Origin of the sequence: Micromonospora sp. U56, from assembly GCF_018070095.1 — a bacterium.
GTDB lineage: Bacteria > Actinomycetota > Actinomycetes > Mycobacteriales > Micromonosporaceae > Micromonospora > Micromonospora purpureochromogenes.
On sequence record NZ_JAGPYL010000034.1, the window covers coordinates 1 to 53,589 of the forward strand.

General features: G+C 73.7%; 50 protein-coding genes and 1 pseudogene. 27 read left to right on the forward strand and 24 right to left on the reverse strand.

What is annotated here, in order from left to right; all coding sequences use genetic code 11:
• Positions 1-1,091 (reverse strand): annotated as a pseudogene (locus KBX37_RS14205) (hypothetical protein); the annotation flags it as partial.
• A 161-nt stretch (positions 1,092-1,252) separates the two neighbouring features.
• Between KBX37_RS14205 and KBX37_RS14210 the strand changes: the two are divergent.
• From KBX37_RS14210 to KBX37_RS14220, 3 genes are read left to right on the forward strand one after another with little or no spacing between them, the layout of a single operon-like run.
• A complete protein-coding gene (locus KBX37_RS14210) occupies positions 1,253-2,104 on the forward strand; it encodes an ABC-2 family transporter protein (protein WP_210776367.1) in 852 nt (283 codons plus the stop codon).
• Positions 2,097-2,909 (forward strand): ABC transporter permease, encoded by an 813-nt coding sequence (locus KBX37_RS14215; protein WP_210776368.1) that lies wholly within the window; start codon positions 2,097-2,099, stop codon positions 2,907-2,909. The genes KBX37_RS14210 and KBX37_RS14215 overlap by 8 nt, the downstream gene beginning before the upstream one ends.
• Positions 2,906-3,892, forward strand: a complete 987-nt coding sequence (locus KBX37_RS14220; protein WP_210776369.1) for an ATP-binding cassette domain-containing protein — start codon at positions 2,906-2,908, stop codon at positions 3,890-3,892. Before KBX37_RS14215 ends, KBX37_RS14220 begins: the two co-directional genes overlap by 4 nt.
• Before the next feature lie 79 nt (positions 3,893-3,971).
• Here KBX37_RS14220 and KBX37_RS14225 read toward each other — a convergent pair whose 3' ends face one another.
• From KBX37_RS14225 to nadA, 3 genes are all read right to left on the reverse strand, one after another.
• Positions 3,972-4,574 carry a DUF3043 domain-containing protein gene (locus tag KBX37_RS14225; protein ID WP_307849073.1) on the reverse strand — a complete coding sequence of 201 codons (603 nt, stop codon included), beginning with the start codon at positions 4,572-4,574 and terminating at the stop codon, positions 3,972-3,974.
• A gap of 81 nt (positions 4,575-4,655) precedes the next feature.
• Entirely contained in the window at positions 4,656-6,011 is a 1,356-nt protein-coding gene (gene murA / locus KBX37_RS14230; RefSeq protein WP_210776371.1) for a UDP-N-acetylglucosamine 1-carboxyvinyltransferase, read from the reverse strand.
• Between the two features lie 230 nt (positions 6,012-6,241).
• A complete protein-coding gene (nadA, locus tag KBX37_RS14235; protein ID WP_210776372.1) occupies positions 6,242-7,441 on the reverse strand; it encodes a quinolinate synthase NadA in 1,200 nt (399 codons plus the stop codon).
• A gap of 68 nt (positions 7,442-7,509) precedes the next feature.
• On the opposite strand from nadA, the gene KBX37_RS14240 reads away from it, so the two are divergent.
• From KBX37_RS14240 to KBX37_RS14255, 4 genes are all read left to right on the forward strand, one after another.
• Positions 7,510-8,646: a glycerate kinase gene (locus KBX37_RS14240; protein WP_210776373.1), complete on the forward strand. Its 1,137-nt coding sequence runs from the start codon at positions 7,510-7,512 to the stop codon at positions 8,644-8,646.
• A 207-nt stretch (positions 8,647-8,853) separates the two neighbouring features.
• The gene (erpA, locus tag KBX37_RS14245) at positions 8,854-9,222 is read left to right on the forward strand and encodes an iron-sulfur cluster insertion protein ErpA (protein ID WP_210776374.1); all 369 of its coding nucleotides are present in this window, start codon (positions 8,854-8,856) and stop codon (positions 9,220-9,222) included.
• Between the two features lie 184 nt (positions 9,223-9,406).
• The gene (locus KBX37_RS14250; RefSeq protein ID WP_210776408.1) at positions 9,407-10,384 is read left to right on the forward strand and encodes a carbohydrate kinase family protein; all 978 of its coding nucleotides are present in this window, start codon (positions 9,407-9,409) and stop codon (positions 10,382-10,384) included.
• The gene (locus KBX37_RS14255; RefSeq protein WP_210776375.1) at positions 10,381-10,887 is read left to right on the forward strand and encodes an ATP-binding protein; all 507 of its coding nucleotides are present in this window, start codon (positions 10,381-10,383) and stop codon (positions 10,885-10,887) included. Before KBX37_RS14250 ends, KBX37_RS14255 begins: the two co-directional genes overlap by 4 nt.
• A 67-nt stretch (positions 10,888-10,954) precedes the next feature.
• On the opposite strand, the gene KBX37_RS14260 is transcribed toward KBX37_RS14255, so the two are convergent.
• Both KBX37_RS14260 and KBX37_RS14265 read right to left on the reverse strand, forming a co-directional pair.
• The gene (locus KBX37_RS14260) at positions 10,955-11,182 is read right to left on the reverse strand and encodes a sulfurtransferase TusA family protein (RefSeq protein ID WP_088961034.1); all 228 of its coding nucleotides are present in this window, start codon (positions 11,180-11,182) and stop codon (positions 10,955-10,957) included.
• Positions 11,179-12,330: an aminotransferase class V-fold PLP-dependent enzyme gene (locus KBX37_RS14265; RefSeq protein ID WP_210776376.1), complete on the reverse strand. Its 1,152-nt coding sequence runs from the start codon at positions 12,328-12,330 to the stop codon at positions 11,179-11,181. The genes KBX37_RS14260 and KBX37_RS14265 overlap by 4 nt, the downstream gene beginning before the upstream one ends.
• A gap of 170 nt (positions 12,331-12,500) precedes the next feature.
• On the opposite strand from KBX37_RS14265, the gene coxB reads away from it, so the two are divergent.
• Together coxB and KBX37_RS14275 are read left to right on the forward strand one after the other, a co-directional pair.
• A complete protein-coding gene (coxB, locus tag KBX37_RS14270) occupies positions 12,501-13,472 on the forward strand; it encodes a cytochrome c oxidase subunit II (protein ID WP_210776377.1) in 972 nt (323 codons plus the stop codon).
• A 10-nt stretch (positions 13,473-13,482) separates the two neighbouring features.
• A complete protein-coding gene (locus KBX37_RS14275) occupies positions 13,483-13,908 on the forward strand; it encodes a cytochrome c oxidase subunit 4 (protein WP_210776378.1) in 426 nt (141 codons plus the stop codon).
• A gap of 251 nt (positions 13,909-14,159) precedes the next feature.
• On the opposite strand, the gene KBX37_RS14280 is transcribed toward KBX37_RS14275, so the two are convergent.
• The 5 genes from KBX37_RS14280 to KBX37_RS14300 form a co-directional block, all read right to left on the reverse strand.
• Positions 14,160-14,372 carry a hypothetical protein gene (locus KBX37_RS14280; protein WP_210776379.1) on the reverse strand — a complete coding sequence of 71 codons (213 nt, stop codon included), beginning with the start codon at positions 14,370-14,372 and terminating at the stop codon, positions 14,160-14,162.
• 317 nt (positions 14,373-14,689) lie between these two features.
• Entirely contained in the window at positions 14,690-14,893 is a 204-nt protein-coding gene (locus KBX37_RS14285) for a hypothetical protein (protein WP_210776380.1), read from the reverse strand.
• A 117-nt stretch (positions 14,894-15,010) separates the two neighbouring features.
• A complete protein-coding gene (trpD, locus tag KBX37_RS14290) occupies positions 15,011-16,057 on the reverse strand; it encodes an anthranilate phosphoribosyltransferase (protein ID WP_210776381.1) in 1,047 nt (348 codons plus the stop codon).
• An 89-nt stretch (positions 16,058-16,146) separates the two neighbouring features.
• A complete protein-coding gene (locus KBX37_RS14295) occupies positions 16,147-16,545 on the reverse strand; it encodes a hypothetical protein (protein ID WP_210776382.1) in 399 nt (132 codons plus the stop codon).
• 106 nt (positions 16,546-16,651) lie between these two features.
• Positions 16,652-17,644, reverse strand: a complete 993-nt coding sequence (locus KBX37_RS14300) for a cytochrome c oxidase assembly protein (protein WP_210776383.1) — start codon at positions 17,642-17,644, stop codon at positions 16,652-16,654.
• 108 nt (positions 17,645-17,752) lie between these two features.
• Here KBX37_RS14300 and KBX37_RS14305 point away from each other — a divergent pair, with 108 nt between their 5' ends.
• The 5 genes from KBX37_RS14305 to KBX37_RS14325 all read left to right on the forward strand — a co-directional run bounded on the left by KBX37_RS14305 (position 17,753) and on the right by KBX37_RS14325 (position 22,879).
• A complete protein-coding gene (locus KBX37_RS14305) occupies positions 17,753-18,352 on the forward strand; it encodes a heme-copper oxidase subunit III (RefSeq protein ID WP_154943958.1) in 600 nt (199 codons plus the stop codon).
• A gap of 72 nt (positions 18,353-18,424) precedes the next feature.
• Entirely contained in the window at positions 18,425-19,258 is an 834-nt protein-coding gene (locus tag KBX37_RS14310) for a cytochrome c (RefSeq protein WP_210776384.1), read from the forward strand.
• Positions 19,259-19,325: 67 nt separating this feature from the next.
• Entirely contained in the window at positions 19,326-20,414 is a 1,089-nt protein-coding gene (locus tag KBX37_RS14315; protein ID WP_210776385.1) for a ubiquinol-cytochrome c reductase iron-sulfur subunit, read from the forward strand.
• On the forward strand, positions 20,411-22,036 hold the full coding sequence (locus KBX37_RS14320; protein ID WP_210776386.1) for a ubiquinol-cytochrome c reductase cytochrome b subunit: 1,626 nt from the start codon (positions 20,411-20,413) through the stop codon (positions 22,034-22,036). Before KBX37_RS14315 ends, KBX37_RS14320 begins: the two co-directional genes overlap by 4 nt.
• A 177-nt stretch (positions 22,037-22,213) precedes the next feature.
• Positions 22,214-22,879, forward strand: coding sequence for a DUF4142 domain-containing protein (locus KBX37_RS14325; protein WP_210776387.1), 666 nt, complete (start codon positions 22,214-22,216; stop codon positions 22,877-22,879).
• A gap of 67 nt (positions 22,880-22,946) precedes the next feature.
• Here KBX37_RS14325 and KBX37_RS14330 read toward each other — a convergent pair whose 3' ends face one another.
• The 5 genes from KBX37_RS14330 to KBX37_RS14350 all read right to left on the reverse strand — a co-directional run bounded on the left by KBX37_RS14330 (position 22,947) and on the right by KBX37_RS14350 (position 28,500).
• Positions 22,947-23,234 carry an Lrp/AsnC family transcriptional regulator gene (locus KBX37_RS14330; protein ID WP_210776388.1) on the reverse strand — a complete coding sequence of 96 codons (288 nt, stop codon included), beginning with the start codon at positions 23,232-23,234 and terminating at the stop codon, positions 22,947-22,949.
• Between the two features lie 80 nt (positions 23,235-23,314).
• Positions 23,315-24,160, reverse strand: coding sequence for a sugar phosphate nucleotidyltransferase (locus tag KBX37_RS14335; protein WP_210776409.1), 846 nt, complete (start codon positions 24,158-24,160; stop codon positions 23,315-23,317).
• Positions 24,161-24,210: 50 nt separating this feature from the next.
• Positions 24,211-24,747, reverse strand: coding sequence for an NUDIX domain-containing protein (locus KBX37_RS14340; RefSeq protein ID WP_210776389.1), 537 nt, complete (start codon positions 24,745-24,747; stop codon positions 24,211-24,213).
• Between the two features lie 79 nt (positions 24,748-24,826).
• Positions 24,827-26,614 (reverse strand): bifunctional (p)ppGpp synthetase/guanosine-3',5'-bis(diphosphate) 3'-pyrophosphohydrolase, encoded by a 1,788-nt coding sequence (locus tag KBX37_RS14345; RefSeq protein WP_210776410.1) that lies wholly within the window; start codon positions 26,612-26,614, stop codon positions 24,827-24,829.
• Between the two features lie 128 nt (positions 26,615-26,742).
• Positions 26,743-28,500 carry a DEDD exonuclease domain-containing protein gene (locus KBX37_RS14350; RefSeq protein WP_210776390.1) on the reverse strand — a complete coding sequence of 586 codons (1,758 nt, stop codon included), beginning with the start codon at positions 28,498-28,500 and terminating at the stop codon, positions 26,743-26,745.
• A 127-nt stretch (positions 28,501-28,627) separates the two neighbouring features.
• On the opposite strand from KBX37_RS14350, the gene KBX37_RS14355 reads away from it, so the two are divergent.
• The 4 genes from KBX37_RS14355 (at position 28,628) to KBX37_RS14370 (ending at position 32,969) form a co-directional block, all read left to right on the forward strand.
• The gene (locus KBX37_RS14355; protein WP_210776391.1) at positions 28,628-30,031 is read left to right on the forward strand and encodes an NYN domain-containing protein; all 1,404 of its coding nucleotides are present in this window, start codon (positions 28,628-28,630) and stop codon (positions 30,029-30,031) included.
• Between the two features lie 121 nt (positions 30,032-30,152).
• Positions 30,153-30,365, forward strand: coding sequence for a hypothetical protein (locus KBX37_RS14360; protein ID WP_210776392.1), 213 nt, complete (start codon positions 30,153-30,155; stop codon positions 30,363-30,365).
• Positions 30,366-30,588: 223 nt separating this feature from the next.
• Positions 30,589-31,848: a M48 family metallopeptidase gene (locus tag KBX37_RS14365; RefSeq protein WP_210776393.1), complete on the forward strand. Its 1,260-nt coding sequence runs from the start codon at positions 30,589-30,591 to the stop codon at positions 31,846-31,848.
• Positions 31,845-32,969 (forward strand): glycosyltransferase family 4 protein, encoded by a 1,125-nt coding sequence (locus KBX37_RS14370; RefSeq protein WP_210776394.1) that lies wholly within the window; start codon positions 31,845-31,847, stop codon positions 32,967-32,969. The genes KBX37_RS14365 and KBX37_RS14370 overlap by 4 nt, the downstream gene beginning before the upstream one ends.
• Before the next feature lie 457 nt (positions 32,970-33,426).
• Here KBX37_RS14370 and KBX37_RS14375 read toward each other — a convergent pair whose 3' ends face one another.
• The gene (locus tag KBX37_RS14375) at positions 33,427-35,544 is read right to left on the reverse strand and encodes an MMPL family transporter (RefSeq protein WP_247658006.1); all 2,118 of its coding nucleotides are present in this window, start codon (positions 35,542-35,544) and stop codon (positions 33,427-33,429) included.
• 142 nt (positions 35,545-35,686) lie between these two features.
• Between KBX37_RS14375 and KBX37_RS14380 the strand changes: the two genes are divergently transcribed.
• Together KBX37_RS14380 and KBX37_RS14385 are read left to right on the forward strand one after the other, a co-directional pair.
• Entirely contained in the window at positions 35,687-36,991 is a 1,305-nt protein-coding gene (locus tag KBX37_RS14380) for a histidine kinase (RefSeq protein ID WP_374103747.1), read from the forward strand.
• On the forward strand, positions 36,943-37,656 hold the full coding sequence (locus KBX37_RS14385) for a response regulator transcription factor (protein ID WP_210776396.1): 714 nt from the start codon (positions 36,943-36,945) through the stop codon (positions 37,654-37,656). The genes KBX37_RS14380 and KBX37_RS14385 overlap by 49 nt, the downstream gene beginning before the upstream one ends.
• Here KBX37_RS14385 and KBX37_RS14390 read toward each other — a convergent pair.
• The 5 genes from KBX37_RS14390 to KBX37_RS14410 form a co-directional block, all read right to left on the reverse strand.
• The gene (locus tag KBX37_RS14390) at positions 37,645-39,348 is read right to left on the reverse strand and encodes a bifunctional diguanylate cyclase/phosphodiesterase (protein ID WP_210776412.1); all 1,704 of its coding nucleotides are present in this window, start codon (positions 39,346-39,348) and stop codon (positions 37,645-37,647) included. The two genes, KBX37_RS14385 and KBX37_RS14390, sit on opposite strands and share 12 nt — an antisense overlap.
• Before the next feature lie 85 nt (positions 39,349-39,433).
• A complete protein-coding gene (locus tag KBX37_RS14395) occupies positions 39,434-40,246 on the reverse strand; it encodes an SAM-dependent methyltransferase (protein WP_210776397.1) in 813 nt (270 codons plus the stop codon).
• 213 nt (positions 40,247-40,459) lie between these two features.
• Entirely contained in the window at positions 40,460-41,128 is a 669-nt protein-coding gene (locus tag KBX37_RS14400) for a response regulator transcription factor (protein WP_007072219.1), read from the reverse strand.
• A 7-nt stretch (positions 41,129-41,135) separates the two neighbouring features.
• Positions 41,136-42,827 (reverse strand): GAF domain-containing sensor histidine kinase, encoded by a 1,692-nt coding sequence (locus tag KBX37_RS14405; RefSeq protein ID WP_210776398.1) that lies wholly within the window; start codon positions 42,825-42,827, stop codon positions 41,136-41,138.
• A gap of 14 nt (positions 42,828-42,841) precedes the next feature.
• Positions 42,842-44,650 (reverse strand): long-chain fatty acid--CoA ligase, encoded by a 1,809-nt coding sequence (locus KBX37_RS14410; RefSeq protein WP_210776399.1) that lies wholly within the window; start codon positions 44,648-44,650, stop codon positions 42,842-42,844.
• Between the two features lie 208 nt (positions 44,651-44,858).
• Between KBX37_RS14410 and KBX37_RS14415 the strand changes: the two genes are divergently transcribed.
• From KBX37_RS14415 to KBX37_RS14440, 6 genes are all read left to right on the forward strand, one after another.
• A complete protein-coding gene (locus tag KBX37_RS14415) occupies positions 44,859-45,314 on the forward strand; it encodes an SRPBCC family protein (protein ID WP_210776400.1) in 456 nt (151 codons plus the stop codon).
• Between the two features lie 31 nt (positions 45,315-45,345).
• Entirely contained in the window at positions 45,346-46,014 is a 669-nt protein-coding gene (locus KBX37_RS14420; protein WP_210776401.1) for a hypothetical protein, read from the forward strand.
• A gap of 73 nt (positions 46,015-46,087) precedes the next feature.
• The gene (locus tag KBX37_RS14425) at positions 46,088-46,990 is read left to right on the forward strand and encodes an ROK family glucokinase (protein ID WP_210776402.1); all 903 of its coding nucleotides are present in this window, start codon (positions 46,088-46,090) and stop codon (positions 46,988-46,990) included.
• Positions 46,987-47,703, forward strand: a complete 717-nt coding sequence (locus KBX37_RS14430; protein ID WP_307849074.1) for an endonuclease/exonuclease/phosphatase family protein — start codon at positions 46,987-46,989, stop codon at positions 47,701-47,703. Before KBX37_RS14425 ends, KBX37_RS14430 begins: the two co-directional genes overlap by 4 nt.
• A gap of 106 nt (positions 47,704-47,809) precedes the next feature.
• On the forward strand, positions 47,810-49,216 hold the full coding sequence (locus KBX37_RS14435; RefSeq protein WP_210776403.1) for an NAD(P)/FAD-dependent oxidoreductase: 1,407 nt from the start codon (positions 47,810-47,812) through the stop codon (positions 49,214-49,216).
• A gap of 76 nt (positions 49,217-49,292) precedes the next feature.
• A complete protein-coding gene (locus KBX37_RS14440) occupies positions 49,293-50,087 on the forward strand; it encodes an alpha/beta fold hydrolase (RefSeq protein WP_247658034.1) in 795 nt (264 codons plus the stop codon).
• Between the two features lie 6 nt (positions 50,088-50,093).
• On the opposite strand, the gene KBX37_RS14445 is transcribed toward KBX37_RS14440, so the two are convergent.
• Both KBX37_RS14445 and KBX37_RS14450 read right to left on the reverse strand, forming a co-directional pair.
• The gene (locus KBX37_RS14445; RefSeq protein ID WP_210776405.1) at positions 50,094-51,518 is read right to left on the reverse strand and encodes a trehalose-6-phosphate synthase; all 1,425 of its coding nucleotides are present in this window, start codon (positions 51,516-51,518) and stop codon (positions 50,094-50,096) included.
• A gap of 181 nt (positions 51,519-51,699) precedes the next feature.
• Complete coding sequence (locus tag KBX37_RS14450) at positions 51,700-52,539, reverse strand: DUF308 domain-containing protein (protein ID WP_210776406.1); 840 nt, start codon at positions 52,537-52,539, stop codon at positions 51,700-51,702.
• 246 nt (positions 52,540-52,785) lie between these two features.
• On the opposite strand from KBX37_RS14450, the gene KBX37_RS14455 reads away from it, so the two are divergent.
• Entirely contained in the window at positions 52,786-53,496 is a 711-nt protein-coding gene (locus KBX37_RS14455) for a 1-acyl-sn-glycerol-3-phosphate acyltransferase (RefSeq protein ID WP_210776407.1), read from the forward strand.
• The last annotated feature ends 93 nt before the right edge of the window (positions 53,497-53,589 follow it).

A 53,589-nucleotide genomic window follows, 5' to 3' on the forward strand; every position in this document is an offset into this window, starting at 1 on the left:
CGCGACGGTCCCCGCTCCTCGGGGTGGCGGCGCTCGTCGTACCCGCGCTGCCAGCGCTCGTCCGATCCTCGCGACGAGGGGCGGCGCGCGTCGTCGTACCCGTTCGGCGCGGGCCGCTGTTCGGCGTACCCGTTCGGTGCCGGGCGCTGTTCGGCGTACCCGTTCGGTGCCGGGCGCTGTTCGGCGTACCCGTTCGGGGTGGGCCGGTCCGCGTACCCGTTCGGTCCGGGTCGGTGGCCGGCGTGGTCACGGGCGGGCGGGCGGTCGTCGTATCCGTGCGCGGCCGGCGGGCGCTCGTCGTGGCGCGCCGGGCGGCGCTCGTCCGGCTCGCGGTACCGGCCGGGGACCTCCTGGTCGGGGCGGGTCCGCCGGTCGGCCGGGAACTGCTCGTGACCGTCCCGCCGGCGGCCGTCGTCGGTCGGACGGCGGTCGTACCCGGTGCCGGGCCGGCGCGCCGGCGGCGCCTCGTCGGGTTCGGGCACCCAGCCGGGCTCGACGCCACGGGCCGGCTCGTGCCTCGGCCCGGGGGAGACCGGGGCGACGCCCGGGGCGGGGCGCTGCGGACGGCCGTCGTACCGGTCGGGGGCGCCCCGGTCGCGGTGCCACGCCGCCTCGCGTGGCCGGTCGGCACCTTCGCGTGGCCGGTCGGCGACCTCCGGGTGGCGGTCGGCCCAGGCGGTACGCGCGGCGCGCGGGGCCGGGGCCTCCGGCTCCGGTCGGCGGCGCTCGCGCTGCCAGGTCAGGTCGGAGGCCGGCCGCCGGTACAGGTCGTCGTCGCGCCGGTGCGCCTCGTCGGCGTGGGGCTGCTGTTCGACGACGGGGTGGCCACCCCAGCGCGGCGGTTCCTCGTCGTGCTCGTCCCAGGACCGCCCGAGGTACGTCCCGTCGGGACGGGTCGGGGCGAGGGGCGGCACCTCGGCCCGGCCGACCACGGCGGCCCGCCCGCGCGGGGGCGGTGCCGGCACGTGCCGGGTGCCGATGTCGCCGGGGTAGCGCTGGCCGGGGAACTGCGGCTGCCACTCGGTGGTCGGCTCGACGACCCAGGAGGGCTCGGCCGGGTCGTGCCAGCGGTCGCGGTAGCCGCCCGTCATCGAGGGCCCTCGTCGCCGCCCGTGCGGCGCGGCCCGATGCCCGGCTCGCGTCGCTCGCTCACGGCGGTGTCACCTCGTTGGAAATTGTCGTGCCGGGGCCTCCACCTGCCGGTAGAGTCGCCCGACCCGGCACGGCATGGCTGCGGATGGAGGGTAACGGCGTGGGCTCGGTCACCGCCACTGTGGCACCGCCCACGGACTCAAACGTTATCCTATGGTTTCGGACATTCTGGGCGATATCCCGTTCCGGCTTCCGACGATACGCCACCTATCGTCAGGCCGCGCTGGCCGGTGCCGTCACCAACTCCGTCTTCGGTTTCCTGCACTGCTACGTGCTGCTCGCGGCGGTCGGGGCCGCCGGCAGCGTCGGCGGGTACGACCGGGCCCAGCTCGCCACCTTCGTCTGGGTCGCGCAGGGCCTGCTGGCGGTGATCCTGCTCTGGGGCTGGAGCGACCTGGCCGACCGGATCCGCACCGGTGACGTCGCCGGCGACCTGCTCCGCCCGGTGCACCCGGTGACCAGCTATCTCGCCACCGACCTGGGCCGCGCCGGGTACGCCGTGCTGGCCCGCTTCCTGCCGCCGCTGCTCGTCGGCCCGCTCTTCTTCGACGTGTACCTACCCACCCGCTGGTCGACCCTGCCGCTCTTCGGTGTCTCCGTGGTCACCGCGCTGGTGCTCTGCTTCGGCTGCCGTTACCTGGTCAACGCCACGGCGTACTGGTTGCAGGACGTCCGCGGCCCGATGATCCTCTGGACGCTCGGTTCGGGGGTGCTGGCCGGGCTCTACTTCCCGCTGCGCTTCCTGCCCGAGCCGCTCCAGCTCTCCCTCTGGCTCGGCACCCCCTTCCCGAGCCTGCTGCAGACCCCGCTGGACGTGCTGGTCGAGCGGGACCCGCCGGTCACCCAGCTCGGGCTGGTCGCCCTCCAGCTCTGCTGGGCGGTGCTGATCCTGGCCGCCTGCCGGCTGGTGCAGCGCCGGGCCGAACGGCGGCTGGTGGTGCAGGGTGGCTGAGGCGGGCGGCGCGGCCACCGCGTACCGGGCGCTGCTACGGGCGCAGGCGCGGTCGCAGACGGCGTACCGGACGTCGTTCGTGGTGGACCTGCTGGGCAACGTCGGGGCCACCGTCTTCGACGTGGTCACCGTCCTGGTGCTCTACAGGGTGACCCACGAGCTGGGCGGCTTCACCCTTCCCGAGACGCTGGTGATGGTCGGCCTCTCCTCCTGCGCCTTCGCCACCGCGGACCTGCTGGTCGGCAACATCGAGCGGCTGCCCCGGTACGTGCGCACCGGGCTGCTCGACGCGGTGTTGCTGCGACCGCTCGGCGCGCTGCCCCAACTGCTGCTGATGGACCTGCCGCTGCGCAAGCTGTCCCGGGCGCTGTTCGGCCTGGCCGTGCTGGTGGTGGCGCTGGCCACCGCCGGAATCGACTGGACGCCCGGCCGGGTGGCGCTGGCCGTCGTCGCCCCGCTGGCCGGGGTGGTCTTCTTCGGCTCGCTCTTCGTGGCCACCGCCACCGTCTCGTTCTACTGGGTGGAGTCGGGGGAGCTGGCCAACTCGGTCACCTACGGTGGACGGGACTTCACCTCGTACCCGGTCACGATCTTCGAGGGCTGGTTCCGCGCGGCCTTCGCGTACGGGATGGGATTCGCCTTCGTCAGCTACCAGCCGGCGCTGGCGCTGCTCGGCCGGGCCGACCCGCTGGGCCTGCCGGCCTGGGCCGGCTGGGCCTCGCCCGGGGTCGCGCTGGTCGCCGCCGCCGGCGCGGCGGCGGCCTGGCGCGTCGGTGTCCGCCACTACCGGAGTACGGGATCATGAGCCTGGTGATCGACGCGCAGGGGCTGCGCAAGGAGTTCACGGTCCGGGTCAAAGTCGGCCGGCTGCGCCGCGAGAAGCGGACGGTCACCGCCGTCGACGGCGTGGACCTGCGGGTGGAGCGCGGCGAGACGCTCGGCTACATCGGCCCGAACGGGGCGGGCAAGTCCACCACCCTGAAGATGCTCACCGGCGTGCTGACTCCCTCCGCCGGGCAGGTACGCGTCTGCGGCCTGCGCCCGGTCGCCCAGCGCACCCGGCTGGCCCTCGGCATCGGCGTGGTCTTCGGGCAGCGCTCCCAGCTCTGGTGGGACCTGCCGCTGCGCGACTCGTTCGACCTGCTCCGGCACGTCTACCGGGTGCCGGCCGGCGACCACGCGACCCGGCTGCGCCGCTGCCGCGCGCTGCTGGACCTCGACGAGTTCCTGGACATCCCGGTGCGGCAGCTCTCCCTCGGGCAGCGGATGCGCGGCGAGCTGACCGCCGCCCTGCTGCACGGCCCGCGGGTGCTCTTCCTCGACGAGCCCACCATCGGCCTGGACGTGGTGAGCAAGCAGGCGGTCCGCGACTTCCTCGGCGAGCTGCGCCGGGCCGGCGACACCACGCTGGTGCTCACCACCCACGACCTGGTCGACATCGAGCGGCTCTGCCGCCGGCTCGTGGTGATCGACCACGGTCGGGTGGTGCACGACGGCTCGATCGCCGCCCTGCACAGCCGGTACGGCTCCCGCCGGCTGGTCGTCGCCGAGCTGGACATCGCGCTGGCCACCCCGCCGACGCTGCCCGGCGCGCCGCTGGAACGGGTCGAGGCGGACGGGCGCCGGCTGGTCTACGCCTGCGAGTCGGCCGGCGCGGCGGAGGTGGTGGCCGGGCTGGCCGGCCTGGCCACGCTCCGCGACATCTCGATCGTCGAGCCGGACATCGAGGAGGTGGTGACCCGGCTCTACCGGTCCCCGGCGAGCCGGGCGGCCCCGGTCACCGGCTGAGCCCGCCGCCGGTCCGGGGTGCAATGACCGGAGCCCCTCCCCGCGCTGGCGGGAAGGGGCTCGGGAGGGAGCGTACGGGTCAGATCTTGTCGCCGATGTTGACCTGCGGCGCGGGCGCCCGCATCCGGCGGAAGGTGATCGAGCGCATGATCGCGTAGAGGTAGAGCGAGCCCATCCGCTCGCCGCTGTTCGGGAAGCGCTCCCGCACCAGCTTCCTGATCTTGCGAGAGATCAGGATCGAGTCGATCACCACACCGAGGGCGAGCGCACCCCAGACGATGTTCGAGGCCAGCCGGATCGCCGGCGGCATGGCCTGGTTGGAGCCGATCAGCACGATCAGCGCGCCACCGAAGAACCAGGTGCCGACCGTACGCCGGGAGTCGACCACGTTGCGGGCCAGCAGCCGCTCCGGGCCGCGGTCGCGCGGGCCGCCCTCGCGGCGGAACTCCGCCGCCGCCTCGGCGCGGGCCAGCCGGCGCTGCTCCCGCGCCTCCTCCTTGGTCAGCGGCTTCGTCGGCCCGGCGGGGCGACGACCGGCGACCGGCCGCTTCGGGGTCTCCCGGCCCAGTTCCTTCTTGCTCGGGGTGTAGCCCCGGGGGCGCGTGGAGGACTGCTCCTCGGTCACCACGACGGTGGCGGAGGAGTCGGGGTCGGCGGACTTGCGGCGAAACAGCGACGGCACGAGGTGAAGGGTAGCCAACCGACGGCGCCCGGTGCACATCACGGTGCACCGGGCGCTCGTTCGGAGCTCAGGTGAGTTCGGTTACGGCCGCTCGACGTGCGCGCCCAGGCTGGCCAGCTTCGCCTCGAAGTCCTCGTAACCGCGGTTGATCAGGTCGACGCCGTACACCCGGGAGGTGCCCTCGGCGGCGAGCGCGGCGATCAGGTGGCTGAACCCGGCGCGCAGGTCCGGGATGACCAGGTCGGCCGCGTGCAGCTTGCTCGGACCGGCGATCACCGCGGAGTGCTTGAAATTGCGCCGGCCGAAGCGGCACGGGGTGCCGCCGAGGCAGTCCCGGTAGACCTGGATGTTGGCGCCCATGCTGTTGAGCGCCTCGGTGTAGCCCAGCCGCTGCTCGTAGACCGTCTCGTGGACGATCGACAGGCCGCGGGCCTGGGTCAGCGCGACGACCAGCGGCTGCTGCCAGTCGGTCATGAAGCCCGGGTGCACGTCGGTCTCCAACGCGACCGCGTTGAGCTCGCCGCCCGGGTGCCAGAACCGGATGCCGCCCTCCTGGCCCGGGTCGCCGAGCTTCGGCGCGCGGGCGTCGGTCACCTCGTACGCGCCGCCGACCGAGCGGAATATGTTCAGGAAGGTCATCATGTCGACCTGCTGGGCGCCGAGCACCTCGACGTGCCCGCGGGTGGCCAGCGCCGCCGCCGCCCAGCTCGCCGCCTCGATCCGGTCGGGGATCGGCCGGTGGGTGTAGCCGCTGAGCCGCTTGACGCCCTGGATCTCGATTACCCGGTCGGTGTGGACCTTGATGATCGCGCCCATCTTCTGCAGGATGCAGATCAGGTCGATGATCTCCGGCTCGACGGCGGCGTTGCGCAGCTCGGTGACGCCCTCGGCCATCACCGCGGTGAGCAGCACCTGCTCGGTCGCGCCCACGCTCGGGTACGGCAGCGCGAACTTGGTGCCGTGCAGCCCGTTCGGCGCCGACAGGTGCAGCCCCTCCGGGGTCTTCTCGACCGTCGCGCCGAACTCGCGCAGCGCCTGGAGGTGGAAGTCGATCGGGCGCGGCCCGATGTGGCAGCCGCCCAGGTCCGGGATGAATGCGTGCCCGAGCCGGTGCAGCAGCGGGCCGCAGAACAGGATCGGGATCCGGCTGGAGCCCGCGTGCACGTTGATCTGGTCGGTGCTGGCGCTCTCGACGTTGGCCGGGTCGAAGACCAGCTCGCCCTCCTCCGCGCCGTCGGTGACCTTGACCCCGTGCAGGCCGAGCAGCCCGCGGACCACCTCGACGTCACGGATGCGCGGCACGTCGAACAGCCGGCTGGGGGTGTCGCCCAGCAGGGCGGCGACCATCGCCTTCGAGACCAGGTTCTTCGCGCCGCGCACGCGGATCCGCCCTTCCAGCGGCGTGCCTCCGTGTACGACCAGGACGTCGTCGGTCAACGCAACCTCCAGCGCGCGTCGGGTGGTGCTGTGTCGAGGGTGGGGTCAGGCTGTCCAGCTCTTGCCGGCTGTTCAGCTACCCGGAATGGGACCGGCGCAAAACGGTCCACCATGTCGTCGCCCCGGCAGCATAGCCCTCGGTGACGGAAATGGAATCGGTCACATCGCCAGGCACGGAACGAACCGGGGATTCCGGCATGTTTCCGTACCAGCGATGTGACCGTGGGTGATCAGCTGACGGTGGGCGGCGGAGTGTCCGCGCCCGGCAGGGCGAGCATCTGGTCCAGCGCCACCCGCGCGTGGTGCGCGGTGTCCGGATCGACGGTGATCTGGTTGACCACTCTCCCGGCGACCAGTTCCTCCAGCGCCCAGACCAGGTGCGGCAGGTCGATCCGGTTCATCGTCGAGCAGTAGCAGACCGCCTTGTCCAGGAACATGATCTGCTTGTCCGGGTGGGCCAGCGCCAGCCGGCGGACCAGGTTCAGCTCGGTGCCGACCGCCCAGGCCGAGCCGGCCGGAGCCGCCTCGATGGTCTTGATGATGTATTCGGTGGAGCCCACGTGGTCGGCGGCGGTGACCACCTCGTGGCGGCACTCCGGGTGCACCAGCACGTTGACCCCGGGCACCCGGGCGCGCACGTCGTTGACGCTGTCGAGGGTGAACCGGCCGTGCACCGAGCAGTGCCCCCGCCAGAGGATCATCTTCGCGTCGCGCAGCTGCTGCGGGGTGAGCCCGCCGCCGGGCTTGTGCGGGTCGTACAGCACGCAGTCGTCCAGCGAGAGGCCCATCTCCAGCACCGCCGTGTTGCGGCCCAGGTGCTGGTCGGGCAGGAAGAGCACCTTCGACCCCTGCTGGTACGCCCAGTCCAGGGCCCGCTTGGCGTTCGACGAGGTGCAGACCACGCCACCGTTGCGTCCGACGAAGCCCTTGATGTCGGCCGAGGAGTTCATGTACGTCACCGGGACGGTGTCCGCCGCGACGCCCAGCTCGGTCAGCACGTCCCAGGCGGTCTCGACCTGCGACAGCACCGCCATGTCCGCCATCGAGCAGCCGGCGGCCAGGTCGGGCAGGATCACCTTCTGCGCGTCCGTGGTGAGGATGTCGGCGCTCTCGGCCATGAAGTGCACGCCGCAGAAGACGATGTACTCCGCGTCCGGCCGGGCCGCCGCCTCGCGGGCCAGCTTGAACGAGTCGCCGGTCACGTCGGCGAACTGGATCACCTCGTCGCGCTGGTAGTGGTGACCCAGCACGAACACCTTGGTGCCGAGCGCGGCCTTGGCCGCCGCCGCCCGGGCCACCAGGTCAGGGTCGCTCGGCGCCGGCAGGTCGCCCGGACACTCCACGCCACGCTCGGTGGCGGGGTCGCTGCCGCGGCCGAGGAGCAGCAGCGCAGTGGCGGTGTTGGAGGGTTCCACCCAGGTCGAAGTCACGCCTCCCATGGTCCCACAGCGTGGCTGCCGCGCAGCCTCCACCGGTGTGGGCTGCCACACTGCCAGGCATGCGCGTGCTGCTCTGTCCGGACAAGTTCGCCGGCACCCTCGCCGCCCCGGAGGTCGCCGCCGCCGTCGCCGAGGGCTGGCGGGCCGTCGCCGCCGGCGACGAGCTGCTGATCCGACCGCTCGCCGACGGCGGGCCGGGCTTCGTCGCGGTGCTCGCCGACGCCCTCGGCGGGCGGCGGATCCCGGTGCCGACCGTCGACCCGCTCGGCCGGCCGGCCACCGGTGAGATCCTGCTCACCGACGACCGCACCGCCTACCTGGAGAGCGCCCAGGCCTGCGGGCTGCACCTGCTCTCCGCCGCCGAGCGGGACCCGAAGGCGACCACCTCGTACGGGCTGGGGGCGCTGGTCACCGCGGCCGTCGAGCACGGAGCGCGCACGGTGGTGGTCGGGCTGGGCGGCTCCGGCACCAACGACGGCGGGGCCGGTCTGCTCACCGCGCTCGGCGCGACGCCGCTGGACGACGCCGGCCGGGCCCTGCCGTACGGCGGGGCGGCGCTGGCCGCGGTCGCCACCCTCGACGGCGCGCCCCGGCTGCGCGGGGCCACCCTGGTCGCCGCCACCGACGTCGACAGCCCGCTGCTCGGGCTGCACGGCGCGAGCAACGTCTACGGCCCGCAGAAGGGCGCGACCAGGGCGGACGTGCTGCTGCTCGACGCCGCGCTGGAGCGCTGGGCGGCGGTGCTCGAACGGGACCTGCCCGGCTGCCCGCCCGGACTGGGCGCGCTCCCGGGCGGCGGCGCGGCCGGCGGCCTCGGCGCGGCGATCCTCGCCCTGGGCGGGCGCTGCGAGTCCGGCATCGACCTGGTGACCCGGGCGATCGGGCTGGACGCCGCCCTCGACGCCACCGACCTGGTGATCACCGGGGAGGGGTCCTTCGACCACCAGTCGCTGCGCGGCAAGGTGGTCGCCGGGGTGGCCGGGGCCGCCCGCGACCGCGGGGTGCCCTGCGTGGTGCTGGCGGGGCGGGTGAGCACGGGGCGGCGGGAGGCCGCCTCGGCCGGCGTCACCGAGACGTACAGCCTGGTGGAGCACTTCGGCGGGGAGGAACGCGGCGGCGTCGAGGCCGCGATGAGCCGCCCGGCCGAGGGACTGCGGGCGCTGGGCGCCCGGCTGGCCCGGCAGTGGAGCCGCTGAGCACCCGGCCGGGGCGCCGCCAGGCCGGCGTCCGGCGTCGGTGCTCCCGGGCGGACCTGCGACGCGGATGACGACGGTCCGGTCACGCCCCCGGGTCGCGGCGGCCGGGACGGCGTACGATCGGATCTGGACCACACCGGGAATCACTGGCCGACGCGCGACGTTGGCCAGTGCGTCCGGACCCATACCGCGCAGGGAGATTTCCACGTGACCACGCCAGCGCAGACCGAGTCGACCGAGGCCCAGGCCCCTACTTCCGTCGTCCTCACCGACGTCGCGGCGCAGAAGGTCAAGGCCCTGATCGAGCAGGAGGGCCGCGACGACCTGCGGCTCCGGGTCGCGGTGCAGCCGGGTGGCTGCTCCGGCCTGCGGTACCAGCTGTTCTTCGACGAGCGGTCGCTCGACGGTGACGTCCTCACCGACTTCGACGGTGTCGAGGTCGTCGTCGACCGGATGAGCGCCCCCTACCTGGCCGGCGCCACCATCGACTTCGCCGACCGGATCGACGCCCAGGGCTTCACCATCGACAACCCCAACGCGGGCAGCTCCTGCGCCTGCGGCGACTCGTTCAGCTGAGTCGACCAGCACCTGCGTCCGGCGGGGCCGTCCTTCGGGGCGGCCCCGCCGCCGTCTGTGCGGGTCCGTCGGGGGTGACGTCCGGATGAGCGGCGGACGGCGCATTGTCGAGAAGACCCTGGAGCGGCTCCCCGGGCGGACCGGTAGGCTGACCGGCGCCCTGCTCCCGACCCCGAGGGTTGACATGAAGATCGCCGTGACCGGCTCGATCGCGACCGACCACCTGATGAGCTTCCCCGGTCGCTTCGCCGACCAGCTCATCGCCGACCAGCTGCACAAGGTGTCGCTGTCGTTCCTCGTGGACGACCTGGTGCTGCGTCGCGGCGGGGTGGCCGCCAACATCGCCTTCGGCATGGCGCAGCTCGGGCTGCGCCCGGTGCTGCTCGGGGCGGTCGGCGCCGACTTCGCCGACTACCGCTCCTGGCTGGAGCGGCACGGCGTCGACTGCGAGTCGGTGCACGTCAGCGAGGTGGCGCACACCGCCCGGTTCGTCTGCACCACGGACACCGACATGTGCCAGATCGCCTCCTTCTACGCCGGGGCGATGAGCGAGGCCCGCAACATCGAGCTGTCCCCGGTGGCCCAGCGCCTCGGCGGTCTCGACCTGGTGCTGGTCAGCGCCAACGACCCGGAGGCGATGATCCGCCACTCCGCCGAGTGCCGGGAGCGCGGCTACGCCTTCGTCGCCGACCCGTCCCAGCAGCTCGCCCGGATGGACGGCGCGGACGTGATCGGCCTGATCGACGGCGCCGACTACCTGATGACCAACGACTACGAGAAGTCCCTGCTGCAGAGCAAGGCCGGCCTCACCGACGAGCAGCTGCTCGACCGGGTGAAGGTGCGGGTCACCACGCTGGGCAAGGACGGCGCGGAGATCGCCGGCCGCGACTTCGGGACGATCCACGTGCCGATCGCCCGGGAGATCCAGGCGGTCGACCCGACCGGCGTCGGTGACGGCTTCCGGGCCGGTTTCTTCGCCGCGCTCTCCTGGGGCCTCGGCCTGGAGCGGGCCGCGCAGGTCGGCTCGCTGCTGGCCACCCTGGTGCTGGAGACCGTCGGCACCCAGGAGTACGACGTCCGCCGCGACCTTTTCGTCAAGCGCCTGGCCGAGTCGTACGGCGACGCCGCCGCCGAGGACGTGCGGCCGTACCTGCTGCCGTGAGGCCCGTCCTGGTCGCGTTCGCCGGCCTGCCGGCGGTGGGTAAGAGCACCCTCGCCCGGCGGGTCGGCGCGGCGCTGGGCGCGCCCGTGCTGCCGGTGGACCCGGTCGAGCGGGCGCTGGCCCACCACGGGCTGGTCGGCGACGTGCCCGGGATGGCGGCGTACCAGGCGGTGGCGGGGCTGGCCGAGGTGCAGTTGGGACTCGGCCTGACCGTGGTGGTCGACGCGGTCAACCCGGTCGCCAGCGCCCGCGGCCTCTGGCACGACCTGGCCGAGCGGGCCGGGGTGCCGCTACGGCTGATCGAGGTGCACTGCGGCGACGAGGCGGAGCACCGCCGCCGGGTCGAGGCGCGGCTGCCTGCCGAGCCCGACCCGCTGCTCCCGACCTGGGACCAGACCCTGCTCCGCCGCGCCGAGTACGAGCCGATCATCGGTCCCCGCCTCGTGGTCGACACCGCCGTGGACCTGGACCCCCTCCCCGCCATCCTCACCTACCTGACCTGACCCCGACGCGCAGTCCCTGCGGATCTTGGGCGCGCGCCCGAAGTGGGGGTGGGGGTGGGGGAGGGGGTCAGTGGGTGCGGCGAACGTCGTAGGCGGTGGTGTCGGGGTGGGCGGCGACGAAGTCCTGGGCGCGCATGCGGCACCAGGCCGGGATGTCGACGGCGGCGGCCGGGTCGTCGGCCAGGACGCGCAGCACCGCGCCGACGGGCAGCTCGGGCAGGCGGCGGGCCAGCGCGATGACCGGCAGCGGGCAGCGCTGGCCCCGGCAGTCGAGCACCTCCGTGGGGTCGGTCACAGCCCCACCACCCCCGCCTCGGCGCGCAGCTCGGCGACAATCCCGGGCAGCTCGGCCAGGAACCGCTCGACGTCCGCCTCGGTCGTCTCCCGGTGCAGCGAGACCCGCACGTTGCCGTGCGAGAGCACCCCCATCGCCTCCAGCACGTGCGACGGGCGCAACGTCGAGGAGGTGCAGGAGGAGCCGGAGGAGACCGCGAAGCCGCGCCGGTCCAGCGCGTGCAGCAGCACCTCGCCGTCGACGTAGAGGCAGGAGAAGGTGACCAGGTGGGGGAGCCGGTCGCTCGCGTCGCCGACCACCTCCACGTCCGGCACCTCGGCGGCCACCCGGGCCCGGATCCGGTCCACCAGCGGCGCCAGCCGGGCCGCCTCGGCCACGGCGTCGGCCGCCGCCGCGCGCAGGCTCGCCGCCGCCGCCACCACCGCCGGCAGGTTGACCACCCCGGGGGTACGCCCCGACTCCCGCTCGTCGGCCGGCCAGGGCGACTCCCATCGGGTGCCCTTGCGCACCACCAGCAGCCCCACCCCGGGTGGCCCACCCCACTTGTGCGCGCTGGCGGTCAGCACCGACCAGCCCGCCGGCACCGGCGCCCGCCCCACCACCTGGGCCGCGTCGACGTACAGCGGGACGCCCGCGTCGGCGCACTCGGCGGCCGCCCGGGCCACCGGCTGGACGGTGCCCACCTCGTGGCTGGCGGCGATCAGCGCGGCCAGCGCGACCCCGGGGGCCCGTACCGCGTCGGACCAGGCGGACAGGTCGAGCCGGCCGAGCCGGTCCACCGGCACGGCGACGGCGGCGCCACCACCGGCCACGTGCCGCTCGGCGGCGTGCAGCACCGCGGAGTGCTCGATCGTCGAGTGCACCAGCGTCGCCCCGACCCGCCGCCGACCGGCCAGGCCCCCCAGCACCGCCCCGTGCGCCGCGGCCGTACCGCTGGGGGTGAAGGAGAGTTCGTCGGCGCGGACGCCGAGCGTGGCCGCGGTGGCCTCGCGGGCGGCGTCGAGGAGCTGGCGGGCCCGGCGGGCCTGGGTGTACAGCCTGGCCGGGTCGGCCCAGCCGTCGTCGAGGGCGGCCAGCAGTGCCTGCCGGGCGACCGGGTGCAGCGGCGCGGCGGTGGCCGCGTCCAGGTAGACGGGGGTAGGGCTCACGACAGCCCACGCTATCGGGTCGGTATGCCCACGAGCCCCCCGATGGGGGCGCACAGTGACCCCAACACGGTCGAGCCCGTCATGGTCGAGTAATCTGCGACCGTCGGTGACGCCTTTGCCGTCGGTGCTTCAGGGAAACCCACCGCGGCGCGCTAGGGAGGCAGGACCAGGTGGTCGCAAGGAGTTCGGAGGTACGGCCCTCAGCCGTACGGCACAGCGCTTCCCCAGGAGCCGGTGGGCGCCGGCGGCGTGGTGCTGGTCGGCTCGCCGGGCTCGGTCTCGGCGGAGCGGCGCTGCTGGTTCTGCTCACCGGCTGCAACGTCGGCAGCTCGTTCGACGGTTTCGGCTGGCCGCAGGGTGGCATCTCGCCGGAGTCGCACCGGATGTACGACCTGTGGATCGCCTCCTGCATCGCCGCCCTCGCGGTCGGCGGCTTCGTCTGGGGCCTGATCTTCTGGTGCGTCGTGCGCTACCGCAAGCGGGGCAACGAGCTGCCGGTGCAGACCCGGTACAACCTGCCGATGGAGTTCCTCTACACCATCGCGCCGATCCTGATCGTCTCCGTGCTCTTCTACTACACGGCGGTCGTGCAGACCGACGTGGTGCGGATCACGAAGAACCCGGACGTGACCGTCGAGGTCGTCGCGTTCAAGTGGAACTGGCAGTTCAACTACCGCGACGGTCAGGGCCCCGAGGCGAACACCGTGGCGTCGGTGCTGGGCACCAGCGAGGTCATCCCGGTGCTGGTCCTGCCGGCCGACCGGTCGATCCGCTTCGAGGAGACCAGCCGCGACGTCGTCCACTCGTTCTGGGTGCCGGAGCTGCTGTTCAAGCGGGACGTCATGCCGGGCAACGTCCGCAACGTCTTCGAGATCTCCAAGCTCGAGTCCGAGGGCGCGTACGTCGGCCGGTGCGCCGAGCTCTGCGGCAGCTACCACGCCTTCATGAACTTCGAGCTGCGCGTCGTCTCCCCGGAGAAGTACGACCAGTTCCTGGCGGCCAAGCGGGACGGCAAGTCGACGCAGGAGGCGCTCAGCGCCATCGGCGAGGACCCGTACGCCACGACCACCGAGCCGTTCAAGACGCGGCGCAACGTGGCCACCTTCAACCCCGACAAGTCGCACTCCGACCCGAGGAACTGAGGGAACCGACATGAAGACCGAGTGGCGTATCTTCCTGGTCATTGGCGCGTTCCTGTTCGGCGTGACGGTGCTCTACGGCGCCTGGACCTACGGCGACGGCGGCCGGGTCGAGTGGGTCGGCACGGTGGCGCTGCTGCTGTCGTTCCTGCTCTGCACGATGTGTGGTGGCTTCTTCTGGTTCGTCTCCCGCCGCATCGACCTGCGGCCGGAGGACCGGCCGGACGGCGAGATCGCCGACGGCGCCGGCGAGATCGGCTTCTTCAGCCCGGGCAGCTACTGGCCGTTCGGCCTGGCGCTGGCCGCCGCGGTGGCCGGCATGGGCCTGGTGTACTGGCAGTTCTGGCTGGTGGGCGTCGGCCTGGTCGCGGTCATCTTCGCCGCGTGCGGCCTGCTCTTCGAGTACTACACCGGCACCCGGCGTACCGCCGAGCACTGATTCGACGGCTTCACCCGTAGGCCCGCGTCCCGATCCGGGACGCGGGCCTACGCGTATGTGCGGTCGGGAGGCCGGCGGCCGTGGGCTCTTGCCCGTGCTGGTGGTGGTGGGCGTGCCATGCCGGTGGTCGTGGTGTTGCTGGTGGGCGAGCCCTGGTGGCACCTAGTTGCCGCGCTTTGGACCTGATGACGTAAACGAGTCAACGCCGCGCCTGCGCCGCCTGCCGTGGCCCGCCGCCTGCTCCGCGCCGTTCATGCCTTCGGCGCGGCCTTGTTCCAGGCGTTGGACTGCCCCGCCGACTGCGCGTCGAGTTGGGCCATGGAGAACAGGGCGCGCAGGACGTCGCGGTGAGCCGCGTACATGTGCACGTTGCCGCGGATGCCGTCGCGCAGGCCCTGCCGGGCGTCGGGCTGCAGGACGGCGTGGACCATGCCGGTGAAGCCGCCGCGGTGGAGCAGGTCCATGCGTGATTCGCTGAGTCGTTTACGACATCAGCTCTAAAGGACCCGCAACAGAGTCGGGGGGAGTCCGCAGAGTCGGTAAGGGTCCGCAACTCCGCGCTGCCTCCGGTCGGGCCGGTCGACTGCCGCAAGGGGCCGTTCTGCCGCAAGGGGCCGTTCTGCCGCAAGGACCGTCAGCCTGGAGCGACCGGGCTCGGGACGGCCGACGGTGAACCGGTCCTGCCGGGTTGCTCGGGCGCCACGTCGTCCCTCGACAGGAACTGGTCGTCTCGAGCCGGGAACGAGGGCGGGGGAGGGCAGCGGCGGCGGGAGTGGTGGGGTCAGGCCGCGCGGCGCTGGTCGGGGAGCCGGCGGCGGGCCGCGAGTTGCGGGGCGCCGAAGGTGAAGGTGGCGATCAGCACGGCCGCGCCGCAGCCGGTGCAGACCAGCTCGGGGCAGTCGAGGTCGTGACCGTCGACGCAGGGCGGGACCTCGAACGGCTGCACGCCCTCGCAGGTGTCGCAGTAGAGCTCGCGGTCCGACACGGGCGTCTCCTCTCGCTCCGGTGCCCGCCGACGACCATCGGAGCCATCGGCGGAAAGCGGAAAATTACTCCCGTGTAGTTTGGCACGCCCCGCCGACAGTTCCCCCGCGCCACCCGCTCAGCGGGTCCGGGCCACCTCGACCCAGCGCTCCAGGACGGCGGCCGCCGCGCCCGAGTCGATCGACTCGGCGGCCCGGTCCAGCCCGGCTCGCAGCGCCTCGGTCAGATCGCCGTCCAGCGGCCCCTGGGTGGCCAGCGCGGCGGCGGAGTTGACCAGCACGGCGTCCCGCACCGGGCCGGTCTCCCCGGCCAGCAGCCGGCGGGCCACCCCGGCGTTGTACGCCGCGTCCCCGCCCCGCAGGTCGGCCAGGGTGGACCGGGGTACCCCGAGGTCCGTGGCGTCCAGCACGGCCTCTCTGACGGTGCCCTGCTGGGCCACCCAGACCCGGGTGGGGGCGGCGGTGGTGAACTCGTCCAGGCCGTCCTCGCCGCGCATCACGATCGCCGAGTCGCCCCGCCCGGCGAACACGGCGGCCATCACCGGCGCCATCCGCGCGTCGAAGCAGCCCACCGCGCCGGCCCGGGGACGGGCCGGGTTGGTCAGCGGGCCGAGGAAGTTGAAGAAGGTGGGTACGCCGATCTCGCGGCGGACCGGGCCGGCGTGCCGCATCCCCGGGTGGAACCGGCCGGCGAAGCAGAACCCGATCCCGGCCTCCTCGACGCAGCGGGCGACCTGCTCGGGCGCCAGGTCCAGCGGCACGCCGAGGAACTCCAGCAGGTCGGCGGTGCCGCAGAGCGAGGAGGCGGCGCGGTTGCCGTGCTTGACCACCCGGACCCCGGCGCCGGCCACCACCAGCGCGGTCATCGTGGAGATGTTCACCGTGTGGGCGAGGTCACCGCCGGTGCCGACCACGTCCAGCGCGGTGCGCCGCAGCTCCTCGGGCAGCTCGACCGGCACCGCCCGGCCGAGCATCGCCTGCACCAGGCCGGCCAGCTCGGCGGGGGTCTCGCCCTTGGCCCGCAACGCCACCGCGAAGCCGGCGACCTGGGACGGGGCGGCCGCGCCGGTCATGATCTCGTCCATCGCCCACGCGGTGTCCGCGGTGGAGAGCTCGTCGCCGCGCAGCAGCGCGTTGAGCAGGTGCGGCCAGGTCCGTTCGCCCATGGTGGGCCTCCCGAGCGGGCGTGGGTGCGGGTGGGACGGGGGCGGCGCCCGTCAGCCCGGGCGCCGGAGGCGCCGCCGAGCGCGCAGACTCAGGCGGCGGCGGCGTGCGTACGCAGCAGTTCGGCGACCGTGGTGCCGGTGGTCACCGGGTCGAGCGGGTGCACCAGCGTGGCGTCGACCTGCGCGTAGGCGGCGAGCCATCGGTCGGCGGAGCGGGCGATGACCACGCAGGTGGGCGGGGCGTCGTCCCGGTCGTCCTTGATCTGGCGGGCGATGCCGATGCCGCCGCCCGGGCTGGCCTCGCCGTCGAGCAGCATGAGGTCGATCTCGTAGTCGTCGACCAGCCGGATGCACTCCGCGTACGTGGCGGCCTCGACGAACTCGATCTCGAGGCCGGGCGCCGGGCGGGTGCCGACGGCCAGCCGCATCCGGTCACGGACCTGCGGGTCGTCGCTGTAGAGCAGGACGGTGCACTGACGATCGCTCATCGCTGGACTGGCTCCCACCTCGTAGCTGCCCGCTGATGGTACCCGCCGGTGTGGCGAAGGCGACATCCCGCCCGGCCGGGCGGCGCGGACGCCGCGTCGGCGCAGGTCAGGCCGGGCTGCCCGGGGCCGGGGCCGGGGTCGCGGTCGCTGCGGCGGCGGCGGCGCGGTCGCGGGCCTCCTGGCGGTCCAGCTCGCGGTCGAGCCGGCGGGCCTCCCGCTCGGACTGCCGGATCCACTGCATGACCAGCACCGCGAGCATCGTCACACTGACGAACTCGCCGCCGGCCCAGAGGATGCCGCCGGCGACCACCTGGTCGTTCCACGGGTTCGACCAGGGCAGGTTGAGCGACGGGTACCAGTCGCCGCCGAGCAGCGTGGTGCTCTGCATGATGGTGAGGCCGAGCACCGTGTGGAACGGCACGGAGAGCAGCATGAGCAGCGCCCGCGCCGGGTACGGCCACCGTCCCGGCAGCGGGTCGAGGCCGAGCAGCGGCCAGAAGAACACGCAGCCGGTGGCGATGAAGTGCGCGTGCACCAGCTCGTGCGCCCAGGCGTGCTCCAGCGTGTAGTGGTAGAGGCCACTGAAGTAGAGCGCGAACGGGTTCACCACGAAGATGCTGAACGCCACCAGCGGGAAGCTGTAGACCTTCGCGAACCGGCTGTGCACGACCGCCAGCAGCCGCTTGCGGGGGCGTACCGGCAGCGTGCGCAGGGCCAGGGTGACCGGGGCGCCCAGGGCGAGGAAGATCGGCGCGATCATCGACAGCACCATGTGCTGGACCATGTGCACCGACAGCAGCGCCGTGTCGTACGCGTGCAGGCCGCTGACCGTGACCGCGGCGATGCCGCCCAGGCCCGGGCCGAGGAAGCAGATCGTCCGGAGGACCGGCCAGGCGTCCCCGCGCAGCCGCAACCGGTAGACCCCGTAGAGGTAGAGCCCGGCGGCCAGCACCAGCCCGAGGGCGAGCCAGCTGTCCAGCCGGGTCTCGGTGAAGACCCGGGTGACGGTGAACGGCGGCGGGACGGCCTCGCTCCCGGCGGCGAGGACCGCCGACGGGCCCGCCGAGGTCGCGGCGAAGATCGAATCGACGTGCAGCACGCTTTTCAGGCTAGGCCAGGCGAACCGGACCACCACGATCGGGCCATCCCTCGCCCGGGTTTGGCCCCCCGCTGATCGCCCGCCCCGGTCAAGGGCAATAATGACCGCGTGACTGCGGCCCCAGCCATTGACAAGAGCCGGATCCACTCCCTGACCCGACCCAACATGGTCAGCGTCGGGACGATCGTGTGGCTCTCCAGCGAACTCATGTTCTTCGCGGCGCTGTTCGCGATGTACTTCTCCATCCGCGCGGCGGCGCCGGAGCAGTGGGAGAAGCACACCGAGCACCTCAACATCCCCTACGCGACCACCTTCACCGTGATCCTGGTGTTGTCCTCGGTGACCTGCCAGCTCGGTGTCTTCGCGGCGGAGAAGGGCGACGTCCACGCCCTGCGGCGTTGGTTCACGATCACCTTCGTGATGGGCCTCATCTTCGTGCTCGGCCAGGTGAACGAGTACCGCACCCTGGTGCACGAGGGCGTGAAGATCAACGAAGACGGTTACGGGTCGATGTTCTACCTCACCACCGGCTTCCACGGCCTGCACGTGACCGGCGGCCTGATCGCCTTCATCATCTTCATGATCCGCACCACCATGGGCCGGTTCACCCCGGCGCAGGCCACCTCGGCGATCGTCGTGTCGTACTACTGGCACTTCGTCGACGTGGTGTGGATCGGGCTCTACGCCATGATCTACTGGCTCCAGTGATCTTGGCGCGTCACGAACCGCGCCGCTGCTCCGTCCCCTGAGACAAGGTCCAACCGGTTAAGGACACAGGTCATGACTTCTGACAACGACCGCCGACGCGGTCTGCTCGCGCGCCTGCGCGGGCGGCCCGTAGCGCGCAGCAGGGGCCGCCGCCGGCTGGGCGCCGCGGTCCGGCTGATCGCCGCGCTGACGCTGGCCGGCGGCGCCTACACCGTCTTCGCCCCTGGCGTGCAGGCGCAGGAAAACCCGCCGCTGACCGGCGCCGCCGCCGAGGGCAAGGCGCTGTTCGACGTGAGCTGCGTGACCTGCCACGGTCGTAACGCACAGGGTGTCGACGGTCGTGGCCCGAGCCTGGTCGGCGTGGGCGCCGCCTCGGTCGAGTTCCAGGTGGGCACCGGCCGCATGCCGATGGCCCGACAGGAGGCCCAGGCTCAGCGCAAGCCCCCGGTCTTCACCGACGAGCAGGTGCGCCAGCTCGCCCAGTACGTCCAGGAGCTCGGTGGCGGCCCGCAGGTCCCCGAGGGGCACCTGCGTGAGGGCGCCGACCTGGCGACCGGCGGCGAGCTGTTCCGGATCAACTGCTCGCAGTGCCACGCCTTTGGTGGTGGCGGCGGCGCGCTCTCCTCGGGCAAGTTCGCCCCGAGCCTGCGCCCGGCCAGCGACCGGCAGATCTACGCCGCCATGCTGAGCGGCCCGCAGAACATGCCGGTGTTCGGCGACAACCAGATCACCCCGGAGCAGAAGGCGGACATCATCGCCTACATCCAGGAGACGCTGAAGCACGACCAGGACCAGGGTGGGTTCAACCTCGGCCGGTACGGCCCCTCCACCGAGGGTCTGGCGGCCTTCCTGTTCGGCATCATCGCGCTGGTCTTCGCCAGCCTGTGGATTGCGGGCAAGTCGTGACCCGGTCGAACGTCAGTACCATTGCCGTGGTGCCGTGCGTCGGCACCGCCCGTAGCGAGGTGACGGCATGAGCACCCACACCGAGCACCAGGCCCCGCAGGGTCCGGAGCCGCTCGACGTCATGGACCCCCGGCTGTCCCGGTTCGACATCGTCCTGGAGGGCGCGCGCCGGGACGACATCGAGATCGTCCACTACGAGGAGCAGGTCGCGCCGGGCAGCAAGGCCGAGCGCCGGCTGACCCGTACGGTCGCCAGCTTCTTCCTCCTCACCGGCCTCGCGGCCACCGCCTTCCTGGTCATCTACATCTGGTGGCCGTGGAAGTGGGAGGCCGGCCGCGGCGGTGACAAGTGGTACACCCCGCTGCTCGGCGTCACCCTGGGCGTCGCGCTCCTGGCCGTCGGCTTCGGCATCCTCACCTGGGGCAAGAAGCTGCTGCCCAAGGAGGTCTCGATCCAGGACCGGCACGACCAGCCGGGGGCGCCGGAGGATCGCAAGATCACCGGGGAGACCATGCTCTACATGGCCGACGAGATGGGCGTGCGGCGTCGTCCGCTGCTCGGCGTCTCGCTGGCGGCGGGCCTGCTGCCCGTCGGCGCGGTCGTCGCGGCCCCGCTGATCGGTGGCCTGATCTCGCAGCCGCACAAGAACAACCAGATGTTCACCACCGGCTTCGCGCCGGCCGAGGGCGGCCGCAAGATCCGGCTGGTCCGTGAGGACGGCCGGCCGATCCGCCCGGCCGACATCAGCGCCGGTGGCCAGCTGACCGTCTTCCCGGGCATTGAGCACGGCGTGAGCAACAAGCACGCCGACTCGCCGACCCTGCTGATCCACCTGCGCGAGACGGACGCCCAGGAGTCCCGCGACGCCAATGCGCGGTTGGGCCGCCAGGACTTCATGTGGGGCAACTACGCGGCGTACTCCAAGATCTGCACGCACGCCGGCTGCCCGGCGAGCCTGTACGAGCAGCAGACCAACCGGCTGCTCTGCCCGTGCCACCAGTCGCAGTTCCTGATCACCGACAACGCCCGGCCCATCTTCGGTCCGGCCAGCCGTCGGCTGCCGCAGCTGCCGATCGAGGTGGACGAGGAGGGCTTCTTCGTGGCGAAGTCCGACTACACCGAAACCATCGGCCCCGACTTCTGGGAGCGGCCATGAAGCGCCGAAAGTTCGACGTAGCAGCGGTGCCGGCCAAGTCGGCCGGAGCGGTGGACGACCGGTTCCAGGTGGCCACGCCGCTGCGCAAGCTGCTCAACAAGGTCTTCCCGGACCACTGGTCCTTCCTGCTCGGCGAGATCGCGCTCTTCTCGTTCGTCGTGCTGCTGCTGACCGGTGTCTTCCTGACCTTCTTCTTCGAGCCGGCGATGACCGAGGTGGTCTACGACGGCAGCTACGCCCCGCTGCGGGGCACGCCGATGTCGGCCGCGTACGCCTCCAGCCTGGACCTGTCGTTCGACGTCCGGGGCGGTCTGATCATGCGGCAGATGCACCACTGGGCGGCGCTGCTGTTCATGGCCTCGATCGTCGTGCACATGCTGCGGGTCTTCTTCACCGGCGCGTTCCGCAAGCCGCGTGAGACGAACTGGATCATCGGCTCGCTGCTGTTCTGGGTCGGCTTCCTGGCCGGTTTCACCGGCTACTCGCTGCCGGACGACGGCCTGTCCGGCACCGGTCTGCGGATCGCCTCGGCCATCATGCTGTCGATCCCGGTGATCGGCTCCTGGGTCACCTCGTCGGTCTTCGGCGGGGAGTTCCCGGGCGAGATCATCATCAGCCGCTTCTTCATCGCCCACGTCCTGCTGATCCCGGGTCTGCTGGTGGCGCTGATCACCGTTCACCTGGGCCTGGTGTTCAAGCAGAAGCACACCCAGTGGCCCGGCCCGGGCCGGACCAACGAGAACGTCGTCGGCGAGCGGATGTTCCCGCGCTACGCGCTCAAGCAGGGCGGCTTCTTCATGGTCGTCTTCGGCGTGATCGCGCTGATGGGTGGCCTCTTCCAGATCAACCCGATCTGGTACTTCGGCCCGTACGAGGCGTGGGTGGTCTCGGCCGCCAGCCAGCCCGACTGGTACGTCATGTTCCTCGACGGCTCGACCCGACTCATGCCGGCCTGGGAGATCAACATCCCGATCGGCGACGGGTACGTCATCCCGCCGCTGTTCTGGCCGACCGTCGTGCTGCCGGGCATCCTGGTCGCGATCTCCCTGTTCTACCCGTTCATGGAGGCGCGGCACCTCAAGGACCGCAAGCACCACAACCTGCTCCAGCGGCCCCGCGACGTGCCGGCCCGGACCGCGGCGGGCGCCATGGCGGTGTCGTTCTTCGTGGTGCTGACCCTCTCCGGCGGCAACGACGTGATCGCGGACAAGTTCCAGATCAGCCTCAACGCGATGACCTGGGCGGGCCGGATCGGCCTGCTGGTGGTCCCGCCGCTGGCGTACTACGTGACGTACCGGCTGTGCCTCGGTCTCCAGCAGCACGACCGGGAGGTGCTGGCCCACGGTGTGGAGACCGGCATCATCCGGCGCCTGCCGGACGGCCGGTTCGTCGAGGTCCACCAGCCGCTCAGCGCGGCCGACCACGACGGGCACGGCGAGCTGGACTACGTCGGCTGGGTGGTGCCGAAGAAGATGAACCGGCTCGGGGCTCTCGGCCCGGCCATCCGGGGCTTCTTCTACCCGATCGAGAAGCCGGCCGAGGCGCCGGTCTCGCCGGGGCACCCGCCGGTCGAGCCCCGCCCCGAGCGGGAGGAGATCGGCAGCGGCGAGAGCCGTCGCTGACGACGTATTCGACCGTGGCGCCCCCCCGAGTTCTACCGCGGGCGCCACGTCCATTTCCGCGACGTTCGTCCGGGTCCGCCCTGCCCACCCCGCGACCCGCCCACCGACGGGTGGAAACGCAGGAATAACCCCCGCCAGCCGGGTATCCGTGCGGTCCAACGTCAACGGGGAGGGAACATGTTGGGAATCAAACGCCTCGGCCTGCTGGCCGCACTGGTGCTGGTCGGTCTGGCGCCTGCCGCGGCCGTGCAGGCCGCGGCACAGCCGTCGACGCAGGACAGCCAGTATCTGCAGGCGGTGCACCAGTCCAACCTGTTTGAGATCAGAGCTGGTGAGCTGGCCCGGGAGCAGGGCCAGAACCAGGAGGTCAAGCGGCTCGGCGAGATGTTCAAGACCGACCACACCCAGCTGGACCAGTCGGTCCAGCAGACCGCCTCCCAGTTGGGTGTGCAGTTGCCGAATGAGCCGACCGCCGACCAGCGGCAGATCCTCGACCGGCTGGAGAACGCCAGGGGCGAGGAGTTCGACCGCCAGTGGGTGACCGCGCAGCTCGCCGCGCACATCCAGGCGATCCAGGCCACCCAGACCGAGATCTCGCAGGGTCAGGAGCAGTCGGTGATCCAGCTGGCGCAGACCGCGCTGCCGGTGCTCCAGGCGCACTATGACGAGCTGGTGAACCTCGCGCGGCAGCTGGGCATCCCAGTGCCGGAGGCCACCGCCACGCCCAGCCCGACCGGCACCACCACGCCGGCGCCGGGCGGCACCACCGAGTCCCCGACCCCGGGCGGCACGCCCGAGTCGCCGGGTGGCACCACCGAGACGCCGGCTCCGGGCACCAGCTGACGTCACCGCACGGCCGACGGTGGCCGGTCCGCCCTCCGGGATGGGCCGGCCACCGCGCGTTCACCGGTCAGTCGGCGCCGGCCAGCCCGATCGCGAACGTCTCCTCCAGGTCGTGCTGCGAGTACGCCCGGAACGCGATGTGCGACTCGGTGTTGAGCACGCCGGGCACCTTGGAGATGCTGCCGGCGATGACCTGGGCGATCTGCTCGAACTCCCGGACCCGGACCATGGCGATCAGGTCGACGTGCCCGGCCACCGAGTAGACCTCGCTGACGCCGGGCAGGTTGGCCAGGGTCTCGGCCACCTCGGGAATCGAGTCGGTGGCGCAGTCGATCAGGACGATCGCGGTGATCACTGGATGCTTCTCCGTTCGTCGACGTCGTGGCTCATGCTAGATGTTCCCCGGCGCGCGCAGGACCGGTCCGGCGCGGGCGGTCAGCCCGCCGGCACGGTCAGCGCGTCGCCGGCCCGGATCACGTCGCACAGCCGTTCGCCCTCCTCGACGATGGCGCCGGGCCAGACCACCACCCGCTCGACGTCGCCGCGGACCACCGCGCCCGCCCCGACCACCGCCCGGCGCACCCGGCCGGTCACGGTGGCGCCGGGATCGAGCAGTTCGCCGTCGCCGGCGGCGTGCAGGTTGGCCGCCAGGTAGTCGGCCGGGGTGCCGGTGTCGTAGAACCTGCCGGGGTACGCCACCACCGCCAGCGCCCCGGCCGCCTCCGCCGGCCGCCACACCGCCCGGACCAGGTCGCCGAAGGTCGCGGGCAGCTCCCGGACCAGCCGCCACGGCAGCAGGGAGAACCCGGTGAACTCGTGTCCGTCGAACGTGCCGGGGGCCGCCGGGTCCGCGGCGGGTTGGCCGAGCAGGCGTACGCTCCGCCCGTCCCAGCCGTCGAGCAGCGCGGCGATGTCCGGCCCGGGGGCGGCCGCCGGATCGGCGAGGTACGCGTCGGCGTTGCCGACCAGCACGCCGCGTCCGGCGATCCAGTCCCGCAGCTTGCCCACGCCGCCGGCGGTGCCCAGCGGGCCGTCCGGCTCGACGGAGAGGTGGGCCCGCGCGCCGATGTGGGCGACCACCTGGTCGGCGAGGTAGCTGGCGTTGACCGCGACCGTCCCGGGACCGGCCAGGCCCAGCCCGGCGAGTCGGGCCAGCGCCCGGTCCAGCAGCGGCACGTTGCCGACCGGGCAGAGCGCCTTGGGCACCCGCCCGGTGAGCGGCCGCAGCCGGGCCCCCTCGCCGGCGGCGAGCACCACCGCGCAGATCCCCGCCGGCGGCACCCGCGCCGGATGACCGGCCGGCCGGGGCGACGGCCGGTCGGGGATCGCGGTCACGCCGCTCGGCCGGTGGGCGGGATCTGGCCGGCCAGCGGACCGATGCCGTAGTGGCCGAGCAGGAAGGCGGTGGCCCGGCTGAGCCGGGGCAGGTCGTCCAGCGGGTGCCAGGCGGCCTCGTAGACCTCCGCGCCGTCCACCCTCAGCTCGGTGGTCGACGCCGGCACCTCCGCCTCGAAGACCATGTCGACCCAGCCCTTGGCGTGCACCAGGGCGTTCGGCGCGGCCGGGCGGAGCCGGTCGGGGGAGAGCCGGATGCCCGACTCCTCGTACAGCTCGCGGGCGGCGCCGACGACCGGGGCCTCGGCGCGCTGGAGCAGGCCGGCGGGGAGGGTCCAGCTGTACCCGGGCGGTTGGCGCAGCAGCAGGAGCCGACCGGTCCCCTCGGCCTCGCTGTCCCGGACCAGGGTGACCGCGCCGACGACGTACTTCGGCACGGCGAGCCGGACCAGGCGGCGGCGCATCCCCACCGGAAGGCGGTAGAAGACCTTGTAGGCGACGGCCCGGCCGGTGGCGCGCGAGCGGGGGATCATGACTCCAGGCTAGGCCCTCGGGCCCCCACCCGCGCCCCGGCCCCACCACCCGCGTCGGGACGGCTGGACCGGGCGGGGATCACTGGCGGTGGTCGACCAGGTCGATGAGCTGCCGGACGACGGCGTCCGGCTCGACCGCCCGGTCGAAGACCGCCACCAGCAGGGTCTCCAGGTCGGGGTAGCCGAGCTCCTCGGAGAGCCGCAGCAGCGGCAGGTCGCTGGCCAGCCCCCGGTCGTGCTTGCGCAGCGCCAGCCCGATCGTCGCCCGGCCGAGGCGTACCTTGTCGGCGATCGAGATGCCCGGCTCGGTGTGCTCGGCGAACCAGCGGCTGATCTGCATCTGCGCGTGCGGCGACTTGACGAAGCCCAGCCACTCGCGGCGCGGCCCGCGCGGCGCCGAGTCGGCCTCGAAGCCGCTCTCCGCGTCGTTCTCGGTGAAGATCTCCACCACGTCGCCCTCGTCCAGTTCGGACGAGAGCGGCGCCAGCCGGCCGTTGATCCGGGCGGCCAGGCAGTGGTCGCCCCACTCGGTGCCCAGCTCGTACGCCAGGTCCACCGGGGTGGCCCCGGCCGGGAGCACGACCTGTCGGCCGTCGGCGACCACCTGGATCTGGGTCTCGGCCAGGTCGCAGCGCAGCGACTGGAGGAACTGGGCCGGGTCGGGGGCCTCCTGCTCCCAGTCGAGCACCCGGCGCAGCCAGGCCAGCTGCTCGGCCTGGGCCGCCTCGCCGGAGGAGCGGGGGAAGCGGAAGTCGGCGGCGACGCCGTACTCGGCGGAGCGGTGCATCTCGCGGGTGCGGATCAGCACCTCGACGGTGCGGTCCTGTGGCCCGCAGACGCTGGTGTGCAGCGACCGGTAGAGGTTGTTCTTCGGGGAGGCGATGAAGTCCTTGAAGCGGCCGGGGACGGGTCGCCAGCGCCCGTGCACCGCGCCGAGCGCGGCGTAGCAGTCGGTGGGCGGGCCGTCCACCACGATCACGATCCGGGGCAGGTCGAACGGGGCGGTGTGGCCACCGGCGGCGGTGTCCTTCCAGATCGAGTAGAGGTGCCGGGGGCGGGGGCTCACCTCGGCGTCGACCCGGCTGCGGCGCAGCGCCGTCCTGGTCTGGGCGACCACGTCGTCCAGGTAGGCGTCCCACCCGGGCCGGTCGTGCACGTGCCGGGCGATCCGGGCGTGCTCCTCGGGATGCAGGTGCAGCAGCACCACGTCGTCCAGCTCGCGTTTGAGGGTCTGGATGCCCAGCCGGTCGCAGAGCGGGACGAGCACCTCCTGGGTCTTGCGGGCGATCCGCTCGCGGGACGCCGCCGAGCGCACGCCGAGGGTACGCATGTTGTGCAGCCGGTCGGCCAGCTTGATGATCAGCACCCGAACGTCCTTGCCCGCCGCGATGATCATTTTGCGGATCGTCTCCGCCTCGGCGGCCTTGCCGTAGAACTCCTTGTCGAACTTGGTCACCCCGTCGACCAGGTGGGCCACCGCGCGGCCGAAGTCCTCGCAGAGCGCCTGGAGCGTGTAGCGGGTGTCCTCCACCGTGTCGTGCAGCAGCGCCGCCACCAGGGTGGTGGTGTCCATGCCGAGGTCGGCGCAGATCTGGGCGACCGCCAGCGGGTGGGTGATGTACGGTTCGCCGCTCTTGCGGAACTGGCCGCGGTGCATGTTCTCCGCGATCGTGTAGGCCCGGCGCAGCACCGACGTCTCGGCGCTGGCGTGGATGCCCCGGTGGGTGCGGACCAGGTGGTTGACCGGGTCGGTGTCGTTGGTCGGCCAGGTGAGCAGGGACCGCAGCCGGCGGGCCAGCGGCAGCTCCCCGGGCTGGGTCGGGAGCGCGCCCCCCAGGGCGGCGCCGTGTCCGGCGTCGACGTCCACGAGGGACACCTCCTCACCCCGGCTCCGCGATCACCAACTCTGGTAACCGGAAGCAGGCCCACGAAACGGGCAGGACTGCACTCCCTTAACAGCCTAAGTCAGTCACCGTCGTCCGATCGGTCACTTGCTCATGAGCGTTCGGTCGAGAGTTGGTGGGATCCGCCGTTCTCGGCCTTGGCCAGCAGGTCGCGGAAGCGGCCCGCCCCGGACACCGGCGAGGACCACTCGGAGGACATCTCCACCAGCCGGGTCTCCGGTCGCTCCAACCAGGACAGGATGCGTTCGGTCTCCTCCGCGGAGGCGCGGGGCACCGGCCCGTGACCGGGCTCCACCGTCTCGGCGGTGGCCCGGATCGCGGTGATGGTCGGTCGAGGATGGACCCCGGGCGGGGAGACCCCCGCCCCGGCGAGCCGGCCGTGCCGGACCAGCGCCAGCTCCCAGCCGCCGCCGGGGGCACGCCGGGCCGCGGTCAGCTCGGCGATCCGGGTCAGCCCGGCCAGCCGCTGCATGCGTACGCTCGCCCGCAGCACCGCCGCCAGCCGGGAGCGCACCACCGCCGCCTCCTCGTAGCGCTGGCCCGCCGACAGCGTCTCGATCCGGGCGAGCAGGGCGTCGACCACCACCTGCGGGTCGCTGGCCGTCGCCGTGCGGAACGGGGCGGCGGCGCGGTGGTCGTACTCCTCGGGGGTGATCCGGTGCTCGCAGGGCGCCGGGCAGCGACCCAGCTCGGCCAGCGCGCAGGCCGGCGTGACCGTGCGCAGCGAGAGCCGGTGGGTGCACTGGCGCAGCGGGACTGCGTCGTGAAAGCCGGCGGCGGCCAGCTCGGCGGCCTGCTTCGAGCGGAACGGCCCCAGGTAGGCGGTGTCGCCGGGGGCGAGGCTGCGCACCACCGACAGCCGCGGATAGGGGCCGTCGGTCAGCTTGAGCCAGACCATCCGCTCCGGGAACTTGGAGCGCCGGTTGTACGGCGGGGCGTGCGCCGCGATCAGCCGCAGCTCCCGGACCTCGGCCTCCAGCGGATGGGCGCACTCGACCGCCTCCACCCGCTCGGCGGCGGCCAGCATCTCCGAGATCCGGGCCCGCTTCTCCGCCGCGGTGAAGTAGCTGCGCACCCGGGTGGCGATGTCGCCGGAGGTGCCGACGTAGAGCGGCCGGTCGTCGGCGGCCCGGAAGATGTAGACCCCGGGCACCTTGGGCAGCCCCTCGGCGAGGTGCCGCTTGCGGCGCTGGGTGGGGGTGACCGCGCGGGCGAACTCGATGGCCTCGCCGACCGTGTCCACCCGGTGCCCGCCCAGCCGCCCGATCAGCCCGTGCAGCACGTCGACGGTGGCCTTGGCGTCGTCCAGCGCGCGGTGGGTGGGCTGGGTGGCGGTGCGGAAGTAGGCGGCGAGGGTGCCGAGCTTGCGGTTGGGCACCTCGTCGCGGGTGAGCACCCGGCGGGCCAGGGCGGCGGTGTCGAGCACCCGCGGGTTGGGCCAGCGGTAGCCGTGCTTCGCGCAGGCCGCCTTGAGGAAGCCCACGTCGTAGGGGGCGTTGTGGGCGACCAGCACGGCGTCGGCGATGAACTCCAGGAAGCTCGGCAGCACCTGCTCGATCGGCGGGGCCGGGATCAGCATGGCCTGGGTGATGCCGGTCAGCACGGTGATGAACGGCGGGATCGGCACCCCGGGGTTGACCAGGGTGGCCAGCACGCCCAGCTCCTCGCCGCCGCGCACCTTGACCGCGCCGATCTCGGTGATGCCGCCGCCGTCCGGGGCCCCGCCCGTCGTCTCCAGGTCGACCACCACGAAGGTCGTCGCGTAGAGCGGCAGCGCCGGGTCCACCCCGCCGCCCGCTGTCGGATCCAGACCGGCCAGCGTCTGCTGGACGTACTCGCCAGGTGCCACGCGCGGCAGGCTAGCGGCCCGGTCCGACACTCCCGTCGCAGGCGCCCCAGTCGTCACCGCCGGTCTAGGATGAGAGATCGGCTCACTCACCCGGCGGTGGGCCCGGTCGCGGTGGGAGACTTGCCCCATGCCCCTCACCGAGCCGTACGACGACCACCTCCCGGAGGAGGGGTCGTCCACCGCCGCGCCCGAGGGCGGAGCGGAACCGGGTGCGGGGGCGCCCGAGCCGGAGCCCACCCTCCCCGAGCCGGTCCGCCAGCGCATCGTCGCGCTCACCGCGGCGGTGCTGCCCGGGCTGCCCGCCGACGAGTTGCCGGTGCCGCTGCGCCGGGTGGCCAAGTTCGCCCCGAACCGCCGCGCCCGGCTGGGCGCGCCGGTGATCGCCGCCCAACTCACCGCCGACCCGCTGTTCCGCCAGCGGGCCACCGCGCGGGTGCTCGCCGACGCCGGCGACCTGGGCGCCGCGGTGGTCGAGGGCACCGCGCCGGCCGCCGCCGACCCGGTCGAGGTGGCCGCGCTGGCGTACCTGGCCCGGCCCCGCGGCTGGCGGGAGCTGATCGAGGCCAGCGGCGCCGCCGTGCGGGCCGAGGCGGACAGCGCCGTCATCGCCGAGCTGGTCCGGGAGGCCGAGCAGCGGGCCACCCGCGCCGAGCACGACCGGGCGGTGGCCCGGGTCGAGGCGGAGAAGCTCCGCGACGAGCTGGCCCGGGTCCGCGAGGAGCTGGGGCAGCTGCGGGAGGAGAACCGCCAGGCCCAGCGGACGCTGCGGGAGACGCAGGCGCGCGAACGCCGGGCCAACGAGCTGCTCGCCACCGAGCGGGGCCGGGCGGCCCGGGCGGCCGCCGACAGCGACGCCGAGCTGCGCCGGGCGCGGGCCCGGCTGGCCGAGGCCGAGGCGGCGGCCGGGGTCGCCCGGGCCAGCGCCAAGGAGGCCCGCTCGGTCGACGACGCCCGGCTCTGGCTGCTGCTGGAGACCATCGGCCAGGCCGCCGTCGGGCTGCGCCGGGAGCTGGCGCTGGACCCGGTGGAGAAGCTGCCGGCCGACTTCGTGGCCGACGCGTTCGCCGACTCGTCGGCCGTCACGCCCGCCGGCACCGCCGCCCGCGCCCGGGACACCGACGACCCGGCCCGGCTGGACCAGCTGCTCGCCCTGCCCCGGGCGCACCTGGTGGTGGACGGCTACAACGTCACCAAGCGCGGCTTCGGCGAGATGTCCCTCGAACAGCAGCGCAAACGGCTGATCACCGGGCTGGGCGGGATCGCCGCGCAGACCGGCGACGAAGTCACCGTGGTCTTCGACGGCGCGGAGCGGATGCACGGGCTGCCGCCCACCCCGCGCGGCGTCCGGGTGCTCTTCTCCCGCAAGGGGGAGACCGCCGACGAGCTGATCCGCCGCCTGGTCCGGGCCGAACCGGCGGGCCGGCCGGTGGTGGTGGTCTCGTCGGACCGCGAGGTCGCTGACGGCGTGCGCCGGCACGGCGCGTACCCGCTCGGCGCGGACTCGCTGCTGCGCCGGCTGGCCCGTTCCTGACTCTTGATCACTGTTGTCCGGTTCTGTCGTACCCGGTGACTAGTGTCCGACCTGACCGACGGTGCGCGGGTGGTGACCAGGCTGTCGCACCCGCCGCGCCGCACTCCGTCAGGGAGGCACGATGCTCATCGACTGCGACAGGTGCGGGATCCGGGGCGCCGGCTGTAACGGCTGCCTGGTGACCGCCCTGCTCGACGCCGACTCGCCGGCCGCCGACCTCGGGCCGGCCGAGCTCCGGGCGCTCGAGGTCTTCGCCCGGGCCGGCTTCGAGGTGGCGGTGCTGGCCCACGAGGCCGCGCCGGCCCGTCCCGCCCGCCGGCGCCGGGTGGCCTGACGGCGTCGCCACCCCGGGCGGGTGGGCTCCCCGGCGACGTCCGCGCCGGGCAGGCCGACCCCTGGCGGCGTTCCACACCGCCGGTGGTCCGGTCCGTGGGCACCGTGGGCACCGCGCCGGGGCTGCTGGCGGCGGGCAATAGGATGGGCGCTCACGGCGGGAGGAGCGGCGGCATGACGCGGTTACGGCGTGGTGGCGGCGGGCCGGCGGACGAGGTGCCGGCGTGACCCCCCGCGGGTGGGCGGTGCTGACCCTCGGCGGGCTGGTGCTGGTGCTGCTGGTCGCCAGCATCGTGCTGGTGCCGTGGAGCCGGCCGCCGGCACCCCGGGCCGACCAGGTCGCCGCGCTGGGCGAACTCCCGGTCGACCAGGTGGCCCACGCCCGCGAGTTCCGCTCCGCGTTGCGCCCCGGCGCGTACGGCGCGCTGGTGGTCGGGCTGCTGGTGGCGCTGCTGCTCGGGCTCACCCCACTCGGCGCCCGCCTGGTCGAGCTGGCCGGGCGCCCCTTCGGCGGCCACTGGACCGCCCGCGCGGTGCTCGGCGGGCTCGCCGTGGTACTCCTCGCCGACCTGCTCACCCTGCCCTTCGCCGCCTGGCGGCAGTCCGTGCTCACCCGGTACGGGCTGAGCACCCACGGCTGGAGCGGCTGGGCCGTCGACCTGCTCAAGTCGTACGCGGTCAGCGCCGTCATCGGTGCGATCGCGCTGCTCGGCTTCTACACCGTGACCCGGCTCGCCCCGCGCTGGTGGTGGGCGTTCGGCGCCGCCGGGGCGGCCGGCCTGGTCGTGCTGCTGTCGTTCGTGCTGCCGGTGCTGGTGGAGCCGGTGTTCAACCGGTTCACCCCGATGGAGCAGGGTCCGCTGCGCACCGAGCTGATGGCGATGGCGGCCCGCGACGGGGTGCCGGTGCGCGACGTGCTGGTCGCCGACGCCTCCCGGCGGACGAAGGCGGTCAACGCGTACGTCTCCGGGCTGGGGCCGACCCGGCGGGTGGTGGTCTACGACACCCTGCTGCGCGAGGCCACCCCGGCCGAGGTGACCAGCGTGGTCGCGCACGAGCTGGGGCACGCGAAGGACCGGGACGTCTGGACCGGCACGCTCACCGGCGCGCTCGGCGCCGCCCTCGCGGTCGTCGCGCTCTACCTGCTGGGCTCCTGGGCGCCGCTGCTGCGGCTGGCCGGGGTCGACTCGGTCGCCGAGCCGCGCGCGTTCCCGTTGCTGATCGCCCTGGTGACGGTGGCCGGGCTGGTCGCCGCGCCGGCGCAGGCGCTGATCTCCCGCCGGGTCGAGGCGCGCGCCGACGCGCACGCCCTCGCGCTGACCGGCGACCCGGCCACCTTCGAGGCGATGCAGCGCCGGCTGGCCGGGGTCAACCTGGCCGATCCCGACCCGCCGCGCTGGGAGTACCTCTGGTCGGCGTCGCACCCGTCCACCGTGGAGCGGATGGCCGCCGCCCGCGCCTACGCCAGGGAGGCCGGCAGATGAGCCGGACGCTGCTGATCACCAACGACTTCCCACCCCGCCCCGGCGGCATCCAGTCCTTCGTGCACAACCTCGCCGTCCGCCAGCCCTCCGGCTCCGTGGTGGTCTACGCCTCCAGCTGGCGGGGCGCGGCGAAGTTCGACGCCGACCAGCCCTTCGAGGTGGTCCGGGAGCGGACCCGGGTGCTGCTGCCCACCCCGCTGGTGGCCCGCCGGGCCGCCCGGCTGGCCCGCGAGCACGACTGCGACACCGTCTGGTTCGGCGCCGCCGCCCCGCTGGGTCTGCTGGCGGCCGGGCTGCGCCGCCGGGCCGGGATCCGCCGGGTGGTCGCGCAGACCCACGGCCACGAGGTCGGCTGGGCGGCGCTGCCCGCCGCCCGGGCCGCGCTGCGCCGGATCGGCCGCGGCACCGACGTGGTCACCTACCTCGGCGACTACACCCGGGTACGGCTCGAACGGGCGCTGCACGGGGTGACCGACCTGCGCCGGCTGGCGCCCGGCGTGGACGTGGACACCTACCACCCGGCCGTCGACGGCGAGCCGGTCCGCGTCCGGCTGGGCCTGGCCGACCGGCCGGTGGTGGTGTGCGTGTCCCGGCTGGTGCCCCGCAAGGGGCAGGACATGCTGATCCGGGCCATGCCGGAGATCCGCCGCCGGGTGCCGGACGCGGCGCTGCTGGTGGTCGGCGGCGGGCCGTACCGGGCGGCGCTGGAGAAGCTGGCCCGGCACACCGGCGTGGAGCGCGACGTGGTCTTCACCGGCTCGGTGCCCGCCGCCGAGCTGCCCGCGCACTACGCCGCCGGTGACGTCTACGCGATGCCCTGCCGTACCCGCAACCGTGGCCTGGACGTCGAAGGGCTCGGCATCGTCTACCTGGAGGCCTCCGCGACCGGCCTGCCGGTGGTCGCCGGCGACTCCGGCGGTGCGCCGGACGCGGTCCGCGAGGGGGAGACCGGGTACGTGGTGCGCGGCCGGGACGTCGCCCAGCTCGCCGACCGGGTGGCCACCCTGCTCGCCGACCGGGACCTGGCCCGGCAGCTCGGGGCGGCCGGCCGGGCCTGGGTGGAGCGGGAGTGGCGCTGGGAGACCCAGGCGCAGCGGATGGCCACCCTGCTCGCCGGCTGACCACCCGCCGACCGGTTCTGGGGGCCGCTACAGCCGGTGGGGCGGGGAACGAGCGGCCCGGCTCATCGGCTGGGTGTGGAACCGGGAGTCCGGCTCACCGCAACGGCCGCCCGAGCTCCCGGTGCCGCACCGCTGGCCACCGTCGAAGCCAGCGGCCGCGAGCCGAGCCGGCGGGTCGTCGCCGAGCCGGCGGGTCGTCGCCGAGCCGGCGGGTCGTCGCCGAGCCGGCACATTTCCCGATGAGCGATATGCCTGTCAGTCATAAATATGCCTGACAGGCATATCGCTCTTCGCCGTATCCAAGGGCACGGGCGTCACGGTCAGTCACGGTGTGGGGCACGAGAAGACGCGGTGGTCGACGGGGTGCCTGGTGGCGATCGGCGCTGGGGCGGGCACGGACCCTGTCGCGTCCGTGCCCGCCCGGTCTCGCGGCGTCGTGCCCGGGCTCAGGGACCGCTCAGGGACCGGCCAGCACCCGCTCGGCCGGAGTCGCCGGGGCGGTCCGGGCGGCCCGCCGGGACAGCTTCCCCGGCCACCAGGTGCGGGCGCCCAGGTCGAGCGCCAGCGCCGGGATGAGCAGGCTGCGGACCAGCAGCGTGTCGAGCAGGATGCCGACGGCCACGATCACCCCGGTCTGCATCGACGGCACCAGCGGCAGCACGCCCAGCGCGCCGAACGTGGCCGCGAGCACGATTCCCGCGCTGGTGATGACGCCGCCGGTGACGGTCAGCGCCCGCAGGACGCCCGGCCGGTGGCCCAGCTGCGCCGCCTCCTCCCGGGCCCGCGTCATCAGGAAGATCGTGTAGTCGACGCCGAGGGCGACGAGGAACAGGAACGCCTGCAGCGGGATGCCCACGAAGAGCTTGGTGTAGCCCAGCGCGTCCAGGACGAAGCCGGCGGCCCCCATCGCGGCGGCGTACGACAGCACCACGCTCACCATCAGCAGCAGCGGCGCGACCAGCGCCCGCAGCAGGAGCACCAGGATGACGAGGACGACGGCGAGGATCAGCGGGATGACCATCCGGTTGTCGCGGCTGACGATGCGCTCCTCGTCCACCAGCACCGCGGTCCTGCCGCCGACCAGCGCCTGGGCGCCGGGCACCTCGTGCACCGCCGTGCGCAGCCGCTGCACGGTCTCCATGGCGGCGTCGCTGTCCGGCGTGTCGGCCAGCACCGCCGGGACCCGTACCCAGGCGCCGTCCGGCGAGCGCTCCGGCTCGTCGACCCGGGCGACGCCGGGCACCGCCCGGGCGGCGGCGATCACCTGGTCGGCCGCACCGGCGGTGGCCAGGATCTCCGCCGGCGACGCGGAACCGCTCGGGTAGTGCGCGGCGATCAGCCGCTGGCCGGTCACCGACCCGACCTCGGAGGTGAAGGACTCCTCGTTGGGCAGGCCGATGCTGAGGTTGCCGATGCCGAAGGTCAGCGCGACGAGCGCCGCCGCGGTGCCGATCCAGACCGCGCGGGGACGGCCCCCGACCAGCCCCGCGATCCGGCGCCAGATCCCGTGGTCGGCGGTGACGTCGGCGCTGACGGCGGTCGGCGTGTAGCGCGGCACGAACGGCCAGAAGAGCCACCGGCCGCACAGGACGAGCACCGCCGGCAGCAGGGTGGTCATCGCGAGCAGTGCGGCGCCGATGCCGACCGCGCCGACCGGACCCAGGCCACGGGTGGACGGCAGGTCGGCGGCGAGCAGGCAGAGCAGTCCGATCGCGACGGTCGCCGCCGAGGCGCAGATCGCGCCGAACGACCGGCGCAGCGCCACCCGCATCGCCTCGTGCCGGTCGGCGTGCCGGCGCAGCTCCTCGCGGTACCGGGCGATCAGCAGCAGGGCGTAGTCCACGCCGACGCCGAAGACCAGCACCGTCAGGATGGTCTGGCTCTGGAAGTCGACGGTCACGCCGCCGTACTTCGCCATCAGGTACACGATGCCGCCGGCGAACTGGTTGGCGATGCCGACGGTGATCAGCGGGATCAGCCAGAGCACCGGGCTGCGGTAGGTGACCAGCAGCAGCACCGCGACGGTGGCCGCGGTCGCCAGCAGCAGCGTGGTGTCCATTCCGCCGAAGGCGTCGAGGACGTCGCTCTCCGCCGCGGCGTCGCCGGTCAGCGCGGTGCGCAGGCCGGCGGGCCGGTCGAGGGCGAGGCGCTCCTTGACGTCGGTCACCGCCTCCGGGCGCTGGGTGTCGTCACCGGCGACCGGGAAGGACACCAGCAGCGCCTTCCCGTCCTCGCTGGGCACCGCGGGCGACACCGCGCCGCCGTCGGCGTACCGGACGAAGACGGCGCGGTCGGCCTCGGCCTTGGCGCGGTCGGCGTCGGTGAGGCCGCTGTCGCGGACGTAGACGGCGATCGCCACGGGCTTCTTCGACTCCGGGAAGGCCGCCTCGGCCCGCTCCACGGCCCGGCTGCTCTCCACGCTGGCGGGCAGCAGGCCGAGCGTGTCGTTGTTCTGCACCTCGCTCAGCTTGATGGAGAGCGGGCCGGCCACCGCGACGAGGACCAGCCAGAAGACGATCAGGGCGTACTTGCTGCGTCGGCCGGACGGCAGACCGGCCAGTCTTTGCCGGGACATGTCGGGTTCCTCCGAGGATCGGGTTCGCTTCCTGCCTCAGATCCTTCTGGCCGGCGGGCGTGCGGACAGGAGTGCCACGTCCCCGACGGCGGTGGTCCTAGCACCACCGAACCCGCGGCGGTCGTGACCGAGAATGGAACGCGTGGACAGCCCCGTACGAGAGTTCGCCCGGCAGACGGTCCGGCCCGGCGCGACCGCCGCCCTCCAGGGCCTGGCCGTCGCCGTGCTCTCCCTGGCCACCAACGTCGCGCTGTTCGTGCTGTCGCTGGTGTCACTGCTGCTCATCCCCGCCTTCGGCATCGGTTTCGCGCTGTTCCCGATGGCGACGGCGTTGGTGCGGCTGTCGACCGGGTTGCAGCGCCGGCTCGCCCGGTGGGGCGGCGTACCCATCGCCACGCCGTACCGGCCGCTGCCGGAGGGGGCGCAGTTCGGCACCTGGCGGCGTTTCCGGTGGGTGGTGGGCGACCCGGCCACCTGGCGGGACTTCGCCTGGCTGGTCCCCGGCGCGGTCACCGGCGCGGCGTGCCTGCTGGCGTTCGCCCTGCCGCTGTACGGGCTGGAGGGCTCGCTCGGGGTGCCGCTGCTGCTCTACCTCAGCGCCGACTCCTACGGCTACGGCCTGTTCTGGCCGATGACCAACCTGGCCGAGGCGCTGGCCGCGCTGCCGCAGGGCTGGCTGCTGCTGCTCGGCGGCCTGGCCGTCGCCCCCTGGCTGGTCTGGCTGCACCTGCGCTTCGCCCGGCTCTTCCTGGCTCCCACCCGGGCGGCGGAGCTGGCGCTGCGGGTCCGCCAGCTCACCGTCACTCGGGCCGACACCGTCGACGCCCAGGCGGCCGAGCTGCGCCGCATCGAGCGGGACCTGCACGACGGGGCGCAGGCCCGGCTGGTCGCGCTGAGCATGAGCATCGGCCTGGCCGAGCAGCTGCTGGAGCAGGACCCGACCGCCGCCGGGAAGCTGCTGGCCGAGGCGCGGGAGACCAGCGGCCAGGCCCTGGTCGAGCTGCGCGGCCTGGTGCGCGGCATCCACCCGCCGGTGCTCGCCGAGCGCGGCCTGGACGGCGCGGTCCGCGCGCTCGCGCTGGCCGTCCCGCTGCCGGTGACGGTCGAGGTGGACCTGCCGGGCCGCCCGGTGGCGCCGGTGGAGTCCGCGGCGTACTTCGCGGTGGCCGAGGGGCTGGCGAACGTCACCAAGCACAGCGGCGCCACGCGCGCCTGGATCCACCTGAGCTACGGCGACGATCGACTGACGATGGTGGTGGGTGACGACGGCCGGGGCGGCGCCGACCCGGCGGCGGGCAGCGGACTGGCCGGGATCGGACGACGGCTCGCGGCCTTTGATGGAACGATGGTGGTGACCAGTCCGCCCGGCGGGCCCACAGTCGTGACCATGGAGCTGCCTTGCGAGTTGTCATCGCCGAAGACCTCGCCCTCCTCCGGGACGGGCTGACCCGCATCCTCGAGGCGTTCGGTTTCGAGGTGGTCGCGGCCGTCGACAACGGACCGTCGGTGCTGTCGGCCCTGGTCACCCACCGCCCGGACGTGGCGGTGCTCGACGTGCGGCTGCCGCCGACCTTCACCGACGAGGGGTTGCAGGCCGCCATCGGAGCCCGCGCCGAGATCCCCGGCCTGCCGATCCTGGTGCTCTCCCAGCACGTCGAGCAGCTCTACGCCCGCGAGCTGCTCTCCGACCGCGCCGGTGGCGTCGGCTACCTGCTCAAGGACCGGGTCGCCAACGTGGCCCAGTTCGTCGACGCGGTACGCCGGGTGGCCGGCGGTGGCACGGTGATGGACCCGGAGGTGGTCTCCCAACTGCTGGCCAGCCGGTCCGGGGCCGAGCCGTTGCAGGAGCTGACCGCCCGCGAGCGCGAGGTGCTGGGCCTGATGGCGGAGGGGCGGTCCAACGCGGCGATCGCCGCGCGGCTCTTCGTCACCGAGAAGGCGGTCAGCAAGCACATCAACAACATCTTCAGCAAGCTGCGGATGCCGCCGTCGGACGACGACAACCGGCGGGTGCTGGCGGTGCTGACGTACCTCAACGGGGACGACAGCCAGCTGCCGGTGCCGGGCCGGGCGGCGCGGCGTACCGCCGCCGGGCCGTCGCTACCCGGGTGAGGCGACCGGCTCGGCACCGGCCACGGTGGACAGCGCCGGAGAGCGGCCGAGGCAGCCGTCGGCCGGCCCCGGCCGCCCGAAGTACCAGCCCTGGCCGGCGTCGCAGCCGATCGCCCGCAGCCGTTCGGCCTGCCCGGCCGTCTCCACCCCCTCGGCGGTGACGGTGAGGTCCAGCGCGTGGGCCAGCGACACCAGCGAGGCGAGGATCCGCTCGTCGGTGCGGCTGGCCGGGTCGACCGCCGGCGACCGTAGCCCGGTGACGAACTCCCCGGCCACCTTCAGCTCGGTCACCGGCAGGTCCCGCAGGTATGCCAGGTTGCAGTAGCCGGTGCCGAAGTCGTCGATGGCGATCCGTACGCCGAGGTCGGCCAGGACCCGCAGGGCCCGGACGGGCTCCTCCGCGGTGCTCATCATGGTGCTCTCGGTGATCTCCAGCTGGAGCCGTTCCGGCGGCAGGCCGGTGGCCGCCAGCACGCTGCGCACCTCCTGCACCAGGCCGGGCCGGTGCACCTGGCGGACGGCCAGGTTGACGCTGACGAAGGGGGCCCGGGAGCCCCAGCTCTCCGCCTCGCGACAGGCCTCCGCGAGCACCCAGCCGCCGAGCCGGACGATCAGCCCGGTCTCCTCGGCCAGCCCGATGAAGCTGTCCGGCCGCAGCACCCCCAGCTCCGGGTGGCGCCAGCGGACCAGCGCCTCCACGCCGAGCATGGTGCCGTCGCGCAGCGAGGTCAGCGGCTGGTAGTCGAGGAAGAACTCGCCCCGGTCGATCGCGGCGGGCATCGCCGCGGCGAGGGCGTACCGGGCCAGATCTGCGCGGTGCCGGTCCGGGTCGAACATCGACCAGCGGGCGCCCCCGGCCGCCTTGGCCCAGTGCAGGGTGCTGTCGGCCGCCCGCATCAGCTCGCCGGGGGTGGTGCCGGCCACCGGGCGCTCCACGATGCCGATGCTGGCGGTGACGGTCAGCTCGTGCCCGTCGACCAGGGCCGGCTCGGCGAGCGCGGCCAGCGCCGCCTCGGCGACCGCGACCGCGTCGTCGACCCGGGCGGTGCGCTCGACCAGGATGACGAACTCGTCGCCGCCGAGACGGGCCAGCAGGTGCTCGCCGAGCGCCGCGCGCAGTCGCCGCGCCACCGACACCAGCAGGGCGTCGCCGACCTGGTGCCCGAGCGAGTCGTTGACCACCTTGAACCGGTCGAGGTCCAGGAAGCAGACGCCCACCCGGTCGGCGCCCCGGCCCGGCGCGCCGATCGCCGCGGTGAGCCGCTCGGTGAACAGGACCCGGTTGGGCAGGCCGGTCAGCGGGTCGTGGGTGGCCTGGTGGCGGAAGCGGGACTCGCTGTCGCGCAGCGCCCGTTCGGCCTGGGCCCGGGCCACCATCGCGGCCCGGCGGATCGACTCCTGCTCGTCGAGTGTCCGGTCGCGCAGCGCGCGGGCGTACCCGGTGGCGACGGTGGCCAGCAGCCGGGCCATCCGGTCCTCGACGTCGTCGGCGACCAGCCCCAGGTCGCGGATCAGGCGGAGCTGGATGACCTCCACGGTGCGACCGAGACCCTCGGCGGAGGCGATGTGGGCGGCGACCAGCTCCGCGCCCACCTGGTGCCCGACGCGCGGGTCGAACGGCTCGGCCCGCAGCGCCCCGGCCAACCGCTCGGTGAGTCGTTGCAGCAGCAACTCCAGCTGCGCCTGGGTCATCGGCAGGTAGCTGGTGCCCGATACCGCCTTGGCCCAGGCGCGGGCGAACGCGCCGGGGCACGGGTGCCCCGGCAGGTCCGGTGTCTCACCCACCGAGGCGTCCGACGCCACCCATGAAGACCGCCTGCGCGGCGTCCTCGGCGCTCTCCGGCGACTCCGGCCGCCACTGCGGCACCCACACCACGCCCGGTTCGAGCAGCGTGAAACCGTCGAATAGCGCGGTCAGCTCGGCCCGACTGCGGATCGAGAGCGGGCTGTCGGTGCGGCGGTAGACCCGCTCGGCCTCGGCCCGTTCGCCGGTGTGGCCCCGGTCCTCGTCGGTGGCCTGCGACAGCACCAGGTAGCTGCCCGGCGCCAGCGCCTCGCGCAGGGTCCGCAGGATCTCGTCGGGCCGGTCGGCGTCCGGGACGAAGTGCAGCACCGCCACGATCAGCACGGCCACCGGCCGGGAGAGGTCGAGCAGCCTGGTCACCTCGGGGTGGCTGAGGATCGCGGCCGGTCGGCGCAGGTCCTCCTGGACGACCGTGGCGCCGGGACTGCCCTGCAGGATCTCCCGGCTGTGGGCCACCGCCACCGGGTCGACGTCGACGTAGACCACCCGGGAGTCGGGCGCGGCGCGCTGGGCGATCTCGTGCACGTTGCCGACGGTGGGGATGCCCGAGCCGATGTCGAGGAACTGGCGGACGCCGGAGTCGACCAGGTACTGCACCGCCCGACGCATGAACGCCCGGTTGGCCTGGGCCATCAGCGGGGCCTCGGGGACCGCCTCCATCATCGCCCGGGCCGCCGCCCGGTCGGCCGCGAAGTTGTGCGAGCCGCCGAGGTAGTAGTCGTACATGCGGGCGACGCTGGGGCGCTCGATGTCGATGTCGTCGGGTGCCCAGTCCGGCCGCTGCATGCCCACCCCTTTAGTTGACAAACGCGAGGATCGTCGCCCGCGCGGGCCACCCGGGTATTCTGCCCTCGCTTCGCCCCGGTGCAAAGACCACGGTCACTACGCGACGGCGTGCTCACTCAGGGCGCTGGCGGCGCCGCCGCGGCCGTGCCCCGGACAGGCGAGAGGTCCGCGACCGGCGGGCGGCGCGGACCTCTCGACGACGGGCCGGAGCCCTCAGAACTTCGGCGCGTCCGGGGCCTCGAGCAGGCCCAGCCGCAGCGCCGTCATCAGCGCCTGGGCGCGGTTGGCCGCCCCCAGCTTCTCGTAGAGCTTCGAGATGTGGGTCTTGGCGGTGGACTCGCTGACGAAGAGCTGCTTGGCGATGCCGGCCACGCTCATGCCGTCGGCCAGCAGCCGCAGCACCTGCCCCTCGCGGGGGGAGAGCTGCGGACCGGACGGGGCCAGCCGGCGCTTCATCGCCTCGGCCAGGTCGGCCGCGGTGAAGGCGCTGGGGGAGGAGGCGGCGTGCCGGGCGGCGGCCACCACCTCGTCGGCCGGCGCGGTCTTCGGCACGAAGGCGCTCGCCCCGGCCTCCAGCGCGCCGAAGAGCTGGTCGTCACCGGCATACATGGTCAGCACGACGATCCCCATCGACGCGCTGGACTTGCGCAGGGCCCGGGTGGCCTCGAGGCCACTGCCGTCCGGAAGGCGCAGATCCATGATCACGACGTCCGGCTGCAGCGCGCCAGCCTGGCGTACGCCCTCCGCCGCCGTGGCGGCCTCGCCGACGACCTCGAACTGCCGGTCGCGCTCGAAGGCGTGCCGAAGCCCCTTGCGGATCAGGTCGTGATCGTCGACAAGGAGGACCTTGGTACGAGTGGCCGGTGTCGGGCTTGTGGTCATCCTCGGGTTACTCCCCTTCTGCTGCTGCGCTGCCACGCACGTTATCGCGCCGGGGCGAGGAACCGACCACCACCGCCACGGTTGTGCCGCTGGGCTGCCGCGGCCTGATCTCCAACCGGCCCCGGATACGTTCCGCTCTCTCGGCCATGATCGCAAGACCGTAGTGCCCGTCCGCGTGCTGGTCACCGATGCCGTGACCGTCATCCGACACTTCGATCTGCGCGTACGGGGGGTCCACCTCGCAGGTGACCCAGAGATTCGAGGCCCCGGCGTGCTTGCGCGCGTTGGTGACCGCCTCCTGCGCGATGCGCAGCAGCTCGGCCTCGGTGGCGGCGGGCAGCCGGGCGGTGGACTCGTCCAGCGACAGGTGCACCCGCAGGCCGCCGGAGGCGCCGACGGTGCGGGCGTACTCGGCGATCGCGGCGGCCAGGCCGCCGTGCCGGTCCACCTCGCTGCGCAGCTCGAACAGGCTCAGCCGCAGCTCGGTGATCACCCGGGTCACCTCGCCGCGCAGCGTACGCAGCCCCTCGGCGGTCTCGTCGGCGTCGTCGTGGACGGTGGCCAGGGCGTTGTCGATGCCGTAGCCGACCATCACCAGCTCCTGGGCGACCCCGTCGTGGATCTCCCGGGCCAGCCGCTGCCGCTCCTCGTTGGTGGCCAGCGAGCGCACCTCGTCGAAGAGCAGCGCCGCCTCCAGCCGCAGCGCGGCGGGGCCGGTCAGCGCGGTCACCCGGGACACCACCGGCGGCGGGTACGCGTGCGCGGCGTCCGCCTCCAGCACCACCAGTCCGACCGTACGCACGCCGGCGACCAGCGGCACGATCAGCGCCGAGACGTCCCCGCCGCGGTGCGAGCGGGCCTGCGACCGGGCTGCGGTCTGCGGCTGCTGGCTGGCCCACGCGTCGGCGATGGCGGAGTCCGCGTCGAGCGTCGTCTCCCAGTCCACCCGGTCCACCCCGACCTGGGCGAGCACCACGAGCCGGCCGCCGCCGCTGGCCGAGAGCACCGCGGCCCGGTTGTTGGGCGCGACGGTGCGCAGCTCCTCCAGCAGGTGCTCGGAGATGCCGCCCGGGTCGAGGGTCGCGCCGGGCAGCTGCCGGGCGACCGTGCGCAGCTGGGTCAGCAGCCGGGTCGCCTCCGCGTACGGCTGGGGCTTGCTCTCGCCACGGACCCGCATCACCTGGTGCAGCGTGCCGGCCGCGTAGAGACCGAGCCCGGCCAGGATCAGCCACTGCGCGCAGACCGCCAGGTAGCCGGGCTGCCCGAGCTGCCGCCCGCCGTCCACCTCGGTGAACGCCCCGGCGATCAGCAGGGTCGCCGCGGCGACGCCGAGCAGCGCCGCTCCCTCGCGGAAGCGGCGGCGCAGCGCGGTCACCGTCACCGGCACCGCCAGGTAGGGCAGTACCGCCGAGGCGCCGAGCCCGCCGACCGATCCGCCGAGGGTGGACTCGACGGCGACCTGGCTGGCGGCCAGTCCCAGCACCACCGCCTCGGCGACCCGGCTGAGCGGGCCGAGCAGCCGGTGCTCGGGGGCGAGCACCGCCGGCAGGCCGGCGGCCGCCAGCAGGGCGATCCACCAGAGCTGGGCGGGGTCGCGGGTGGCGACCAGGGTCAGGACGCCGACCAGGACGAGCAGGACCCCGCGCGCCGCGACGGCGAGGGGATGCGGCTGGGGCCGGACGGGTGTGGAGGCGGGCACGTGACGGATGGTAGTCAGCTCCGGTAGATCTCGGCGATCTCGGACGCGTACATCTTGTGCACGACCTGCCGCTTGACCTTGAGCGACGGGGTCAGTTCGCCGGTGGCCTCGGTGAAGTCCCGGGGCAGGATCCGGAAGACCTTGATCGCCTCGGCCTTGGAGACCGCCTGGTTGGCCACGTCGACCGCGCCCTGGATCTCGACCAGCAGCTCCTCGTGGTCGTGCAGCTCCTCGACCGGCGTGTCCTCCGGCAGGCCGTGCGAGGCCAGCCACTTCGGCAGGGCCTCCTCGTCGACGGTGACCAGCGCGGCGATGAACGGCTGCCGGTCGCCGACCACCAGGCACTGGCTGACCAGCGGGTGCGCCCGCACCTGGTCCTCCAGCACGGCCGGGGCGACGTTCTTGCCGCCGGCCGTCACGATGATCTCCTTCTTGCGGCCGGTGATGCTGACGAACCCGTCGCTGTCGATCTGGCCCAGGTCGCCGGTGCGGAACCAGCCGTCGGCGGTGATCGCCTCGGCGGTCGCCGCCTCGTTGCGCCAGTAGCCCTGGAAGATCAGGTCGCCGGAGATCAGGATCTCGCCGTCGTCGTCGATCCGGATGGTGACGCCGGGCAGCGGCCGGCCGACCGTGCCGACCCGGGTGGCGGTGGGCAGGTTCGCGGCGGCGGCAGGGGAGGTCTCGGTCAGGCCGTAGCCCTCGCAGATGGTCACCCCGATGCCGCGGAAGAAGTGCCCGAGCCGGGCGCCGAGCGGGGCGCCACCGGAGATCGCGTCCCGGCAGCGGCCGCCGAGCGCGGTGCGCAGCTTGCGGTAGACCAGCTTGTCGAAGAGCGCGTGCTGGGCGCGCAGGGTCAGGCCGGGGCCGTCGGGGGTCTCCAGCGCCTCGCTGTAGGCGATGGCCACCCGCTCGGCCCGGTCGAAGATCTTGCCCTTGCCGTCCGCCTCGGCCTTCTGCCGGGCGCCGTTGTAGACCTTCTCGAAGACCCGGGGCACGGAGAGCACGAAGGTCGGCCTGAACGCCTGGAGTTCGGCGACCAGGCTCTTGGTGTCGGGGCAGTACGCCATGGTGGCCCGGGCCTGCACCACGCCGATCTGGATGAGCCGGGCGAAGGCGTGCGCCAGCGGGAGGAAGAGCAGGGTCGATGCCCCGGGCCGGAACAGGTTCGGCAGCACCGGCACCGCGTTGGCGATGTCGGCGTACATGTTGCGGTGGGTCAGCACGCAGCCCTTGGGCCGGCCGGTGGTGCCGCTGGTGTAGATGATCGTGGCGACGTCGGCGGAGCGGAGCGCCTTGCGGCGCCGCTCGATCTCCTCCGGTTCGACCGACGCGCCGGCCGCGACGATCTCGTCCACCCCGCCCAGCTCGATCTGCCAGACCTGGCGCAGCTCGGGCAGCCGGTCGCGGACGCCGGCGACCAGGGTGGCGTGCCCGTTGGACTCCACCACGACGGCGACCGCGCCGGAGTCGGCGAGGATCCAGGCGGCCTGCTCGGCGCTGGAGGTCTCGTAGATGGGCACGGTGACCGCGCCGGCCGCCCAGATGGCGTAGTCGAGCAGGGTCCACTCGTAGCGGGTGCGGCTCATCAGCGCTACCCGGTCGCCCGGGTTGATGCCGGAGCCGACCAGGCCGCGGGCCACGGCGACGACCTCGTCGCGGAACTGCCGGCAGGTCACGTCCACCTGGGCGGCACCCTCGGCGCGGGCGGCGGGCCGGACGAACTGGACCGCGTCCGGCGCGGCCTCGGCGTTGTCCCAGACCGGATCGGTCAGGTTGGCCGAGTCGCCGATGGTGACGATCGGCGGGACGGAGAACTCGCGCACCTGCACTCCCTCGTGCTCGCACTGGCCGGGCCGGCCGCCGTGGCGGGTCGGCTTTGTCGAAACCTACCCGCCCGCCCGGCTGGGTGAGGTAGGGAGGTTGCCCGCCCGCCTGGTGGGACGCCGCCGTGCGGGGCTGTCGGCGACCGCCGCGCCGGGCGTGGCCGGGGCAAGCGCCGCGTGCCGGGGTCGCTCCGGGTAGCCTCCCCCCATGGCGGACTCCTCCACCCAGTCGATCATCATCGGCGCGTCACCGGACCGGGTGGCGGCGGTCATCTGCGACTTCGCGAGCTACTCCGAGTGGACCGAGGCGGTGCGCCGGGCCGAGGTGGTCGAGGAGTACGAGGACGGCTACGCCAGCCAGGTCCACTTCACCATCGACGCCGGCGTGATGGCCGACGAGTACGTGCTGGCGTACGAGTACGCCGAGGATCTGTCCCGGATCGAGTGGCACCTGGTGGCGCCGTCGAAGATGCAGAAGTCCCAGCGCGGGTCGTACGACATCGTCGGCAATCCGGACGGGACGTCGACGGTCACCTACACCCTCGAGGTCGAGCTGTCGGTCGGCATGCTCGGCATGTTTCGCCGCAAGGCCGAGAAAATGATCATGGATACGGCGTTGAAGCAGCTCAAGCGCCGGGTAGAAGCAACCGGTGCGGCACAGTGACGCAGCCGGCGGCACGGTAGAGGAGCCGACGATGGCGGGTACGCAACCGGGCTCCGCCCGGGAGGAGGCCGAGCGGCTCGTCGCCACGCTGCTCGCCACGGCACGGCTGGCCAACGCCGGCTCCGGCGGCGGTCTGTGGGGTCCGCTCGGTGGGATCCTCTCCGGTGTCCTCGGTCACAGTGGCGGCGCGTCCGGCCCGGCCGGGGGCGCCGGCGGCACCGGGAGATTCGCCACCGGATCGCCGGAATGCTGCGTCTGCCCGGTCTGTCGCGGTATCGCGGCGCTACGCGATCCGAGTCCCGAATTCGCCGAGCGGCTCGCCACCGGCGCGGGTGATCTGGCCGCCGGAATCGCCAGCCTGATGCGCGCGTTCGCTCCCGCCGACAGCGGGGAAGCCCCGGACAGGGCGGCCGGAGCGGCCGGCGCGCCCGGACCCGCCGCCGGGGCGGACGCCGCCGCCGACTACGTGTGGCGCGAGGCGACCCGTACCGGGCATGATTCTCCGTCGGCGCCGGAGCGGGACGTCTGGTCCGCCGCCACGCGGGCGGAGGACGTGGTCGTGCCGGCCGCCGCCGCGCCCGTCGACGACGCCGGGCCGGTCGCGCCGGCCCAGGTCCGGTCGACGGCCGACCGTCCGGTGGTGCCCGCCTCGCGAGCGCCGGCCGGCGCGGGCGGGGACGCACCAGGCGACGAGGCCTGAACACGGGACATCCGACATCGCAGCCGGCAGGTCCGGCCGATGTCGGGCAGCACAGCAGAGGGGAGTGGCAGCGGTGACGCTGACCATCGGAGTCGACGTCGGTGGCACGAAGGTGGCCGGCGGTGTCGTGGACGACACCGGCAAGGTTCTCGTGCAGGCCCGGCGGGACACCCCCGCGGATGACGTCGGCAAGACCCGCGACGTCATCATCGAGCTGGTCACCGAACTGGCGACCGGCCACGACATCGGCGCGGTCGGCATCGGCGCGGCCGGCTGGATCGACGCCTCCCGCTCCACCGTGCTCTTCGCCCCCAACCTGGCCTGGCGGGACGAACCGCTGCGCGAGTACGTCAGCACCGCCACCGGCCTGCCGGTGATCGTGGAGAACGACGGCAACGTGGCCGCCTGGGCCGAGTTCCGCTACGGCGCGGCCCGGGACGCCGACGACTCGATGGTCATGTTCACCATCGGCACCGGGGTCGGCGGCGGCATCGTGCTCGGCGGCGAGCTGCTGCGCGGCGCCAACGGCATCGCGGCCGAACTGGGCCACATGCTGACCGTCCCGGACGGCCACCAGTGCGGCTGCGGCCGGCTCGGCTGCATCGAGCAGTACGCCAGCGGCAGCGCCCTGGTCCGCTTCGCCCGGGCCGCCGCGCGGCAGGAGCCGCAGCGCGCCACCGCCCTGCTGGAGCTGGCCGGTGGCGACGCCGAGGCGGTCACCGGCCCGATGGTCACCGCCGCCGCGAAGGCCGGCGACCCGGTGTCCGCAGACAGGGCCCAGATGCTCGACCCGCAGGGGCTGGTGGTCGGCGGCGGCGTCGTCGAGGCCGGCGACCTGCTGCTCGGCCCGACCCGGCGCTCGTTCACCGACGCGCTGGCCCAGCGCAGCCGGCTCCCGGTGGCCGAGGTGCGCCCCGCCGAGCTGGGCAACACCGCCGGCGTCATCGGGGCCGCCGACCTCGCCCGCCGGCTGTGACCGTCGCGCCGGCCCCCGCCGGCGGGGTGCGGCTGCGGGTGGTGTCCTACAACATCCACAGCCAGCGTGACGACACGGCCGCGCTGGCGGCGGTGGTCCGCGAGGCGGCCCCCGACGTGGTGATCGTGCAGGAGGCCCCGCGCCGGTTCCGCTGGCGGCAGCGCTGCGCCACTCTCGCCGAGTCCTTCGGCCTGGTGGTGGCCGCCGGTGGCCTGCCGTCGCTGGGCAACCTGCTGCTCACCAGCCTCCGGGTGCGGGTGCTGGCCACCCGCTGCCAGCGGTTCCCGCTCACCCCCGGGCGGCACCTGCGCGGGGCGGCGTACGCCGAGTGCACGGTCGGCGGCGCGCGGTTCCTGCTGGCCGGCTCGCACCTGTCCACCGACCCGGCCGAGCGACCCGGCCAGGCCGCGCTGCTCAAGCGCGAGCTGGCCGGCGCCGACCTGCCGGTGGTGCTGGGCGCGGACCTCAACGAGGGCCCGGACGGAGCGGCCTGGCGCACCGTCGGCAAGGGACTGACCGACGCGGCGGTGGCCGCCGACGCCGCCGACCGCCACACCTACTCCTGCGCTGACCCGCGCCGGCGCATCGACGCGCTCTTCGTCGATCCGCGGGTCGCCGTGGTCGGCTACGACGTGGTCGACACCCCGCTCACCCGGCGGGCCAGCGACCACTTCCCGGTCCTGGTCGACCTGCTCCTGCCGGCCACCGCCTGAGCCCTGCGCCGGTCCGCGTCCGGAGTGCCGGGCTGGACAACCGGCTCCGGGTACGGGGAGGATGCCCGTCAACCGGCGTTCGTGCCGCACATAAGGAGATTCCCCGGTGCCCCCCTCCACCGAGCACGGCCGGCCCGATCCGGAGACCACGCTCACCCCGAGCCGGGACGGCCGCCCGGTCTCCGACCGGGGCGACACGGTCTGCGTCATCGGCGCCGGTGCCAGCGGCCTGACCGCCGTGAAGAACCTGAAAGAGCACGGCTTCGGCGTCGACTGCTACGAGCGGGAGACCGGCGTCGGCGGCGCGTGGAACTGGCGGCACGACCGCAGCCCGGTGTACGCCAGCACCCACCTGATCTCGTCGCGGCCGTTCACCCAGTTCCCCGACTTCCCGATGCCGGACTCCTGGCCGGACTACCCGCACCACAGCCAGTTGCTGTCCTACTTCGAGCGCTACGCCGACCACTTCGACCTGCGCCAGCACATCTGGTTCGGCACCGAGGTCGTCCGGGTCGAGCCGGTGGCCGGCGACCGCTGGGACGTCACCACCCGCAGCACCGGCGGGTACGGCCCGGAGCGCACCTCCCGCTACGCCGCGGTGGTGGTTGCCAACGGCCACAACTGGTCGCCGAAGCTGCCCCGCTACGAGGGGCTGGAGGAGTTCCGGGGCGAGGTCATGCACGCCTCGTCCTACAAGGACCCCGCGCAGCTGCGCGGCAAGCGGGTGCTGGTGGTCGGCGCGGGCAACACCGGCTGCGACATCGCGGTCGAGGCCGCCCAGCAGGCGTCGCGCTGCTGGCACTCCACCCGCCGCGGCTACTGGTACGCCCCCAAGTACGTCCTCGGCCGCCCGGCCGACCAGGTCAACGACGCCCTGCTCGCGCTGCGCGTGCCGCTGCGGGTCCGGCAGTGGCTCTACCACTGGACGCTGCGGCTGACCGTCGGCGACCTGACCCGGTTCGGCCTGCCGAAGCCCGACCACCGGGTCTACGAGACCCACCCGATCGCCAACAGCCAGCTGGTCTACTACGTCGGCCACGGCGAGATCACCCCGGTGCCGGAGCTGGCCCGGTTCCACGCCGGTGGGGTCACCCTCACCGACGGGCGGGAGATCGACCCGGAACTGGTCGTCTTCGCCACCGGCTACCTGCCCCGCTTCGAGTTCCTCGACCCGAAGGTGCTCGGCGACGACGAGGCGGCGGGCCGCCCCCGGCTGTGGCTCAACGCCCTCGTCCCCGGGTACCCGACGCTCGCGGTGGCCGGCCTGGTCCAGCCGGACTCCGGCATCTTCACCCTGTCGCACTGGCAGACCGTGCTCTTCGCCCGGCTGCTCCAGGCGCGGCTGGGCCGTCCGGAGCGGGCCGTCGCGTTCGCCGCCAAGGTGGAGGCCGGCGCCGGGGAGCGGTACTCCGGCAAGGTCAAGGACAGCAGCCGGCACTGGTTCGAGGTGGGCCACGCCGACTATCTGCGCGCCGTCCAGCGCGCCCTGCACGAGCTGGAGGGTGACCGGTGAGCGCGAGGAACGCAGCGCAGCGGAGTCCCGCAGTCGCGAACGAAAGGCAGGCCCGGTGAGCGAGCGGCTGTGGATCATGCGGGGCCCGGAGTGGGCCCGCCCGGTCCGCCCGGCCCGGCGGGAGGTGCTGGGCGCGGCCCCGGAGCTGGAGGAGGGGCGGCCCCCGCTGCTCTTCGTCCCCGGCTTCGGGCACGGGGCCTGGGCGTTCGCCGAGCACTGGCTGGAGCACGCCGCGTCGCGCGGCTTCGCGGCGTACGCGCTGAGCCTGCGCGGGCACGGCGGCAGCGAGCCGGCCCCGGAGGCGACGCTGCGGGCGTACACCCATGACGTGGTCCAGGTGGCGGCGGGCCTGCCGCGCCAGGCGGTGCTGGTGGGGCACGGCGCCGGGGCGCTCGTGGTGACCCACGCGCTGGCCCGCTACCCGGCCCGGGCCGCGGTGCTGGTCGCGCCGGTGCTGGGCGGTTGGTCGACGGCCGGCGTGGCGCTGCGCCGCAACCCGGTCGGCACGCTGCCCGCGCTGTTCGGCGGCGGCCTCCGCCTGCACCGGCGGCAGCTGTTCAGCGGGGAGCTGCCCGAGGCGGACGCCCGCCGGCACGTGGCGCGGCTCGGCCGGGCCGGGCGGCGCGCGCAGTGGCAGCTGCTGGCCGGCCGGGAGGCGGAGCCGGCGGTGGGTCGCCCGCCGGTGCTGGTGCTGGGCAGCCCGGACGACCGGGTGGTGCCGCCGGCCGCGCTGACCCGGGCCGCCCGCCGGTACGGCTCGGCTCCGCTGCTCTTCCCCGGCATGGGGCACGACCTGATGCTCGACGCCCGTTGGCGGGAGCCGATCGACGCGATCCTCGACTGGCTGGTCAAGGACCCGCAGCGGGTGTGACCGGGGTCAGCCGGTGCTGCCCAGCCGGGTGACCAGTGAGCCGGTCTGGTCCAGGGCGCTGAGGTAGGAGCGGGCCCAGGCGCGGATGTCGTGGCGGTGCAGGTGCGCCCGCATCGCCCGCATCCGGTCGCCGACGTCGTCCGGGCCGGCCCGCAGCGCGGTGCGCAGCATCTGCTTCAGGCCCTCCAGGTCGTGCGGGTTGACCAGGTACGCCTGCTCCAGCTCGGCCGCCGCGCCGGCGAACTCGCTGAGCAGCAGCGCGCCGGTGTCGTCGACCCGGGCGGCGACGTACTCCTTGGCGACCAGGTTCATCCCGTCCCGCAGCGGGGTCACCGCCATCACGTCGGCGACCCGGTAGAGGGCGGCCAGCTCGGCGCGGTCGAAGGGCTGGGTGAGGTAGTGGATGGCCGGCTCGCCGACCCGGCCGAACTCGCCGTTGATCCGGCCGACCTCGCGTTCCACCCGGTCCCGCAGGATCTGGTACTGGCCGACCCGCTCCCGGCTGGGCACCGCCACCTGGACCAGCACCGTGTCCCGGACCTTGACGTCGCCGCTGGCCAGCAGCTCGCTGTAGGCCTTGAGCCGCTGCTCGATGCCCTTGGTGTAGTCCATCCGGTCAACGCTGAGGATCACCTGCTGCGGGTCGCCGAGGTCGTGGCGCAGCCGGCGGGCCCGGGCGGTCACGTCGGGACGCCCGGCGAGCGCGGCCATCTCGGCCGTGTCGATCGAGACCGGGTACGCCCCGACCCGCACCACCCGGTCGTCGACGCCGATCCGGCGGTCGGTGGCCGGCAGGCCGAGCACCTTCACCACCAGTTGGGCGAAGTTGTGCGCGGCCTGGGCCCGCTGGAAGCCGATCAGGTCGGCGCCGAGCATGCCGCGCAGCAGCTCGGCCCGCCGGGGCAGCTGCATGAACAGCTCCGGCGGTGGGAACGGCACGTGCAGGAAGAAGCCGATCCGCAGGTCCGGCCGGAGCGCCCGGAGCAGGCCGGGAACCAGTTGCAGGTGGTAGTCCTGCACCCAGACCAGGCCGCCCGGCTCGGCCACCGCCGCGGCCGCCTCGGCGAACCGCTGGTTGACCCGTTGGTACGCCTCCCACCAGCGGCGGTGGTACACCGGCTGCTCCACGGCGTCGTGGTAGAGCGGCCAGAGGGTGGCGTTGGCGAAGCCCTCGTAGTGGTCGCGCAGGTCCTCGGCGGTGAGCGCGACGCAGTGCATGCGGACGCCGTCGATGTCGGGCAGGCGGGGCGCGGGACCGGTGCCGCCGGCCCAGCCGACCCAGGCGGCCGGGGTGTGTTTCAGCAGCGGGTGCAGCGCGCTGCCCAGCCCACCGGGGCTGCGGCGCCACTCGCAGGCGCCGTCGGGCGCCACGCTGTCATCGATGGGAAGCCGATTGGCCACCACCACGAGGGAACTGGAATTCTGTCGCATCTCGGGCATTCCGATCCGCAGCGGGCCGACCACCGCGAGGGAGGAACAACCGGGCAGCCGGAGGGGGACGTGACGGACAGCGGTATTCCTACTGACCGTAAGTTACACCACTGTTACCTCGGCGGCGGGGGCGTGGCCGTCCCGGGATACGGGCGAAGCGTGCCGATCGGACGGGGGAGCGTCAGACGACGGCGCCGTCGTCCGGATCCTCGTCGTCCTCGTCGCCGGGGCGCAGCCGCCAGATCAGCGTGACGAAGCCGGCGAGGATGCCGGTGAACCCGAGCAGGGTCACCACCGAGGCGTCCACCGGCAGCAGCGCCGGGTTGAGGAAGAGTACGAAGCCGAGCACGATCGCCAGGACGCCGACCACCGCGTACTTCGACACCCGGGGCAGCGGCGGGGGCGGGGGCGGGGTGTAGCCCTCGTCCTCCTCGTCCGGCAGGTCGGCGCCGAAGGTGTCCAGACCGTCCAGCAGCGAGGGCTCCTCGGCCCGCGGCCGCCCCACCGAGACGCCGGAGATGTCCGCCGCGTACGGCAGCCGTCGCACGTCGGTGGCGGTCGGGCCGGTGGCCTCCTCCGTGCGGGTCGCCGGGGCACCGGCCGGGCCGGTCGGGTCGGTCGGGTCGTCGTCGACGTCCTCGGCGGCGGGCCAGGGGTGGCTGCCGGCGGCCGGGGCGGTGTGGAAGGCGGCGACGATCCGGTCCCACTCGGCGTCGACGTCCGGCTCGCCGCGCGGCGGCTCCGGGGTCGACTCGTCGGCCAGCTGGGTGAGGTAGTCCCGGGCGGTGGTCAGGTGCGAGCGGTCCACGTAGAGCCGGTCGACCGGGCGGGCCGGGACGGTGGTGGTGCGGGTGATCGGATTGAGATCGGCCGACGGCTGGAGGTAGGCCGCGATCCCGCCGGCGGCGAGCACGTCGAGCAGGTGCTCGCCGACGCGCGGATCGACGTCGCCCGCGACGGCGTACTCGCTCGCGTCGAGCCCGTTGTCCCGCCGCCCCCGGCGGGCCCCACCCGCTGACACCGGACATCCTCCTCGGCGCACCTCACGGTGCGGTTGTGTCGGCGCCGCGTACGCCGTGCCCTGAATCGTGACACGTCCGGACCCGGTTCCGGGAGTGCGTTGTGGCGTGCCGCTCCCGTTCGTAGGCTCATGGCCGACGATCCCGCCCGGCGACGGCCATTCCCGGCGCGGTCGCCGGGTCCGCCCGGCGGCCCACCGGCCCGTTCCTCCGGTGGTGTCGCCCGCCCCTGCTCCGGAAGGACACCGTTGCTGTACTGGCTGATGAAATACATCATCCTCGGCCCGCTGCTCAGGCTGATCTTCCGTCCCCGGGTGGAGGGGCTGCACCACGTGCCGGAGACCGGTCCGGTGATCCTCGCCAGCAACCACCTGTCGTTCTCGGACTCGATCTTCACCCCACTGATCGTCCCGCGAAAAGTCACTTTCGTGGCCAAGGCGGAATACTTCACCGGTAAGGGCATCAAAGGCTGGCTCACCAAGGCGTTCTTCGCCGGCACCGGCTGCATCCCGGTCGACCGCTCCGGCGGCCGCGCCGCCCAGGCGGCCCTGGACACCCAGCTCAGCGTGCTGCGGGTCGGCGGCGTCGCCGGGATCTACCCGGAGGGGACCCGGTCGCCCGACGGGCGGCTCTACCGGGGCAAGACCGGGGTGGCCCGGCTCGCGCTGGAGAGCGGCGCCCCGGTGGTCCCGGTGGCGATGCTCAATCTCGACGAGATCCAGCCGCCCGGCAAGCTGATCCCCAAGATCGCCCGGGTCCGGATCCGGTTCGGCCCGCCGCTGGACTTCTCCCGCTACGCCGGCCTGGCCGGCGACCGCTTCGTCGAGCGCGCGGTGACCGACGAGATCATGTACGACCTGATGGAGCTCTCCGGTCGCGAGTACATCGACATGTACGCCGCGAAGCTGAAGAACCAGCCCCCCACCGAGCCGGTCACCCGCGAACCCATCGCCGCCTGACCCACCCGGCCGACCGCACCGCCGACCCACCACGCCACGTGCTGCCGTGGGCGTGCAGTTTCACGGAAAGAGGGCGGATCTTGGGCCGGGGGG

Excerpts from the sequence above, each read along its gene's own strand:
- KBX37_RS14220 (WP_210776369.1), top strand. The coding sequence starts at position 2,906 with ATGAGCCTGGTGATCGACGCGCAGGGGCTGCGCAAGGAGTTCACGGTC.
- KBX37_RS14240 (WP_210776373.1), top strand. The coding sequence starts at position 7,510 with ATGCGCGTGCTGCTCTGTCCGGACAAGTTCGCCGGCACCCTCGCCGCC.
- KBX37_RS14250 (WP_210776408.1), top strand. The coding sequence starts at position 9,407 with ATGAAGATCGCCGTGACCGGCTCGATCGCGACCGACCACCTGATGAGC.
- KBX37_RS14275 (WP_210776378.1), top strand. The coding sequence starts at position 13,483 with ATGAAGACCGAGTGGCGTATCTTCCTGGTCATTGGCGCGTTCCTGTTC.
- KBX37_RS14280 (WP_210776379.1), bottom strand. The coding sequence starts at position 14,372 with ATGGACCTGCTCCACCGCGGCGGCTTCACCGGCATGGTCCACGCCGTC.
- trpD (WP_210776381.1), bottom strand. The coding sequence starts at position 16,057 with ATGGGCGAACGGACCTGGCCGCACCTGCTCAACGCGCTGCTGCGCGGC.
- KBX37_RS14295 (WP_210776382.1), bottom strand. The coding sequence starts at position 16,545 with ATGAGCGATCGTCAGTGCACCGTCCTGCTCTACAGCGACGACCCGCAG.
- KBX37_RS14310 (WP_210776384.1), top strand. The coding sequence starts at position 18,425 with ATGACTTCTGACAACGACCGCCGACGCGGTCTGCTCGCGCGCCTGCGC.
- KBX37_RS14315 (WP_210776385.1), top strand. The coding sequence starts at position 19,326 with ATGAGCACCCACACCGAGCACCAGGCCCCGCAGGGTCCGGAGCCGCTC.
- KBX37_RS14320 (WP_210776386.1), top strand. The coding sequence starts at position 20,411 with ATGAAGCGCCGAAAGTTCGACGTAGCAGCGGTGCCGGCCAAGTCGGCC.
- KBX37_RS14325 (WP_210776387.1), top strand. The coding sequence starts at position 22,214 with ATGTTGGGAATCAAACGCCTCGGCCTGCTGGCCGCACTGGTGCTGGTC.
- KBX37_RS14340 (WP_210776389.1), bottom strand. The coding sequence starts at position 24,747 with ATGATCCCCCGCTCGCGCGCCACCGGCCGGGCCGTCGCCTACAAGGTC.
- KBX37_RS14355 (WP_210776391.1), top strand. The coding sequence starts at position 28,628 with ATGCCCCTCACCGAGCCGTACGACGACCACCTCCCGGAGGAGGGGTCG.
- KBX37_RS14360 (WP_210776392.1), top strand. The coding sequence starts at position 30,153 with ATGCTCATCGACTGCGACAGGTGCGGGATCCGGGGCGCCGGCTGTAAC.
- KBX37_RS14370 (WP_210776394.1), top strand. The coding sequence starts at position 31,845 with ATGAGCCGGACGCTGCTGATCACCAACGACTTCCCACCCCGCCCCGGC.
- KBX37_RS14375 (WP_247658006.1), bottom strand. The coding sequence starts at position 35,544 with ATGTCCCGGCAAAGACTGGCCGGTCTGCCGTCCGGCCGACGCAGCAAG.
- KBX37_RS14390 (WP_210776412.1), bottom strand. The coding sequence starts at position 39,348 with ATGACCCAGGCGCAGCTGGAGTTGCTGCTGCAACGACTCACCGAGCGG.
- KBX37_RS14395 (WP_210776397.1), bottom strand. The coding sequence starts at position 40,246 with ATGCAGCGGCCGGACTGGGCACCCGACGACATCGACATCGAGCGCCCC.
- KBX37_RS14400 (WP_007072219.1), bottom strand. The coding sequence starts at position 41,128 with ATGACCACAAGCCCGACACCGGCCACTCGTACCAAGGTCCTCCTTGTC.
- KBX37_RS14415 (WP_210776400.1), top strand. The coding sequence starts at position 44,859 with ATGGCGGACTCCTCCACCCAGTCGATCATCATCGGCGCGTCACCGGAC.
- KBX37_RS14420 (WP_210776401.1), top strand. The coding sequence starts at position 45,346 with ATGGCGGGTACGCAACCGGGCTCCGCCCGGGAGGAGGCCGAGCGGCTC.
- KBX37_RS14440 (WP_247658034.1), top strand. The coding sequence starts at position 49,293 with ATGCGGGGCCCGGAGTGGGCCCGCCCGGTCCGCCCGGCCCGGCGGGAG.
- KBX37_RS14445 (WP_210776405.1), bottom strand. The coding sequence starts at position 51,518 with ATGCGACAGAATTCCAGTTCCCTCGTGGTGGTGGCCAATCGGCTTCCC.